Source organism: Citrobacter sp. Cb041 (assembly GCF_030336655.1).
Classification (GTDB): domain Bacteria; phylum Pseudomonadota; class Gammaproteobacteria; order Enterobacterales; family Enterobacteriaceae; genus Citrobacter; species Citrobacter braakii.
On the sequence record NZ_JAOWDD010000031.1, the window covers coordinates 1 to 57,671 of the forward strand.

The window sequence follows — 57,671 nt, forward strand, 5'->3', positions numbered from 1 at the left end:
CCATGCCGAACTCAGAAGTGAAACGCCGTAGCGCCGATGGTAGTGTGGGGTCTCCCCATGCGAGAGTAGGGAACTGCCAGACATCAAATAAAAACAAAAGGCCCAGTCTTTCGACTGGGCCTTTTGTTTTATCTGTTAAACGCCAGTGCTGTATTCGGCGCATGGCTTTAATGGATAACCTGTGACAAAAACGCACGAGTGCGTTCAGATTTGGGGTGAGCAAAAAACTCATCCGGTGCTGCCTGTTCAACAATCTCGCCAAGATCCATAAAGATCACCCGGTCGGCCACTGTGCGGGCAAAGCCCATTTCATGGGTAACACACAGCATAGTCATGCCTGATTGCGCCAGACCTATCATGGTATCAAGCACTTCTTTTACCATTTCAGGATCCAACGCTGATGTGGGTTCATCGAATAACATAATTTTAGGTTTCATGCACAGCGAGCGTGCAATGGCCACGCGCTGTTGCTGCCCACCAGAGATTTGCCCAGGATATTTATGCGCATGTTCAGCAATGCGAACTCGCTCAAGGTAGTGCATTGCCAGAGCTTCAGCCTCTTTTTTTGGCATCTTTTGCACCCAGATCGGTGCCAGCGTGCAGTTTTGCAGGACCGTCAAATGAGGAAAGAGATTAAAGTGCTGAAAAACCATGCCAACTTCTTGTCTGACGCGCTCAATATTGCGGATATCTTCATTGAGTTCGATCCCATCCACCACAATACGTCCTTGCTGATGCTCTTCAAGATGGTTGATACAGCGGATAGTTGTCGATTTACCCGAACCGGAAGGTCCGCATAATACGATGCGTTCTCCCTGCTTTACCTTCAGGTTGATGTTTTTCAGGACGTGAAACTGTCCGTACCATTTGTTGACGTTTTCCAGCGTAATCATCGCGTCGGTAGACGGCATTAATAATTGGCTCATAAATTCCTCAGTGCAGTGTACGCCCGGTGTTAAAACGTTTTTCCAGATGTTGGCTGTAACGCGACATGCTAAAACAGAAGATCCAGTAAATCAGTGCAGCGAAAACATATCCTTCCGTCGACATCCCCAACCATGCAGGGTCCACAGTTGCCTGCTGCACGCTACTGAAGAGATCAAACAGGCCGATGATGATGACCAGACTGGTATCCTTAAACAGGGCGATAATCGTGTTAACCAGACCCGGAATAACCAGCTTGAGGGCTTGCGGAAGAATGACCAGCCCTTGCGTTTTCCAGTACCCTAACGCCAGTGATTCAGCGGCTTCATACTGACCTTTTGGTAGGGCCTGTAACCCTCCGCGAACCACTTCTGCGACATACGCCGACTGGAAAAGAATCACGCCGACCAGCGCCCGGATAAGTTTGTCGATACTGGTCCCTTCGGACATAAACAGAGGAAGCATGACCGAGGACATAAAAAGGACGGTAATCAACGGTACACCGCGCCAGAACTCAATGAAAATGACGGATAAAATCCGCACGACTGGCATATGAGACCGACGTCCAAGCGCCAGTAAAATACCCCACGGAAGCGCGCCCGCAATCCCCACGGATGCAATGATAAGCGTCAGTGTTAATCCGCCCCACTGTCGGGTTTCTACGCGCTCAAGTCCGAAAAAACCACCGTACATCAACCACCAGACCACCACGGGATAAACGACGGCCCAGACGGCGATATAGCGGCCACGGTGAGGAATAGATTTCCAGAACATAGGGACGATAGAGGCCAGGCCAATGATCAGGGCCAGATTTACGCGCCAGCGCTGATCGTGGGGATAAAGTCCATACATGAATTGCCCAAAGCGTTCATGAATGAACACCCAGCAAGCCCCTGCTTTGGTGCAGTCTGCGCGGGTTGAACCGACCCAGTTGGCCTGAAAGAATACCCAGTTCAGCAGTGGCGGAAGAAATGACCAAATCAGCCAAATGCACAGCAGCGTGAGCAGGCTATTTGACCAACTGGAGAACAGGTTTTTACGCACCCAGAGTAGACTGCGGCTTGCCGGGTTACTGTTCTGACGCGAGGGGTGAGACAGCAGTGCTTTTGTCATCATGGCTCCTTAGCGCTCAATCAGTGCAATACGGCGGTTATAAATATTCATCAACAGAGAAATGCTCAGGCTGATGATCAGGTACACCGACATCGTGATAGCAATAGTTTCAATGGCTTGCCCTGTTTGATTGAGTACCGTGCCGGCAAACAGTGAAACCATATCCGGATAGCCAATGGCAGCCGCAAGTGAGGAGTTTTTGACGATATTCAGATACTGGCTGGTTAATGGGGGAATGATGACGCGCAGCGCCTGTGGGATGATCACCTGGCGCAGTGTCACCGGATTTGGCAGACCCAGCGAGCGTGCTGCTTCATGTTGGCCATAAGGAACGGCCTGTATTCCCGCTCGAATAATTTCTGCTATAAACGCCGAGGTATACACTGAAAGCGCCAGCGTCAGGGCAGCCAGTTCGGGAATAAGCACCATACCGCCACGGAAGTTAAAACCGCGAAGGGCGGGGATATCCCAGTGAAGCGCTGCGCCAAACAGCCACTGTGAGATCATCGGTAAAAGCACGATCAGCGCCAGAGCCGTGGGCCAGGTCCGGCGTAGCTGACCGGTTTTAGTCTGGTGCATTCTGTTGTAGCGAAATAGCCCGATAGTGACGACGATAGTGATAATTACAGCGCCGCAAAAGGCAAAAAATCCTTCTCCCATTTGCGGTGCCGGAATATAGAGACCCCGGTTACTCAGAAACATCAAGTCCAGCGCGTTAACGGCCTGACGTGGGCCGGGCAGGTTACGTAATACGGCGAAATACCAAAAGAAGATCTGCAGCAGCGGCGGTATATTGCGGAACGTTTCGATGTAGATCGTCGAGAGCTTTCGTAATAACCAGTTATCTGACAGGCGTGCCAGTCCGAGAAAGAAACCGAGAATTGATGCGAAAACAATGCACAGTGCAGAAACTAATAGCGTATTGAGCAGGCCAACGATAAAGACACGGCCATACGTATCGCCTTGCTCGTAATCGATCAGATGCTGGACAATACCAAATCCGGCGCTGCGATCGAGAAAAGAGAATCCCGAGGTAATACCGCTATTGTTCAGGTTATTTATCGTGTTATGGATGAGATAGACCGCAATGCAGATGACCGCAATGACGGCAAGTATTTGAAATAACCAGGCGCGGACCGCAGGGTTAGAAAAGGATAACGATCCTTTTACGATTGAGCGGCGATGGAACATAAGAAAACCTCGGTAACTATGACTCTGGACTGAGCGCCGCAGTCGCGGCGCCCGTTACATCACTACGTATTAGCGCACCGGTGGCGCATATTGAATGCCACCGTTATTCCAGAGGTTGTTCTGTCCACGTTTGATCTTCAGTGGGCTTTCCGATCCCACGTTACGCTCAAAGATCTCCGAGTAGTTACCTACCTGCTTGATAATGTTGTAAGCCCATTTGTTATCAAGCTTCAGATCCTTGCCATAATCCCCTTCTTTGCCTAACAGGTGTGCCATATCCGGCGTTGCAGGATTAGCCGCTTTTTCATCGACGTTTTTCGAGTTAACGCCCATTTCTTCCGCATTCAGCATGGCGAACAGCGTCCAGCGAACAATGGAGAACCACTCATCGTCCCCACGACGTACAACAGGTCCCAGCGGTTCTTTAGAAATAACTTCTGGCAGGACAATCCACTCCGCGGGATTACTCAGCTTGATTCGCAGGGCGTACAACTGAGACTGGTCGGAAGCCAGCGTGTCGCAGCGCCCAGATTCCAGAGCTTTAGCTGATTCATCCGAGCGGTCAAAGGTGACAGGGGTGTACTTCATGTTGTTGGCTTTAAAGTAGTCAGCCACGTTCAGTTCGGTATCTGTTCCTGCCTGGATACAAACCGTTGCGCCATCCAGCTCTTTAGCACTCTTAAGACCCGCTTTATTGTGGGTAAGAAAACCAATGCCGTCGTAATACGTTACGCCAGTGAAAGACATTCCCATTCCTGCGTCACGAGAGGAGGTCCAGGTGGTATTACGAGAGAGCATGTCGACTTCACCTGATTGTAGTGCGGTAAAGCGTTCCTTGGCGGTGAGCGGGGTATATTTTACTTTGCTATCATCGCCAAATACGGCGGAGGCAACGCCACGACATACGTCGACATCAATACCTGAGAACTTACCGCTTGCATCGGCATAAGAAAAGCCAGGCAACCCGTCACTGATCCCACACTGCACAAAACCTTTTTTCTTTACAGCATCAAGAGTTGCGCCGGCATGTGCCTGATTTGCAACCGCAAGCAGCACGCCGGCCGCAGCCAGGCTGGCTATTATCATCTTTTTCATAGAGCATCCTGTGTGGAGGAATTATTGTTATGGAAACGTTCTGAAAACGTCTTTTACCTGTCTGTGGCTATGGCCATACTCTTTTAAGCAAAGGTAGTGCCAGGTTTTTGCGCACGATTATTCGACGCAATATCCAGAGTGTAGACAGGAAAAAATAAATGCAGCGCCCTGAAGTGGTGCAAAATTGAAACGTAAGCCACATTTCGGCGCAAAAAATTTAAAAATCAAACCGGACGCGTGATAACGATTTCGTACGTTAATATTGATGACGTGAGAATAATGAAAAGAAAGCGCGCTGTTACGAAGAACTGAAAAAATGCTAATTTCAAATCGTGGATATGTGAGGAAAATCTATAATAATTTTATTATACGTTGAGTGCTATATACCAACGTTTTGTCTTATATGAAGATTTAATTCTTATTGCAAAAAGCGCGGTACCCACCGCGCTTTTAAGAAGATTTATTTGGTCAGGGCGACTATCCCAAGCGTCAGCCCGGCAACGGCTGCTGCGCCACCGGCGATGGCACCGGCTGTTTCCCAGTTATCCTGCGTGGTGCCTTTCATACAGGTATTGGTATGAACCAGGCGTCCCTGATCGTCGTATACAGGTACGCAAGGAGAATCGTGTGCACAGCCGGCCAGGAATGCGGTAAGCAATGCAACGGATATTAATCTTTTCATGGTGTTACCTCAAAAATAAGCGTTTCGCTAATTGAGCAAAGACAAACGCTAAGCCATCTGCGAACTCGGCGATTATTTTACCACTTCTTAAAAAAAGACTGACATGAGGAATAATCTCAATTCATGTGGATTGTAAAAATAATGGATAAAAAGAAAGGTGACTGGCGAGTTTTTCAGGAAGGGTTTATTAGAAATAAATGGCTATCTTATTAATAAATAAAGAGGGCCATCTTAGGTGAAAAAGGCGTCCGAAGACGCCTTAATTTTACAAATTAATTGTTGCGCCGACTAAAACGCCGTCTGACGACAACGAAGAAGACGGGGACGAAGAAGATTGCCAACAATGTCGCGGTCAGCATGCCTCCCATTACGCCTGTTCCGACCGCATTCTGCGCCCCGCTACCTGCTCCGCGGCTGATAACCAGAGGCATAACCCCCAGAATAAACGCCAGGGATGTCATCAGGATTGGACGAAGACGCATGCGTGACGCCTCCAGTGTGGCTTCAATCAACCCTTTACCTTCTTTATCCATCAGGTCTTTGGCAAACTCCACGATAAGGATAGCGTTTTTGGCGGAAAGACCGATGGTAGTCAGCAGACCTACCTGGAAGTAAACGTCGTTATTCAGACCGCGTATGGACGCCGCCAGAAGCGCACCGACCACGCCAAGCGGTACAACCAACATGACTGAAAATGGAATAGACCAGCTCTCATACAATGCGGCGAGACACAGGAAGACGACGATTAACGAAATAGCGTATAACGCAGGTGCCTGATTGCCGGAGAGCCGTTCCTGATATGACATCCCCGTCCAGTCATAGCCGATACCGGTTGGCAACTGTGCTGCCAGGTTTTCCATGAGCGCCATGGCTTCACCGGTGCTTCGACCCGGCGCGGCCTCTCCCAGTATTTCCATTGATGGCATACCGTTGTAACGCTCCAGGCGGGGTGAACCATATATCCAATGCGACGAACTGAACGCAGAGAATGGCACCATTTCACCATTCCCACTACGTACGTAGAGATTGTTGATGTCGTTGGGTAACATACGGAACGGCGCGTCAGCCTGAACGTATACCTTTTTCACTCGGCCATGATCGATAAAATCGTTCACATAGGTGCCGCCAAGGGCCGTGGAAATCGTTTGGTTTATATCCGACAGACTTACGCCTAACGCCTGGGCTTTTTCCTGATCAATATCCAGCTTAAATTGCGGGGTATCTTCCAGACCGTTAGGGCGCACGCGCACCAGCAAATCTGGATGTTCTCTCACCATACCCAGCAACTGGTTCCGGGCTTTCGTCAGTTCTGTATGACCGAGGTTAGCCTGATCAATTAACTGAAAATCAAAGCCGGTCGCGGTACCCAGTTCAAGAATGGCAGGCATGTTGAACGGGAACACCAGTCCATCTTTAATCTGGCTGAACGCCCTGGTCGCACGTTCGACGATAGCCGTCACGCCGTTTTCATCGCCCGAACGCTCTTCCCATGGTTTGAGGCTAATAAAGACGATACCGGAGTTCTGTCCCTGGCCGCTAAAGCTGAAGCCATTAACGGTGAACACCGATTTTACGTTCGCTTTTTCCTGGTTCAGGTAGTAATTCTGAATCTGATCCAGCACCTGCTGTGTGCGCGTCTGTGTCGCACCAGCAGGAAGTTGCACCATTGTCATAAAGACCCCCTGATCCTCTTCGGGCAAGAAGGAGGTAGGGAGGCGTAAAAACAGAACAGCCATTCCGCCGACGATAAGAACATATAGCAACAAGTAGCGTCCGGTTTTGCGCAGAATACCGCTGATACTATTGCTGTAATGCCCGACGCTTTTATCGAACAGGGCGTTAAACCATCCGAAAAAACCGCCTTTCTTTTCAACATGTCCGGCGGAAACGGGTTTTAGCAGCGTTGCGCAAAGCGCTGGCGTAAGAATGAGGGCGACCAGAACAGAAAGCGCCATCGCTGAAACAATGGTCAGAGAGAACTGGCGGTAAATGGCGCCGGTCGAGCCGCCAAAGAACGCCATGGGGATAAATACCGCCGAGAGCACCATCGCGATCCCGACCAGTGCGCCCTGGATCTGGACCATGGATTTCTGCGTCGCCTCTTTGGGCGGCAGTTTCTCTTCCGCCATGACGCGTTCGACGTTTTCTACTACCACGATGGCGTCATCGACCAGCAGGCCGATGGCCAGCACCATTCCGAACATCGTTAGCGTGTTGATGGAGAATCCGAATGCGGCGAGGATCGCGAATGTTCCCAACAGCACGACAGGCACTGCGATAGTTGGAATCAGCGTGGCGCGCAGATTTTGCAGGAACAGGTACATCACCAGGAAGACGAGGATGATGGCTTCAAACAGCGTTTTCACCACCTCGTTAATCGAGATTTTTACAAATGGTGTAGTGTCATAGGGGTAAACCACTTGCAAACCTTGCGGGAAGAAAGGTTGTAACTCAGCCAGCTTTGCTTTGACGCCTGCGGCAGTATCCAGCGCGTTTGCACCGGTCGCCAGCTTAATGCCCAGGCCTGTTGCAGGCTGACCATTAATTTTCGTCACCATGTTATAGTTTTCGCCGCCGAGTTCGATGCGGGCTACATCTCTGAGGTGAACCATTGAGCCATCCTGGCCCACCTTCAGCGTTATGCGACCAAACTCTTCCGGCGTTTTCAGGCGTGTCTGAGCAATAATGGAGGCATTAAGTTGTTGACCCTGGACGGATGGCGCGCCTCCCAGTTGGCCTGCGGCAATTTGATTATTTTGCGTTCTCAGTTGATTGATAACGTCCAGCGGAGTCAACTGATATTTGTTCATTGCGTTGCTGTCGAGCCAGATGCGCATTGCGTACTGTGCACCAAACATCTGGACATCGCCGACACCGGCTGTTCGGCTTATTGCGTCTTTAACGTTAGACGCCACATAGTCGGAAATATCATCCTGCGTCAGATTGTTATTATCGGAGACAAAACCCGCCACCATCAGGAAACCGCTGCTGGATTTCTCGACGCTGATCCCCTGCTGCTGTACTTCCTGAGGCAGTAAGGGCATCGCTAACTGTAATTTGTTTTGCACCTGGACCTGTGCGATATCCGGGTCAGTACCCGACTCGAAAGTCAGAGTAATGGTGACGCTCCCGGAGGAATCGCTGGTGGAGGACATATACATCAGGTTATCGATACCGTTCATATTCTGTTCGATAACCTGCGTAACCGTGTCTTGTACTGTCTGCGCATCCGCACCTGGGTAGGTGGCAGAAATAGCGACCGCAGGAGGTGCAATGGTCGGATACTGTGCAACGGGCAGTTGCATGATTGCCAGAGCCCCTGCCATCATCAGAATGATGGCCAGAACCCAGGCAAAAATAGGGCGATTGATAAAAAAGTTAGCCATGTCCGGTTACCTTATTGCGCAGTTTTTGCGGCTGGAGTTTCGGTATCGGTGGTTGCTTTAACCTTTACGCCGGGACGCGCTTTCTGCAATCCGCTGACGATAACCTTATCGCCAGGCTGTAAGCCCTCGCTGATTAACCACTTATCACCTATCGCCTGTGTAGCAACGACGGTGCGAGCCTCGACCTGACTCTTGTCATTGACAACCATCACCGTTGCATCGCCGCGTGGCGTACGCGTTACCCCTTGTTGGGGAACGAGAATGGCATTCGGCTGGACGCCTTCATCAATACGAGCACGCACAAACATGCCCGGCAGCAGCGTGTGCTGTGGGTTAGGGAATACGGCCCTGAGGGTGATGGATCCGGTACTTTCATCAACGGTGACATCAGAGAACTGCAACGCACCTTTCAGCGGGTACGACTGACCATTTTCCATCACCAGTTCGACGGTACTGCTGGCGCTGTCTTTATGCAGGCTCCCTTGCTCAACGGACTGTTTGAGGCGCATAAAGTCATTACTGGACTGTGTTACGTCGACGTAAATAGGATCAAGTTGTTGCACGGTAGCAAGCTCAGTTGCCTGGCCATTCGTGACTAATGCGCCTTCGGTGACGTTAGATTTACCGATACGTCCGCTAATGGGCGATGTCACTTTGGTGTAGGCCAGGTTGATACGAGCGCTTTCGACCGCCGCTTTTGCCGCGATAACGGAGGCATTGGCCTGGCGAGCATCAGCAATGGCCTGATCGTACTCTTGCTGGCTGATGTACTTAGTGCCAACCAGCGGGACATAACGTTTTACCGTTAAATGTGCGATAGCTGCTGCCGCTTCACTCTTTGCCAGTTCGCCTTTGGCGCTGTCGTAGTCGGCCTGGTAAGTCGCGGGATCGATCTGATAAAGCGACTGACCGGCTTCAACATCGCTTCCCTCGGTGAAATTCCGTTTAAGTACAATCCCGCTGACCTGAGGACGGACTTCAGCAATACGAAATGCTGTTGTGCGCCCTGGTAATTCGGTCGTCACGGCTAAAGGCGCCTTTTCGACGACATGGACAGTCACCTGCGGCTCTGCGGGGTGAGCTTGTGTTTCTCCCTGCTCGTTACAACCGGCGAGTAATACAGCGGACATGATGATGAATGAGGGCAGGAGTGAAAACCTGGCATTTTTCGTCATTTCTATTCCTTAAAAAACCGAACGCTCGTTATTAACCGGGTAACGCAGAGGCGATAACGCGCACAAGTGAAAATAATGGTTGGCTATCCTACAAATTATTAGCTTGCGATGTAAGCAATACTTATTTATGGGCGCGATACACGGCACGTAAAAACAAAAAAGGATTAATCTTCGGTTGTTTCATTATGGTTTTAATAGTAATGCTATGATGCGCATAAACACATATTGAAATAAGTATTTGGTTGGTGAATATATTGGTGGTTGTTATTTGTTTTGTTTATTCGTGTGCAATGTCCATAATTAACTGTTTTAGAACTCGTCTAAATAAACGCTAAGTGATACATTTGTTCCGTTTAGCAAATATTACATAAGAAAGTTAATCATTCTCTACCTTACCTCAGACAGTCGAAACCATGGCCAGAAAAACGAAAGCTGATGCCCTCAAAACACGACAGCACCTGATAGAAACAGCGATTATGCAGTTTGCCGTGCGTGGTGTTAGCAATACGACGTTAAACGACATTGCGGATGCCGCCAGCGTGACGCGGGGGGCGCTCTATTGGCATTTTGAAAATAAGACGCAATTGTTCAATGCGCTATGGTTACAACAACCTTCATTACGCGATCTTATTCAGGATAAGCTTATTGGTCGTTGGGGTGATAATCCTTTACAGCGACTGCGTGAAAAGTTTGTGGTGGGATTGCAATATATTGCACAGAATCCTCGCCAGCAGGCATTAATGCAAATTTTATATCATAAATGTGAATTTCATAACGATATGATATCAGAACAGACCATTCGCGATAAAATAGGTCTCAGTCATCAAAGTATTCGTGATTCACTGCAAAAGTGCGTGGATGAAAATCTGATTGCCACCAGTCTGGATTTAGATGTCATCATCATTATTCTGCACGGTAGCTTTAGCGGAATAATAAAAAACTGGTTAATGAATCCAGTGAGTTATGATTTGTATGGGCAAGCGCCAGTATTAGTTGATAACGTATTAAAAATGTTAAGCCCAGACGGCTGTGTAATGCAATTAATGCAGAGTGAAAATCAGCCAGGATAGTTTTAGCCGCCAGGGCCTGACGGCTGTCGATGTATTTTTCGTCGTGCTATTCGAGGTCGACGCAGTTGACCAGCTTGAGGGGGTTCACTGAATTCATATTCCGGCACTTATCGTGCTCCGTTGTCACCAGCTCTATCCACTGAATGAGCAGCGCATCAAAGAGAAAAACGAAGACCGCAAAAACAACCAGCCACCAATACTTGCGAATCATTACCAAACCCTGTGTATTCATGCCCAAGCGTGCAGGGAATATACACGAAATCTGCAAGCTGAAAAGCAGACTTACAATGCCTTTACTTTGCTGAAAGATCGCCGCTCTTTGCTGTTAATCGACTCTTTTTAGACAGATTTTTTGTCTTCCGCTTTTTCACCTTTGCAAGTTCATTCTCTGAAAAATGCGAACCAATGCTCATTCTTCTGAGCCCCATTTTTACGTACTCGGCATTGATTTCAATCCCGACAAACTTGCGACCTAATTCCACGGCAGTGGCACCGGTCGTGAAGCTACCGGCAAACGGATCCAGCACGCTGTCATCTGGACTGGAGGAAGCCAGAATGATGCGTTCAAGGAGGGCTTTGGGTTTTTGAGTGGGGTGATTTTCGTATTCGTCCATCAGATAACGAACGCGTGGAAACTCCCAGACATTGCCTGGTACTTTTTTCTGGTTGTAAGGTTGGGGCGGGTTCTTTCTGTAGTCTATCAGTGCACGTTTAGCGCCCGTTTTGGCTTCAACCAAAATATCATCACGATTAAACGTGTAGTTTTTCTGATCTTTTACCATCATCAGAAGCGGTTCATACATCGAACCAAAGTAATTTTTGGCCTGCACCCCGGAGCTATCGTATGACCACACGATACGGCTCTTGATGGTAAAGAGCTGGCGGCATTTGAGATCGATGTACGGCATGTTCTCCGTACTGTTCATGATGTACATGGTGCCGTGTGATTTGAGAATGCGATGGCACTCGTCAATGCACTCAAACAGCCATGCCAAAAAGGCCTCTTCGTCCCAGGATTCCACCATCCCGTCAAAGTCTTTACCGATGTTATAAGGTGGGTCGGCGAAAATGAGATCGACGCTTTCAGACGGCAGCTTTTTCAGTTCGGTCAGTGCATCACCCAGGATTATCTTTTTAGATTCATCGCCAAAATAGACAGGTTCACATCTTGCGTTCATCGCCAAAGCCTCCCGTGTGACGTTAATAAAAAAGGCGCTTCCCCATGCCGAGTAGCGCCTTTTAAAACAAACATTTCGCTGATTAGTATCAGTTCATGCCGTATTTTTTCAGTTTTTTACGCAGCGTACCACGGTTGATGCCCATCATCAGGGCAGCACGGGTCTGGTTACCGCGGGTGTATTGCATCACCATGTCCAACAGGGGCTGTTCTACTTCAGCCAGTACCAGCTCATAGAGATCGTTAACATCCTGACCATTCAATTGAGCAAAATAGTTCTTCAGTGCCTGTTTAACCGAGTCACGCAGGGGCTTTTGAGTTACCTGATCCTGAGAGTTAACGGTAGAAACGGTCAGTACGTCAGAATTTACGCGTTGTTCGAACATAGTTCTGTCAGCTCTTTATTTCTGTTTACGCAAAATTTTCGAAGTATGCCTCCAACGCCGCCAGCTGTTCGCTGGAATCTTCAATGGCGTTGAATGTGCGCCGAAACTGGTCATCCGGAGCGTGTTCCTGGAGATACCAGGATACGTGTTTACGCGCAATTCGGTACCCTTTTGCCTGACCATAAAAGTCGTGCAGTTCCCGAACGTGCGCACAAAGCAAGCGCTTCACCTCTGCCAGAGGCAGCGGGGGCAGCAGCTCCCCAGTGTCCAGATAATGCTGGATTTCCCGAAAGATCCAGGGTCTTCCCTGAGCTGCACGTCCTATCATCAGGGCATCCGCCCCCGTATAGTCGAGTACAGCTCTGGCTTTATGCGGGTCAGTAATGTCGCCATTCGCGATAATCGGAATGGAAACTTTCTGCTTAACTGCCCGAATACTGTCGTACTCAGCATCTCCATTGAACAAACAGGCGCGGGTGCGTCCATGAATGGTCAGAGCCTGAATGCCACAGTCTTCAGCCAGTTGGGCAATCTCTACGCAGTTACGGTGTTCCGGAGCCCAGCCGGTGCGAATCTTGAGTGTGACAGGAACGTCCACTGCATTGACGACCTCGGTTAGTATTGATTTCACTAGATCCGGGTACTGCAAGAGGGCTGAACCTGCGAGCTTGCGATTCACTTTTTTAGCCGGACACCCCATATTGATATCAATAATCTGGGCGCCGCTTTCCACGTTAATACGTGCGGCATCGGCCATCTCAACAGGGTCGCTACCGGCAATTTGCACCGTGCGAATTCCTGGCTCATCAACGTGCACCATCCGTAAACGAGACTTGTCACTTTCCCAAACCTGCGGGTTAGAAGACATCATCTCGGATACCGTCAATCCTGCTCCCATCTCATAGCACAGCGTCCTGAATGGTCTGTCAGTGATGCCAGCCATAGGTGCTGCGATCAGGCGATTTCTGAGCTGGTATTGTCCGATGCGCATGAGTTAAGAAATGACCATACTGTGACTGCAAGGCGGCGTATATTACGCATTTTTCGCACGAGATGAAAGGCCAAACTTTGACCAATCCACTGAGGTGGATCAATGAATTGCCGTAAATATGAACGCATGAAAATATTTAATCATATAAATCATTGCATTATAAAGATGTGTCGATTTTATATACACATATAATTTTGCGTAACTTCTCATTTTTTCTTCAGCCGCAGAAGGTGCTGGCAAGATATTCTGCTGAATTAATCAGCAAATTGTCTCGCCATTGTGTGATCTCTACCTCATTTTAGTACAGGATCTCGGTATCTCCTGAATGGCTGTCGATGATCTTGCGCTCATTAACTGGCTGCGGTGGACGATTGTTCGCAGGCCCAACAATGTAGTGAAATTTATCCAGTTGTTCGGCTGAAAGGGCAACAGGCGTTTTCAGGACAGTCCAGCTGACGCCTTCAGTACAGGGAGGTGTAGTTAGCGAACCGCTATAGCGCCAATAGGTTTTATCGTCGGGTAAAAGTTGGTTGATATCGACTGGCGAGAAGATGGGCATACTGTTGTCCTCCATGGTTGGAAATGACTCCCACAGATTTTGAATCGCCTGGTTAGGTTCGCCGACGTCAAACATGACCGCCACGATAGTGATGTCTCCGCTTTGATTTTTGTGGACTAACTGCAACTCCAGCGGATAGGTTTTACCGTTGAAGGTATGTTCGCTCGGGGCGTGAAAATCTAAGTGTTTTAGATAATAAATCTTTCCATCAACTTCAATGGAGTTTGAGGTATAGCTACTCATTGTTGCCCGCAGAGTATGGTTAATGCTTCGAAATCTTGTCGGACCATCGACATATTGCATGCTGAGTGAAGGAAGTCCAAGTTTACGAGTTGTGGCGGTCTGGATATCAATGGGTGATTGATTTATTCCGGTCTGGCATGTTGCATACTCTTTGCTGATTTCTCCCCACTGTGCGGGACCAGATTCTCCGCTATAACCCCATGGCGCGGCCAGCGCGGTCAGTGGCATCAGGCATGCTGTCAGTAATGTTGTGATAAATAGGTTGAAGCGCATACGTTTACTCAACGAAAATCAATATAAAGATTAACAAAATCAATAAATTATTATATCGCTGGAGAACGTCTCAGTATGCTGGTCAATTGTCTGAAAATGGCGTGGTCAGGCAACCACGCCGGAAGGGATTATTTTTTCTGACCGGTAATGCGGCACCACTCTTCTTTCTCGATAACCGGATCGAGTGTAAAGAGTTCGGCATAGGCCTCACAGACGCTTTCCGCCTGGCTGGCAAGAATGCCAGAAAGCCCCAGTAAACCGCCCTCAACGGGCAGTACGCTGATTAACGGTGCCAGTTCACGTAATGGGCCTGCGAGGATGTTTGCGACCACCACGTCGGCTTTCATCGCCTCTGGCTGGTCTTTCGGCAGATAAAGCTCCAGACGCTCAGAAACGCCATTACGCTGGGCGTTATCACGGCTGGCCTGAATTGCTTGCGGATCGATGTCTACGCCGATGGCTTTTGCCGCACCCAGCTTCAGTGCCGCAATGGCAAGAATGCCGGAGCCGCAGCCGAAGTCGATAACCGTTTTGCCGTTAAGATCGAGACCGTCCAGCCATTGCAGGCATAGGGAGGTGGTGGGGTGAGTGCCGGTACCAAACGCCAGACCCGGGTCCAGCATCACGTTGACGGCATTCTCATCCGGGACATCGCGCCAGCTTGGGCAAATCCACAAACGTTCACCAAAGCGCATCGGGTGGAAGTTATCCATCCATTCGCGTTCCCAGTCTTTGTCTTCGAGCTGTTCGATTTTATGCGCGAAGCCTGTACCCAGCAGCGGATGCTGCTCCAGGATGGCAACCACTTCTTTCATGTCGGTTTCTGCATCGAACAAGCCGATAACGTCGGTATCTCCCCACAGGCGAGTCTCGCCCGGCAGAGGCTCAAATACCGGCGTATCATGCGTGTCCTGGAAAGTAATGGAAACGGAGCCCGCTTCCATCAGCGCATCGCTCAACTCTTCAGCGTTGGCACCGGTCGTGTTCAGTTTCAGTTGGATCCATGGCATGGCAAAACTCTTTTATTTATCAGTAGTCAATATGGCGGCTTGCGGGACGGCAGAACCGAAACGGTTGCCGATCAGGAAAGCCAGCAAGCTTATCAGTAACGAGGGCACAATCGGGTGGAAACCCAGGTACTGAATGTTAAATGTAGCGAGTACGGCATAAAGAACGCCGCCGATAATCATCGCGCTCAAAGCGCCCGCCGCGTTTGCCCGCTCCCAGTACAGGCCCAGTACCAGCGGCCACAGGAAGACGGCTTCCAGCCCGCCAAACGCCAGCAGATTAAGCCAGATAATCATTTCTGGTGGTTTCCAGGCAGCCAGTAGCAGTAACGCGCCGAGCAACAGGGTAATCACTGCCGACATGCGCTTCAGCCGGGTTTCGTTTTTCAGCTGTTCCGGACGCAGGTTCAGGTACAGATCCTTAATGATCGTAGCGGAACTTTGCAGCAATTGGGCATTGATCGTCGACATGATCGCGGCCATGGGGGCCGCGAGGAAGATCCCAGCAGCTACCGGCGGCAATACTTTGACCATTAGCGTAGGGATAACCAGATCCGGCACTGTCAGATCAGGGATCACCGCACGCCCCAACGCACCCGCCAGATGCATACCAAACATCAGGATTGCCACTACGATGGTGCCGATGATAATGCCGCGGTGTACAGCTTTGCTGTCTTTATAAGAGATGCAGCGTACTGCTGTATGCGGCAGCCCAATTACGCCAAAGCACACCAGTACCCAGAATGAGGTCATGAACGTGGGTGACAGAATGTCATCCGCGCCTTGCGGCGAGACCAGTTTAGGGTCGATAGTTTGCAGGGTTACCACCGCATTGCTGAGGCCACCGGCAGCATGAACGACGCCGACCAGCAGAACAATAGTACCAATCAGCATCACCATACCCTGCATGGTGTCGTTCAGTACGCTGGCGCGAAAACCGCCGAACGCCGTATACAATGCGATACTGACGCCAAAAATAAGCAAACCGGTTTCGTAAGGTATACCTGCAGCGGTTTCAAGCAAACGTGCGCCGCCAATAAACTGTACGGTCATTGCTCCGACAAACGCGACCAGCAGGCTAAGGCTTGCCAGCCACACAAGCAGGCGACTCTGGTAGCGGGCAAACAGCATATCGTTGAGGGTAACGGCATTATAACGGCGCGCCAGAATCGCGAATTTCTTACCAAGAATCCCCAGAGAAAGCCAAACGGCGGGCAACTGGATCATCGCGAGCAGCACCCATCCCAGCCCGTATTTGTAAGCGGCGCCAGGACCGCCAATAAACGAACTGGCGCTAATGTAGGTTGCCGTTAGCGTCATGGCTAATACGACCCCGCCCATCGAGCGGCTGCCGAGGAAATATTCATTCAGGAAAGTGCCGGTCGATCTCTTACGCATGGCGTAAACGGAAAGACCGAAGACCACCAACAGATAGGCGACCAGCGGCAAAATAACTTCAAGCTGCATCGTCATCCTCCAACGGAATGTCGCGATAGATAAACTTCACCATCGCCCAGCACAGCACGATGAAAACCAGCGGCGTTAGCAGGCAGGCCATTTCGAACCAGTGTGGTAAGCCGGTAAAACCGAGCGTGGAATCTGGTAAGTAAGCGGCCACTAACCATGTGGCAAGATATAAAAGGGTCAGCCACAGCGCCCAGCGCGCCTCTTTATGGGCCTGAACAAAACGAGCGTCCATTTTTTGTCCCTTGTGGATAAAGAAAGCGGGGATTGTACCTTATGGCACGTGCGGGAGGGGAGAAAAACAAAAGGCCGAAATTTCCGGCCTTTTCAGTTAACGCACGCTTACTTTTCCTGAAGTCCGAGTTTTTTCTCCAGATAGTGGATATTGGTTCCACCGTGCTGGAAATGCTCGTCATTCATGATGCGGATCTGCAGATCAACGTTGGTTTTGATACCGTCGATGATCAGTTCCTGCAATGCGTTTTTCATACGGGCGATTGCTACGTCGCGGTTTTCGCCATAGCAGATCAGCTTACCGATCATTGAGTCATAGTACGGAGGTACGGTGTAGCCTGCGTAAATATGAGACTCCCAGCGCACACCAAAGCCACCCGGCGCGTGGAAACGCGTGATTTTACCCGGGCTTGGCAGGAAGGTGTTCGGGTCTTCGGCGTTGATACGGCATTCTACCGCATGGCCTTTAACCACAACTTCATCCTGCTTGATGGACAGCGGTTGTCCCGCAGCGATGCGCAGCTGCTCTTTGATCAGGTCAACGCCGGTGATCATTTCGGTTACCGGGTGTTCAACCTGAATACGGGTGTTCATTTCAATGAAGTAGAACTCGCCGTTTTCGAACAGGAACTCGAAAGTACCTGCCCCGCGATAGCCGATATCAACACACGCTTTGGCGCAACGCTCGCCGATGTAGCGACGCAGTTCCGGAGTAATGCCCGGTGCTGGTGCTTCTTCGACGACTTTCTGGTGACGACGCTGCATGGAGCAGTCACGTTCTGCCAGATAAATCGCGTTACCCTGACCGTCCGCCAGCACCTGAATTTCGATGTGGCGTGGGTTTTCCAGGTACTTCTCCATGTAAACCATGTCGTTGTTGAAAGCCGCTTTCGCTTCCGCTTTGGTCATGGAGATGGATTGTGCCAGTTCGGCATCGCTGCGCACGACGCGCATACCGCGACCGCCGCCGCCGCCGGAGGCTTTGATAATAACTGGATAACCGATGCGCTTCGCATGAGCGCGGTTAGCGTCCATGTCGTCGCCCAGAGGGCCGTCAGAGCCTGGGACTGTCGGTACGCCAGCTTTTTTCATCGCGGTAATTGCGGACACTTTATCGCCCATCAGGCGGATGGTGTCGGCTTTCGGGCCGATGAAGATAAAGCCGGAACGTTCTACCTGTTCAGCAAAGTTGGCATTCTCAGAGAGGAAGCCATAGCCCGGGTGAATTGCCACTGCGCCGGTGATTTCAGCAGCGCTAATGATAGCCGGGATGTTCAGATAGCTTTTTACGGACGGAGCCGGGCCAATACAGACCGTCTCATCCGCCAGCAATACGTGTTTTAAATCGCGATCCGCGCTTGAATGCACAGCGACAGTCTTGATGCCCAGCTCTTTACAGGCACGCAGAATACGCAGGGCGATCTCACCGCGGTTGGCGATAACAATTTTATCCAACATGTTCGCCTCGTTATTCGATGACGACCAGCGGCTCGTCAAATTCTACCGGTTGACCGCTTTCTACCAGAATCGCTTTCACTACGCCGGATTTGTCGGCTTCGATCTGGTTCATCATTTTCATGGCTTCAACGATGCACAGGGTATCGCCCGCATTCACTTTCTGGCCGATTTCGATGAACGCTTTCGCATCTGGGCTCGGGGTGCGGTAGAACGTACCAACCATTGGGGAGCGTACGATGTGACCACTGATTTCCGCTGCTGCCGGAGCTTCCATACTTGGAGAGGCAGTTTGTGCGACAGCGTTAGACAGAGCTGGCTGCTGCATCACTGGTGCAGCATAAGCCTGTTGCATCATTGGAAAACTTGCAGCTGGCGCCGCACGGCTGATGCGTACAGACTCTTCGCCTTCAGAAATTTCCAGTTCGGAGATGCCTGATTCTTCAACCAGCTCGATCAGTTTTTTAATCTTACGAATATCCATGAGTGGGTTCCGTACTCTTTGTTTAGTGAGATTGTGACAAGCGTTTTACCGCCGTCTGTATAGCATTTTTATAACAGTGAGTGACAAGATGCCACGCATCTCAGGCATTGCACTGGGTGCGGTTGCCATTAAGTGAGATTGCCAGACTTGTTAGTCATTGTGCGGCTATCTTCTGCCATTTTCGGGTAAAAGACAAAATATACCTTCAACATGCGAATGTCACCCTTTCAGCGCTCTAAAAACGCTACCGGGGATAGCAAAGTCGCACATTATAACTATTTCGTAGCAATTGGCAGCTAAATACTGGTCTTATCAGGGAAGATAATCAACCGTTAACATGTAAAGAAAATCGGATCGTCCACATTTTGTAACGCACTGCACATAACGTGAAACTACCGCCACCACTGGCGAAACTTCTTGTAACGGCAGGCTAACAACACCACAGCGAGTGCTGCATAAATAATCGGTTGAGGGGAGATAATTTTTACCGACCACAGATAATGTATGGGTGCCAGGATCGCCACAAGATAGACGAAGTTGTGCAAATACTGCCAATTTTTGCCCAGTTTTCGCTGAGCCGACTGGGTGGAGGTTAACGTGAGGGCGAATAATATGCCCCAACTGGCAATGCCCAGCATCAAATAAGGTCGCGTGATTAATTCCCGTCCTAACAGCGCCAGATTATGAATGCCCAGTTCCAGGAGTGCGTAGCTGGTTAAATGCAACGTTGCCCAGGCGAAACACCATAGCCCTAACAGGCGCCGTGTGCGTATCAATAATGGCTGTTTAGCGTAGCGCGCGAGGGGAGAGACCAGCAAGGTCGCCAGCAAGAATTTCAGAGCTGTCCTACCGGTAAAGTGCTGGATATCTTTGACCGGGTCTGCGCTCAGACCACCGTGATTCACCGCCCAAAATAGCCAGACAAACGGTAAAAAGCCGGCAAGGTGCAGGCAAACTTTCAGCCCGGTAATGTGCTTTGCAGTCAGGCGCACTCAAAAATTCTCCTGCAGGTTAAGACCACGGTACAGCGAAGCGACCTCGTCGGCGTAACCGTTAAACAGCAGCGTGGGTTGGCGCTGAACGTCCAGAATACCGCCTGCGCCAATAAAACGCTCAGTGGCCTGGGACCAGCGCGGGTGATCGACATGCGGATTCACGTTGGCATAAAATCCATATTCATTGGGGGCGGCCAGATTCCAGGTTGTCGGGGGGCGTTCGCGGGTTAGTTTAATACTCACGATCGACTTAATGCCTTTAAATCCGTATTTCCACGGCACAATTAAGCGAATGGGCGCGCCATTTTGTGGGGGAAGAGCTTTTCCATAAACCCCCACGGTAAGCAGAGTGAGTGGATGCATAGCTTCATCCAGACGCAGTCCTTCAACATAGGGATACTTCAGCCCGCCGCCAATAAAGCGATCTTTTTGTCCTGGCATCTCATCCGGCGCGTAGATCGTTTCGAAGGCGACATATTTTGCGTTGCTGGTGGGTTCAACCTGCGCCAGCAGTTTATGTAACGGAAAACCAATCCACGGCACGACCATTGACCAGGCTTCCACACAGCGCATCCGGTAAATCCGTTCTTCCAGTGGGAAACGGGCGGTCAGCGCATCGTGATCGAGGGTGAGTGGTTTTGCCACCTCACCACTGATTTTTAACGTCCACGGATCGGTTTTCAGACTGCCAGCATTGGCTGCCGGATCCGCTTTATCGAGACCGAACTCATAGAAGTTGTTGTAGCCAGAAACTTTATCCGCCGGCGTTAAAGGAAGCGAATTTTGCCAGGCGGCGGGTTTACTGAAATCAAGCGGCTTACCCGCGGGCGCGGGCGGGCGGTCATTCCCCTTAAACCAGCTAAGAAGGTCAGCCTGCGCAGAGAGGGGGAAAGACAACGCGGCGGCGCTGATTCCTAATGCTTTCAGTACCTGGCGGCGTTGCATAAAAAAAGCCGACTCGTCAGTGACGTCGGCTTCTGTAAATGGACGTAATTTCTTCATAACAGACTCCCGGCTTACGCGTCATAACTGACAGGGGACGCGTAGTTAATATGGCAGGGAGTCTGTAGATATGCCGCGAAATTTCGTTAATTAAGTGTAAATTTCTGCGCCAGAGCTTGTTACTTCACCTTCACCAGCGTACGACCTTGCACCTGGTTATTGATGATGGCATCGGCAAACTTCGGCGCATCCGCCAGCGTAATCTCCGTGGCGGCCTGAGCATAGAAAGAGTCCGGCAGATCCTTAACCAGACGCGCCCAGGCTTCTGCCCGGCGTGCCGGCGGGGTCATCACCGAGTCCACCCCTTGCAAACGAACGTTACGCAGAATAAATGGCATCACCGTCGTCGGCAGAGCGAAACCGCCAGCCAGGCCGCAGGCGGCAACGCAGCCACCGTAGTTCATCTGTGCCAGGACTTTTGCCAGAACTTTGTCGCCAACGGTATCAACCGCACCAGCCCACAGCTGTTTTTCCAATGGGCGAGATTCAGCAAATTCATCGCGGCTAAGGATACGGTTAGCGCCCAGGCTCTTCAGGTAGTCGTGAGTACTTTCGCGACCCGAAACCGCCGCAACCTGATAACCCAGCTTATGCAGTAACGCCACGGCCGTGCTACCCACGCCGCCGCTGGCGCCGGTGACGACAATCTCACCGTCTTGCGGGCGAATACCTGCATCTTCAAGCGCCATGACGCACAGCATGGCGGTAAAGCCAGCGGTACCGATGACCATGGCTTTACGTCCGTCCAGCCCTTGTGGCAGCGCAACCAGCCAGTCGCCTTTCACGCGTGCGCGTTCGGCCAGTCCACCCCAATGATTTTCACCCACGCCCCAGCCGGTCAGTAAAACTTCCTGACCTGCATGAAAACGGGGATCTTCGCTTGCGCGCACGGTACCGGCGAAATCGATACCAGGAATCATCGGAAAATTACGAATGATTTTACCCTTGCCGGTGATAGCCAGGGCGTCTTTATAGTTCAGGCTTGACCAGTGGACATCCACCGTCACATCGCCTTCCGGTAGCTGATTTTCGTCGAGGGGTTGAACGGATGCGAGGGTTTTTCCGTCCTGCTGTTCTAAGATCAAAGCCTGCATAACCTGTCCTCAATTCGTATAGTGGATTGGAAAATTATTAATGAAGACTATACTCGCTAATCAAAACATGATGCCGATTCCGCGCAATAAATTGCCAGATATACCTAATTTGGTAGTATGCCCACACTGTTTGTATAAATGGACGGATTTTGCGTTCAGTTTTGCATTTTCGCGCCGCTTTATCACTTTCATGCCTGTTTCATAACTGTCGGAGTTAACACAAGGATGCGATTAACGACGAAATTTTCAGCTTTTGTGACGCTGCTTACAGGGTTAACGATCTTCGTAACTCTGATCGGCTGCTCGCTGAGTTTCTATAACGCGATTCAATATAAGTTCACCACCCGTGTTCAGGCGGTGGCGACGGCGATTGATACGCACCTTGTCTCCCGCGATGTCGTTGCGCTAACCCCGCAAATCGATGAACTGATGGTTTCGGTTGATATCGTGCGCGTCGAACTGCTTCAGGGCGAACACGTGGTGTATGACCACTCCCGAACCAGCAGCTACCGCCCGGCGGGGACGAACAATCTGTATCGTGATGTCACCGTCCCGTTGGTCAAACACCCGGGCATGTCGCTGCGTCTGGTTTATCAGGATCCAATGGGCAACTATTTCCATTCGCTGATGACTACCGCGCCGCTCACGTTGGCGATTGCTTTCATTATACTGATGCTCTTTTTGTCTGTGCGCTGGCTTCAGCGTCAGCTTTCAGGTCAAGAGTTGCTGGAGATTCGTTCAACGCGCATTCTTAACGGCGAACGTGGACCGAACGTGCGGGGGACGGTCTATGAATGGCCTGCGCGTACCAGTAGCGCGCTCGATATGCTGCTGACCGAAATTCAAAGTGCCCGCGAGCAACGTAGCCGACTGGATACGCTGATTCGTTCCTATGTGGCGCAGGATACAAAAACCGGGCTAAGCAACCGCCTGTTTTTTGATAACCAACTGGCAACGCTGCTGGAAGATCAGGAAAAAGTGGGATCGCATGGCGTCGTGATGATGGTACGCCTGCCGGACTTTACACTGCTGCGCGATAGCTGGGGAATTACCCTTGCGGAAGAACAAATTTCAACGCTAATCAATTTGTTGTCGACTTTTATGACGCGCTATCCGGGCGCGTTGCTGGCGCGCTACCACCGTAGCGATTTTGCCATCCTGTTGCCACACCGCACGCTGAAAGAGGCGGAAAGTATTGCCGGGCAATTATTAAAAGCGGTAGATGCGCTTCCGGCTAATAAAATGATCGACCGTGCCGATATGGTTCATATTGGCATTTGTGTTTGCCGCAGCGGTCAGTCGACGGAACAAGTGATGGATCACGCCGAAGCCGCCACGCGGAACTCGGTATTGCAGGGTGGGAACAGTTGGTCGGTCTATGATGACTCACTACCGGAAAAAGGTCGGGGTAACGTACGCTGGCGAACGCTGATCGAACAGATGCTCAGCCGGGGTGGACCCAGAATTTATCAAAAGCCTGCGGTAACCCGTGAAGGACGGGTGCACCACCGAGAGCTGATGTGCCGTATTTTTGATGGCAGCGAAGAGGTTATTTCGGCGGAATATATGCCGATGGTCCTGCAGTTTGGCCTGGCTGAAGAATATGACCGTCTGCAAATCAGCCGTCTGATCTTACTGTTGGGCTACTGGCCGCAGGAAAACCTGGCGATGCAGACAACGGTTGAATCGCTAATTCGCCCACGTTTTCAGCGCTGGCTACGTGATACGCTGATGCAGTGCGAAAAATCATTACGCAAACGCATAATTATTGAACTTGCTGAGGCAGATGTCTGTCAACACATCAGCCGGTTACAGCCCGTCATCAGATTGATGAATGCGCTGGGTGTGCGAATTGCCGTTACGCAGGCGGGTTTAACGCTGGTGAGCACCAGTTGGATCAAAGAGCTTAACGTTGAGTTATTGAAGCTGCATCCAAGCCTGGTGAGGAATATTGATAAGCGAACCGAAAACCAGCTCCTGGTGCAAAGCCTGGTGGAGGCTTGTTCTGGAACACCAACGCAGGTTTACGCCACGGGCGTTCGTTCGCGTAGCGAGTGGCATACGCTGACGGAACGCGGAGTTGCGGGTGGGCAAGGGGATTTTTTTGCCGCATCACAGCCACTTGACACTAACGTGAAAAAATATTCGCAAAGATACTCGGTTTAACCTGCCGTTTAATTCGTTTTCACGTAGAATAACGCGCGCTGTGCCTTCTGGGGGTGTGCTTGTCTGCTCGCCAGGTTGTAACAGCAAACATGCAGGTGAATGACCTTTGACAGGTTGCAAACAAAAGCGAGGAGTGCTGCTGATTTATTCAGCCCTGATGGACTCAGGCCGATTTTGTAACAAAGGAAACGAACTGCACTAATTTTCACCGTAGCAGATGATTTTTGCGCCTTGTCGCTGCTGCGTGTGGTTGGTAAAGTAAGCGGATTTTGTTTTCCGCCCCAGCTTTCAGGATTATCCCTTAGTATGTTGAAAAAATTTCGTGGCATGTTTTCCAATGACCTGTCCATTGACCTGGGTACCGCGAATACCCTTATTTATGTAAAAGGACAAGGCATCGTATTGAATGAGCCTTCTGTTGTGGCCATTCGTCAGGATCGTGCCGGCTCGCCAAAAAGCGTAGCCGCAGTGGGCCATGACGCGAAGCAGATGCTGGGTCGTACACCGGGCAATATCGCCGCCATTCGCCCAATGAAAGACGGCGTTATCGCTGACTTCTTCGTGACTGAAAAAATGCTCCAGCACTTTATCAAACAAGTGCACAGCAATAGCTTCATGCGCCCAAGCCCGCGCGTACTGGTATGTGTACCGGTTGGAGCAACTCAGGTTGAACGCCGCGCGATCCGTGAATCCGCTCAGGGCGCAGGCGCCCGTGAAGTATTCCTGATCGAAGAGCCGATGGCGGCTGCGATCGGGGCGGGTCTGCCAGTTTCTGAAGCAACCGGTTCTATGGTTGTGGATATCGGTGGTGGTACAACTGAAGTTGCCGTTATCTCCCTGAACGGCGTGGTTTACTCCTCTTCTGTACGTATTGGCGGTGACCGCTTCGACGAAGCCATCATTAATTATGTTCGTCGTAACTACGGTTCTCTGATCGGTGAAGCCACCGCAGAACGTATTAAACACGAAATCGGTTCCGCTTATCCGGGCGACGAAGTGCGCGAGATCGAAGTTCGCGGCCGTAACCTGGCAGAAGGTGTTCCACGCGGCTTTACCCTGAACTCCAACGAGATTCTGGAAGCCCTGCAGGAACCGCTGACCGGTATCGTGAGCGCGGTGATGGTTGCACTGGAACAGTGTCCGCCAGAACTGGCGTCTGACATCTCCGAACGCGGCATGGTACTGACCGGTGGCGGTGCTCTGCTGCGTAACCTTGACCGTCTGTTAATGGAAGAAACCGGTATTCCAGTTGTTGTTGCTGAAGATCCGCTGACCTGCGTGGCGCGCGGTGGCGGCAAGGCGCTGGAAATGATCGATATGCACGGCGGCGACCTGTTCAGCGAAGAGTAATCGGATGCAGGTAGGGTAGCCCGCGGGTTGCCCTTCCGCTCTGATACGAGAATACGCATAGACTATGAAGCCAATTTTTAGCCGTGGCCCGTCGCTACAGATTCGCCTTATTCTGGCGGTGCTGGTGGCGCTCGGCGTTATTATTGCCGACAGCCGCCTGGGTACGTTTAGTCAAATCCGAACGTACATGGATACCGCCGTCAGTCCTTTCTACTTTATCTCAAATGGTCCTCGTGAATTACTCGACGGCGTTTCGCAAACGCTGGCTTCGCGTGACCAACTCGAACTTGAAAATCGGGCGTTGCGTCAGGAACTGCTGCTGAAAAACAGCGAGCTGCTGATGCTGGGGCAATATAAACAGGAGAACGCGCGTTTGCGTGAGCTGCTGGGATCGCCGCTGCGTCAGGACGAACAAAAGATGGTGACGCAGGTCATCTCGACGGTTAATGACCCTTACAGCGATCAGGTGGTGATCGACAAAGGGAGCGTTAACGGGGTCTACGAAGGTCAGCCGGTTATTAGCGACAAAGGCGTTGTGGGTCAGGTCGTAGCGGTGGCTAAACTGACCAGCCGCGTGCTGCTGATTTGCGATGCGACGCATGCTCTGCCCATTCAGGTACTGCGTAACGATATCCGCGTGATCGCTGCCGGTAACGGCTGCACCGACGATCTTCAGCTCGAACACCTGCCGGCCAACACCGACATTCGCGTTGGCGATGTGCTGGTTACCTCGGGTCTGGGGGGACGTTTCCCTGAAGGCTATCCGGTTGGTGTTGTTTCTTCCGTTAAGCTGGACACTCAGCGCGCTTATACCGTGATTCAGGCACGCCCGACCGCAGGTCTGCAGCGTCTGCGTTATCTGCTGCTGTTGTGGGGCGCCGATCGTAACGGCGCAAATCCGATGACGCCCGAAGAAGTGCACCGCGTTGCCAATGAACGTCTGATGCAAATGATGCCGCAAGTTCTGCCTGCACCAGATGCCATGGGGCCGCCTGCGCCAGTGCCAGCTCCCGCAACAGGCGTGACTCCAGCGTCTGCAGACACCACGCCGCCACAACCTGCTCCGCGTAAGCCGGGAGGACAGTAAGTGGCAAGCTATCGTAGCCAGGGACGTTGGGTGATTTGGCTCTCGTTCCTTATTGCACTGTTGCTGCAAATCATGCCCTGGCCGGACGATATTCTGGTTTTCCGGCCAAACTGGGTACTGCTCATCTTGTTGTACTGGATCCTGGCGCTGCCGCATCGCGTAAATGTGGGCACGGGGTTTGTGGTGGGTGCCATACTGGATCTCATCAGCGGCTCCACGCTTGGCGTGCGCGCATTGTCGATGAGTATCATTGCTTATCTGGTCGCGCTGAAATTCCAGCTATTCCGTAACCTCGCGCTCTGGCAACAGGCGCTGGTGGTCATGTTGTTATCACTGGTCGTGGATATTATTGTTTTCTGGGCCGAGTTTTTAGTGATCAATGTCTCTTTCAGACCCGAAGTGTTCTGGAGTAGTGTAGTGAATGGTGTGCTTTGGCCATGGCTATTCTTACTGATGCGTAAAGTCCGTCAGCAGTTTGCGGTGCAATAAGGTTGATATGAATACTCTGTATCTTGCTTCAGGTTCTCCACGTCGTCAGGAGCTGCTCGCTCAGCTTGGTGTTACCTTTGAACGGCTGGTGCCTGGGATTGAAGAACAGCGACACCCGCAGGAGAGCGCGCAGCAGTATGTTTCGCGTCTCGCACGCGAAAAAGCGCAGGCTGGCGTGGCGCTGGCGCAGCGCGATTTGCCGGTATTGGGTGCAGATACCATTGTTATCCTTAATGGCGAAGTGCTGGAAAAACCACACGACGCCGCCCATGCCGCAGCAATGCTGCGCAAACTGTCGGGTAAAACGCATCAGGTCATGACCGCCGTGGCATTGGCCGACCGCCGGCACAGTCTGGACTGTCTGGTGGTGACGGAAGTGACGTTCAGAGCACTAACCGATGAGGACATCGCGGGCTATGTTGCCAGCGGTGAACCAATGGATAAAGCAGGTGCATACGGTATTCAAGGGTTGGGTGGCTGTTTTGTCAGGAAGATCAATGGCAGCTATCACGCCGTAGTCGGCTTACCGCTGGTAGAAACGTATGAGTTGCTGACCAATTTTAACGCACTGCGTGAGAAAAGGGATAAACATGACGGCTGAATTGTTGGTAAACGTAACGCCATCGGAAACTCGGGTGGCTTACATTGATGGCGGTATTCTGCAGGAAATTCATATTGAACGTGAGGCGCGACGCGGAATCGTAGGCAATATCTACAAAGGTCGTGTAAGTCGTGTACTTCCGGGTATGCAGGCGGCTTTTGTAGATATTGGACTGGATAAAGCCGCATTTCTTCACGCTTCAGACATCATGCCGCACACCGAATGCGTGGCGGGTGAAGAACAAAAACAGTTCACCGTGCGCGACATTTCTGAACTGGTTCGCCAGGGCCAGGATCTGATGGTGCAGGTGGTAAAAGATCCGTTGGGTACGAAGGGCGCACGCCTGACGACGGACATCACGCTTCCTTCCCGTTACCTCGTCTTTATGCCGGGTGCTTCGCACGTTGGCGTTTCCCAACGTATCGAAAGCGAAACCGAACGCGAACGCCTGAAAAAAGTGGTGGCGGATTACTGCGATGAACAGGGCGGATTCATCATTCGCACAGCGGCGGAAGGCGTCTGCGAGGAGGATCTGGCCTCGGATGCTGCCTACCTGAAGCGCGTCTGGACTAAAGTCATGGAGCGTAAAAAACGCCCGCAAACGCGCTACCAGATGTACGGTGAACTGGCGCTGGCGCAGCGCGTGTTGCGTGATTTTGCTGATGCCCAGCTTGACCGGATCCGCGTTGACTCTCGTCTGACTTATGAAGCGTTGCTGGAGTTCACAGCGGAATATATCCCCGAAATGACCAGCAAGCTGGAACATTACAGCGGGCGCCAGCCCATTTTTGATCTCTTTGACGTTGAGAATGAAATCCAGCGCGCGCTGGAACGCAAGGTTGAACTGAAATCCGGCGGCTATCTGATCATCGATCAAACTGAAGCAATGACCACCGTCGATATCAATACCGGAGCGTTTGTTGGGCATCGTAATCTCGACGACACTATCTTTAATACTAATATTGAAGCAACGCAGGCCATTGCTCGTCAGCTGCGTCTGCGTAACCTCGGCGGCATTATCATTATCGATTTTATCGACATGAATAATGAAGACCACCGTCGACGGGTACTGCACTCTCTGGAACAGGCGCTGAGCAAGGATCGCGTAAAAACCAGCATCAACGGTTTTTCACAGTTGGGCCTGGTGGAGATGACGCGCAAACGCACGCGTGAAAGCGTGGAGCATGTGTTGTGCAACGAGTGTCCGACCTGTCATGGGCGCGGTACGGTGAAAACCGTGGAAACAGTATGCTATGAAATCATGCGCGAAATCGTGCGGGTACACCATGCATATGACTCCGATCGTTTCCTGGTTTATGCATCTCCGGCAGTGGCTGAAACCCTGAAGGGGGAAGAGTCACATGCGTTGGCGGAAGTGGAAATCTTTGTCGGCAAACAGGTTAAAGTACAAGTCGAACCGCTGTATAACCAGGAGCAGTTCGACGTTGTCATGATGTAATCTGGCCTGGTAAACGCCCAATGGCGATACCTTGCAGGCCGGAGAAGGCGTTCACGCCGCCATCCGGCAAGACGGTTTTGTGAGTCACATTTTTTGGTAGACAAGGAGAGGCGCGTGAGGCGATTGCCGGGGATATTACTGCTCACTGGAGCCGCATTCGTTGTCATCGCAGCGCTGCTGGTCAGTGGGCTGCGCCTTGCGCTACCTCATCTTGATAGCTGGCGTCCGGCCATCCTTGGCAAGATTGAATCCGCCACCGGTCTGCCCGTCTCCGCCAGCCAACTTTCCGCTAGCTGGCAAAATTTCGGGCCTACTCTTGAAGCGCGCGATATCCACGCGCAGCTTAAAGATGGCGGTGAATTTTCGGTAAAGCGCGTCACATTAGCGCTGGATGTCTGGCAAAGCTTGCTGCACATGCGCTGGCAGTTTCGCGATCTCACCTTCTGGCAGTTGCAGCTGCGTACCAATACCCCCATCCAGCGCAGTGAAAGCGGTGATGGAATTGAAGCCGGCCACCTGAGCGATCTCTTCCTGCGTCAGTTTGATCATTTCGATCTACGCGACAGCCAGATTAGCTTTTTAACCCTCTCAGGCCAGCGTGCAGAACTGGCGATCCCGCAACTTACCTGGCTTAACGGTAAAAACCGACATCGCGCTGAAGGCCAGGTCAGTCTCTCCAGTTTGACCGGGCAGCACGGTGTTATGCAGGTGCGAATGGATCTGCGTGATGACAACGGGCTGTTGAATAACGGTCGGGTCTGGCTGCAGGCTGACGATATCGACGTCAAGCCGTGGCTGGGTAAATGGATGCAGGATAATGTCGCGTTGCAAACCGCGCGTTTTAGCCTGGAAGCATGGATGACGATCAGAAAAGGTGTCGTTTCCGGCGGCGATGTCTGGCTGAAAAAAGGTGGGGCAAGTTGGCTGGGAGAGAGTCGTACGCACACGCTCTCCGTCGATAACCTGACGGCGCACATCAGCCGCGAGCAGTCGGGCTGGCAATTCTCCATTCCCGATACCCGTATCACGATGGATGATAAACCCTGGCCAAGCGGGGCGTTAGCGCTGGCCTGGATCCCTGAACAGGAAGTCGGCGGCGAGAATAACAAACGCAGCGACGAGCTACGCATCCGCGCCAGCAATCTGGAGCTGGCCGGGTTAGAAGGGCTGCGTCCGATGGCGGCCAAGTTATCGCCTGCGCTGGGTGATATCTGGCGGGCCACGCAGCCGAGCGGCAAAATAGATGTGCTGGCGCTGGATATCCCGTTACAGGCAACAGAAAAAACTCGCTTCCAGTCCTCGTGGACCAATCTGGCCTGGAAACAGTGGAAGCTGCTGCCAGGGGCAGAACATTTCTCCGGTACGCTCGCGGGCAGCGTTGAAAACGGGGCGCTCACTGCTTCCATGAAGCAAGCTAAAATGCCGTATGAAACCGTCTTTCGCGCACCGCTGGAAATAGAGGACGGCGTAGCGACGCTAAGCTGGCTGAAGAATGATAAAGGTTTCCAGTTAGATGGGCGCAATATTGATGTTAAAGCGAAAGCGGTACACGCACGCGGTGGTTTTCGCTATCTGCAGCCCGCCAATGATGAGCCATGGTTGGGCATTCTGGCAGGTATCAGCACCGACGATGGCTCTCAGGCCTGGCGTTACTTCCCGGAAAACCTGATGGGCAAAGAGCTTGTTGATTACCTCAGCGGCGCTATTCAGGGCGGCGAAGCGGATAACGCCACGTTGGTGTATGGCGGCGACCCGCATCTGTTCCCGTATCTACACAATGAAGGGCAGTTCCAGGTACTGGTGCCGCTTCGCAATGCGAAGTTTGCTTTCCAGCCCGACTGGCCCGTGCTGACTGACCTTAATATTGAACTGAACTTCATTAACGACGGCCTGTGGATGAAGACCGATAGCGTTAATCTGGGCGGTGTGAAGGCCAGTAATCTGACGGCTAACATCCCCGACTATGCAAAAGAAAAACTGCTGATTGATGCCGACATCAACGGGCCGGGCAAGGCGGTTGGACCTTATTTTGATGAGACGCCATTGAAGGATTCACTCGGCGCTACGCTTGAGCAGTTGCAGATTGACGGCGATGTGAATGCTCGCTTACATCTTGATATTCCGCTAGACGGCTCGCTGGTTACCGCCAAAGGTGACGTCAACCTGCGTGATAACAGCCTGTTTATTAAACCGCTCGACAGCACGCTGAAGAATTTGAATGGTAAATTCAGCTTTATCAACGGCGATCTGAAGAGCGAGCCGATGACCGCGAACTGGTTTAATCAGCCGCTGAACGTCGACTTTTCCACGACCGAAGGGGCGAAAGCCTATCAGGTAGCCGTGAATCTTCAAGGTGACTGGCAGCCAAGCCGCATGGGGATTTTACCGACGCAGGTCAACGACGCGTTGAATGGCAGCATAGCGTGGAATGGCAAGGTAGGAATCGATCTTCCGTATCATACCGGGCCGACCTACAACGTTGAGTTAAAGGGCGACCTCAAGAATGTAAGTAGTCACTTACCTTCTCCGCTGAATAAGGCGGCCGGTGAGGCGTTGCCGGTGAACGTTAAGGCCAACGGCAATCTGCGCAGCTTTGATCTGACCGGCAACGCTGGCAGTAAAAATCATTTTAATAGCCGCTGGCTGCTGAATCAGAAACTGACGCTTGACCGCGCAATCTGGGCGTCGGAAAGCCGCACCGTGCCAGCGTTACCCGATCAACAAGGCATAGAGCTTAATCTTCCCCCTATGGATGGCGCGCAATGGCTGGCGTTATTCCAGAAAGGCGCTGTGGATAACGTGGGCAGCAACGCTAACTTCCCGCAGCGCATCACGGTGCGTACGCCATCGTTATCCCTGGGCGGTCAACAGTGGAATAATTTGAGTATCGTTTCTGAGCCTGCGAGCAATGGCTCCACCGTGCAGGCGCAGGGCCGTGAAATTAACGCCACGCTGGCTATGCGCAATAATGCGCCGTGGCTGGCCAATATTAAGTATCTTTATTACAACCCAAGCGCGGCAAAACCGTCACAAAATAGTACGCCAGCCTCGCCGTTCTCAGCCATCGACAACGTCAGCTTCCGTGGCTGGCCGGACCTTCAGCTGCGCTGTGCCGAGTGCTGGATGTGGGGACAGAAATACGGGCGCATTGACGCCGATGTAGCGATTAAAGGCGACACGCTGACCTTGAGTAACGGTCTGTTGGATACGGGTTTTGCCAGACTGACCACCGACGGCGTGTGGGTGAATGCGCCGGGCAAGGAGCGAACGTCGCTGAAGGGTAAACTGAGCGGCAATAAAATTGACTCCGCAGCCGGTTTCTTTGGCGTATCAACGCCGATTCGCAATTCTTCATTCAACGTGGAGTATGATCTGCATTGGCGTAATCCGCCGTGGGATCCTGATGTAGCCTCGCTGAATGGTATTTTGCGTACCCGGCTGGGCAAAGGCGAACTTACCGAACTCAGTACCGGACATGCGGGGCAACTGTTACGTCTGCTAAGCTTCGATGCGTTACTGCGTAAACTGCGCTTTGATTTTAGCGACACCTTCAGCGAAGGCTTCTATTTCGACTCGATTCGCAGCACGGCGTGGATCAAAGATGGCGTGATGCATACCGACGACACGCTGGTGGACGGTCTGGAAGCCGACATTGCGATGAAAGGTTCAGTGAACCTGGTACGCCGGGATCTGGACATGGAAGCCATCGTCGCACCAGAAATTTCTGCCACCGTAGGGGTTGCCGCCGCGTTTGCCGTCAACCCGATTGTTGGTGCGGCGGTGTTTGCCGCCAGTAAGGTGCTGGGGCCGCTGTGGAGCAAAGTCTCAATTCTGCGCTATCGCATCACTGGTCCGGTCGATAAGCCGCAAATTAACGAAGTTCTGCGTCAGCCGCGCAAAGAAAGCCAGCAATGATTTGACGGGGGCGAGTAATTGCCCCAATCTCAGTACATAGTATTGCCGGATGGCGCAGCGCTTATCCGGCCTACAGCAGCCTAACAACGTAGGCCGGATAAGGCGTTTTTTTTCCGCTATCCGGCAGAATTAAATGAGTAATCAAAACGATGAGTCTGAACCTGGTAAGTGAACAATTGCTAGCGGCAAATGGCCTGAAACATCAGGATCTGTTTGCCATCCTGGGCCAACTGGCCGAACGCCGTCTTGATTACGGCGATCTCTATTTTCAGTCGAGCTATCACGAATCCTGGGTTTTAGAAGACCGCATCATTAAAGATGGTTCTTACAATATCGATCAGGGCGTTGGCGTGCGCGCCATCAGCGGCGAGAAAACAGGGTTTGCCTATGCAGACCAGATTAGCCTGTTGGCGCTGGAACAAAGCGCTCATGCCGCGCGTACTATCGTGCGTGACAACGGTGACGGCAAAGTAAAAACGCTGGGGGCCGTGGAGCATCAGGCGCTTTACACCTCGGTTGATCCGTTGCAGAGCATGAGCCGTGAAGAAAAACTCGATATCCTGCGCCGCGTAGACAACGTGGCCCGTGCCGCCGACAAACGCGTCCAGGAAGTGACCGCCAGCCTGACCGGTGTTTATGAACTGATCCTGGTGGCCGCGACTGACGGTACGCTGGCCGCTGACGTCCGCCCGCTGGTACGTTTGTCCGTAAGCGTACAGGTCGAAGAGGACGGTAAGCGTGAGCGCGGCGCCAGCGGTGGCGGCGGTCGTTTTGGCTATGACTATTTCCTTGGCGACCTCGATGGTGAAGTCCGTGCCGACGCGTGGGCGAAAGAGGCCGTACGCATGGCGTTAGTCAATCTGTCCGCGGTAGCAGCGCCTGCTGGTACGCTGCCGGTAGTACTCGGCGCTGGCTGGCCTGGCGTTCTGCTGCATGAAGCGGTCGGTCATGGTCTGGAAGGTGATTTTAACCGCCGTGGCACCTCGGTATTCAGCGGTCACATGGGTGAGCTGGTGGCGTCAGAACTGTGTACCGTTGTGGATGATGGCACAATGGCGGACCGTCGCGGTTCCGTGGCTATCGATGACGAAGGGACACCGGGTCAGTACAACGTGCTGATCGAAAACGGCATTCTGAAAGGCTACATGCAGGACAAACTGAATGCGCGCCTGATGGGCGTAGCGCCAACGGGTAACGGTCGCCGTGAATCTTACGCGCACCTGCCGATGCCGCGTATGACCAACACCTATATGCTGCCGGGGAAATCCACGCCGCAGGAAATCATCGAATCCGTTGAATACGGTATTTATGCGCCTAACTTTGGCGGCGGTCAGGTGGATATCACCTCCGGGAAATTTGTATTCTCGACATCCGAAGCGTACCTGATTGAAAACGGTAAAGTGACCAAACCGGTGAAAGGCGCAACGCTGATTGGCTCCGGTATCGAAGCGATGCAGCAGATTTCGATGGTGGGTAACGACCTGAAACTGGATAACGGGGTTGGCGTTTGCGGCAAAGAAGGACAAAGCTTGCCGGTGGGCGTGGGCCAGCCGACGCTGAAGGTGGATAACTTGACCGTAGGTGGTACCGCGTAACGACCCGGTCGCCGGATAACGCTCAGCGTATCCGGCCTGGAATGTGCGCTGGCACTGAATGTAGGCCCGGTAAGCAAAGCGCTACCGGGCTTTTTTATTTCTCTTTGCCCCGGCCGTACATCCCCTGAAACAGCTGCGCCACATCGACAAAATAATCCGTCAGATAGTTAATCACCACCTGGACCTTGAGCGGTAGTTTGTCTTTTTCGGTATACAGCGCATAGACCGGACGTGGATCCGACTGGTAGCGGGGCAGCAGGATCTCCACTTCGCCACGATTGATCTCATTGATCACCCACATCAGCGGCACATAGGCAATACCCGCGCCTGCGGCCAGCCAGCGCACCAGCGTCATCGGATCGTTAGTCACGAAGCGCCCTTCTGGGATCAGGCGGGTAGAGATCCCCTCCGGAGCGATAAGTTCGAATTCATTATCCGGGCGCACGCTGTATTCCAGCCACGAGTGGTTGCTGAGATCGGCGGGTTTTTCCGGCACGCCAAATTGCGCGAGATAGCTTTTAGCGGCGCAGACCACCATCGGCATGGTTCCCAGGCGACGTGAAAACAGGCTGGAGTCCTGCAACGCGCCGACGCGAATAACCACGTCCAGACCGTCGGCGATTAAATCCGGTGCCGGGATGCCTGTTACCAGATTTACCGTCAATCCTGGATACTCTTTCAGCATCGTTGCGGTCAACCCAGCGAGGACATTTTGTGCCATGGTTGAAGAACAACCAATGCGCAAGGTGCCGATGGGCGTGTTGTTAAAGGCATAAAGCTGTTCGTGAACATCCTGTGCTTCGTGCAGCATCCGGCGGCAACCCTGATAATAAATTTTACCGGCTTCAGTTAGCCCAATGCTGCGTGTGCTGCGGTTTAGCAGCTTGACCTGTAGCTCATCTTCCAGTTTAGAGACCGTCTGGCTTATCGATGAAACGCTCATTTGTAACTGTCTTGCGGCGGCGGTGAAGGAGCCCAGTTCGACAACTTTGGCAAACACCGACATACGTTTTAATCGTTCCATTGTTCACTCTGACTTAAAAGTGATTTAGATCACATAATATAGATAACAGCATAACAGTTACGTTAATATATTATTATTCAAATAACAGCTATGTCGCTCTCGCCTGGCTCATCCTTGCCCTTCTCTGCGGTGACATACGCTAGAAAATCTATCACCTGCACTCTCTTAAGCTACCAAGGTCAACATGAGTCTGTTTCCCGTTATCGTGGTGTTTGGTCTGTCCTTCCCACCGATTTTTTTCGAATTACTTTTGTCACTGGCGATTTTCTGGCTGGTGCGCCGGGTACTGGTTCCAACTGGCATCTATGATTTTGTCTGGCACCCGGCTCTGTTTAACACCGCGCTGTATTGCTGCCTGTTCTATTTAATAACGCGCCTGTTCGTTTGAGGTTGAAGTGAAAACACTAACAAGAAAACTCTCCCGTACGGCCACGACTCTCGTACTGGTCATTCTGGCCTTCATCGCCATTTTCCGCGCATGGGTGTTCTACACCGAGTCGCCGTGGACGCGTGATGCGCGCTTCAGCGCCGACGTTGTGGCAATAGCCCCGGATGTCGCCGGGCTTATCACTAACGTCAACGTTCATGATAATCAACTGGTGAAGAAAGACCAGGTTCTGTTTACCATCGATCAGCCGCGCTATAAAAAAGCGCTCGAAGAAGCGGAAGCAGACGTCGCCTACTATCAGGTGTTATCACAGGAAAAACGCCAGGAGGCCAGCCGTCGTAATCGGCTGGGCGTGCAGGCTATGTCTCGTGAAGAGATCGACCAGTCAAACAATGTCCTGCAAACCGTATTACACCAGCTTGCGAAGGCGCAGGCGACCCGCGACCTGGCGAAATTAGATCTGGAACGTACCGTCATTCGCGCGCCAGCAGATGGCTGGGTGACTAACCTGAACGTCTACAGCGGCGAATTTATTACTCGCGGCTCTACGGCGGTGGCATTGGTCAAACAGCATTCTTTTTATGTGCTGGCCTATATGGAAGAAACCAAGCTGGAAGGCGTCCGCCCTGGGTATCGCGCAGAGATCACCCCGCTGGGCAGTAATCATGTGCTGAAGGGCACCGTTGATAGCGTGGCGGCTGGTGTAACGAATGCCAGCAGCACGCGGGACGCAAAGGGTATGGCGACCATTGATTCCAATCTTGAATGGGTGCGTCTGGCGCAGCGTGTACCGGTGCGAATTCGTCTTGATGAGCAGCAGGGAACCCTGTGGCCTGCGGGGACTACGGCTACCGTCGTCATTACCGGCAAGCAGGATCGCGATGCAAGCCGGGAATCCTTCTTCCGTAAAATGGCGCATCGCCTGCGCGAGTTTGGCTAATCGTGATGGGCATTTTCTCTATTGCCAACCAGCATATCCGCTTTGCGGTAAAACTGGCGTGCGCGATTGTACTGGCGCTGTTCGTTGGCTTTCACTTCCAACTTGAGACCCCGCGCTGGGCAGTGCTGACCGCCGCCATTGTGGCGGCTGGCCCGGCCTTTGCCGCTGGCGGAGAGCCCTATTCTGGTGCTATACGCTATCGCGGCATGCTGCGTATTGTTGGGACATTTATCGGCTGTATTGCTGCACTGATCATTATCATCAGCATGATCCGCGCCCCGTTATTGATGATCCTGGTGTGTTGTATCTGGGCCGGTTTTTGTACCTGGATCTCGTCGCTTGTGAAGATCGAAAACTCCTATGCCTGGGGACTTTCGGGCTATACGGCGCTGATCATCGTCATTACCATTCAGGCTGAACCGCTGCTGACGCCGCAATTTGCGCTCGAACGCTGTAGTGAAATAGTGATGGGGATTGTCTGTGCTATTGTGGCCGATCTGCTCTTTTCGCCCCGTTCGGTGAAACAGGAGATTGATGTCGAACTGGATAGCCTGCTGGTGGCGCAGTATCAGCTTATGCAACTGTGCATTAAGCATGGTGACAGTGAAGAAGTGGACAAAGCCTGGGGCGATTTAGTCCGGCGTACGGCGGCAATGGAAGGCATGCGAAGTAACCTGAATATGGAGTCCTCACGCTGGGGGCGGGCTAACCGCAGGCTCAAAGCATTGAACACGCTGTCACTCACGCTCATCACGCAGTCCTGCGAAACCTATCTTATTCAGAACACTCGACCCGAACTGATCACTGATACCTTCCGCGAGTTGTTCAATATGCCGGTTGAAACGGTGCAGGATGTTCATAAACAGTTGAAGCGGATGCGGCGGGTGATTGCCTGGACCGGCGAACGCGAAACGCCGATCACGATATATAGTTGGGCAGGCGCCGCGACGCGCTACCTGTTGCTCAAACGCGGTGTACTGAGTAATACCAAAATTAGCGCCTTGGAAGAAGAGATCCTGCAAGGTGAACCAGTAGTGAAGGTGGAGTCTGCCGAGCGCCATCATGCGATGGTCAACTTCTGGCGCACCACGCTTTCTTGTGTGCTGGGAACTTTATTCTGGCTGTGGACCGGATGGACCTCCGGCAGCGGCGCAATGGTGATGATTGCGGTTGTCACTTCGCTGGCAATGCGTTTGCCCAACCCGCGCATGGTGGCGATAGACTTTATTTACGGTACGTTGGCGGCGTTACCGCTCGGGGCGCTCTATTTCCTGGTGATTATCCCCAATACGCAACAAAGCATGTTGCTACTGTGCCTTAGCCTGGCGGTGCTGGGGTTCTTTCTGGGTATAGAGGTACAGAAACGACGGCTGGGATCAATGGGGGCGCTGGCCAGCACTATTAATATCATCGTGCTGGATAACCCGATGACCTTCCACTTTAGCCAGTTCCTTGACAGTGCGCTGGGGCAAATTGTTGGCTGCGTGCTGGCATTTATCGTCATTCTGTTGGTGCGCGATAACTCTCGTGACAGAACGGGTCGCGTGTTGCTCAACCAGTTTGTCTCGGCGGCGGTTTCAGCGATGACCACCAACGTGGTACGTCGTAAAGAAAACCATCTCCCGGCGCTTTATCAGCAGCTGTTTTTGCTGATGAACAAATTTCCCGGCGACCTGGCGAAGTTTCGCCTGGCGCTGACGATGATCATTGCGCATCAGCGCCTGCGCGATGCGCCGATACCGGTAAACGAGGATCTATCCGCGTTCCATCGCCAGCTTCGTCGCACTGCGGATCACGTGATTTCCGCAGGAAACGACGACAAGCGCCGACGCTACTTTAGCCAGCTGCTGGAAGAGCTTGAGATCTATCAGGAGAAATTAATCATCTGGCAAGCGCCACCGCAGGTGACCGAGCCGGTAAAACGACTTAGCGGGATGCTGCACAAATACCAGCATGCGCTGACCAGTAATTAAGAGTTGGAAACCGACGCTAAAAGCGTCGGTTTTTTTATGGCTATACTTACCTGAAAATGCAGGAGGTTCCTGCATATTGATGGTCTGTAGAGTGACTGGCGTCGGGATGGTGGCTATAGATGAACATCTATACATTTGATTTTGACGAGATAGAAGACCAGGGGGATTTCTACCGTGAGTTTACGCGCGCGTTCGGTCTCGCCCGGGAAAAGGTGGTTGATTTAGATTCTCTGTGGGAGGTGGTTATCGGGGACGTTTTACCGCTGCCGCTGGAGATTGAATTTGTTCATTTGCCGGACAAGTTACGCAGGCGATACGGCGCGCTGATTTTACTGTTCGATGAAGCGGAAGAAGAGCTGGAAGGACAGCTGCGCTTTAACGTTCGTCACTCAATGTAAGGCATAAAAAAGCCCCCGGCAGGCGGGGGCAAGTCGTCGGACTAGACGACGAGGGTTTATTTGTAGAGTTCTGCAGTCGCGTGCCAGTGAGCGCCTTCACGGAGTTCGGTGACGCGATAGCTGCTGGCACCCGCTTTTTCAGCTTTAGCGGCGATAGCCTGACGCATGTCCATTGGTGAGCTACCGATCTGAGATACGGAGATGCTGCCCATGGATTGCAGGTTCTGTGCTTCTTGTGAGTTCACCTGAGTCACTGCGGCGCTTGCACCGAAAGAGAGAACAGAAAGAAGGCTTAAGGTTGCAATAGTTGTTTTGATTTTCATGATATTTACCTCGTCGAATTCTTTTATTGGGGTCTGCGTTTCGTGACCCTCATCACAAAATCAAGTATACACTAATCACTCGATAAATTAATACCACGCTAATTGTTTCCATGCGGATTAAGTGTTAAGAAAAATATTTTTTATAACCAAACAGAATTAAAAATAGGATTTTAAACATCGGTTTTATAATAAATTCAATTAAATCATTGAGATATGAATTTTTGCAAAATGTGCGTTTTTAACTCTTCATATTCGCTATGTGAATGACTTTTGACGGTTAAACGCACCATTTGTTAAATCAATGACAGTGGATAATAGAGGGAGGAGGGTGGAAACAGAGGTTTTTCCCCCGCCGCGAGGCGACGGGGAGGAAGTATTACAGCTCTTGTTCAAACAGTTCCAGAATGGCTTCGTACAAATCTTTTACCGTAAAACCCTTAGCTGGGGTGGTGAAGATGGTATCGTCACCGGCAATTGTACCCAGAATACCTTCCGCTTTACCTAATGAGTCCAGCAGACGTGCAATCAACTGAGCAGCGCCAGGGCTGGTATGAATAACCACAACTGCATCGTTGTAATCGATATCCAATACCAGATTTTTCAGTGGACTGGATGTTGTAGGTACCCCTAACTCTGCCGGCAGGCAGTACACCATTTCCATTTTCGCATTGCGGGTACGCACGGCGCCGAACTTGGTCAGCATGCGAGAAACCTTGGACTGATTGATATTATCAAAGCCCTGATCCTGCAACGCGAGGACGATTTCGCCCTGAGAGCTGAACTTTTCTTCTTTAAGCAGCGCTTTAAACGCCTTTACTAATTCTTCTTGTTTTGCCGAGCTTCGCATAAGTCACCCGTAATATGGCGGTAGAAACAACATTATTGTGCATACAGATGAATTTTTATGCAAACAGTCTGCCTTGTTCAAGGCTGAAATAATGTTATGAAAGAGCGGAATTTTATCAAATTTCGTTATCAAGAAACATGCCTGTGTCACGGCTCGCAAATAAGGTTAAAAGTAAATTAAATGTTATCAAATTGATGTTGTTTTGAGAGGTGGGTAGGGTATATTGTCAGCACCTGTTGGAAAGTTGCTCTACTGTGCGGGTGGTTTTGAATTACGTAACTTAGGTTTTATTTTACGTAAGTTAAATGCATAAAAGCCAAATTTGCGTGACTACGCATTCTTGACGCGTGGTTGTTGTATTCGTTGGATTTGTGAATTAAGGTCGCCGCCGCGGAGCAATAGACACTTTGCTTATCAATATAATAAGGAGTTTAGGATGAAAGTTGCAGTCCTCGGCGCTGCTGGTGGTATCGGTCAGGCGCTAGCATTACTGTTAAAAACCCAACTGCCTTCAGGTTCAGAACTCTCCCTGTACGACATCGCTCCAGTAACGCCTGGCGTGGCCGTTGATTTGAGCCATATCCCTACTGCTGTGAAAATCAAAGGCTTCAGCGGCGAAGACGCTACCCCTGCACTGGAAGGTGCTGATGTGGTACTGATCTCTGCGGGTGTCGCACGTAAACCGGGTATGGATCGTTCCGACCTGTTCAACGTTAACGCCGGTATCGTGAAGAACCTGGTGCAGCAGGTTGCTAAAACCTGCCCGAAAGCATGTATTGGTATCATCACCAACCCGGTGAACACGACCGTTGCTATCGCTGCAGAAGTGCTGAAAAAAGCAGGCGTATACGATAAGAACAAACTGTTTGGCGTGACCACGCTGGACATCATCCGCTCCAACACCTTTGTTGCGGAACTGAAAGGCAAGCAGCCTGGTGACGTTGAAGTCCCGGTTATTGGCGGCCACTCTGGCGTGACCATTCTCCCGCTGCTGTCACAAATCCCTGGCGTGAGCTTCACTGAGCAAGAAGCGGCTGACCTGACCAAACGTATCCAGAATGCGGGTACTGAAGTTGTGGAAGCTAAAGCCGGTGGCGGATCTGCAACCCTGTCTATGGGTCAGGCTGCAGCACGTTTCGGCCTGTCACTGGTTCGCGCGCTGAGCGGCGAAAAAGGCGTGGTTGAATGTGCTTACGTTGAAGGCGACGGCCAGTATGCTCGCTTCTTCTCTCAGCCGCTGCTGTTGGGTAAAAACGGCGTAGAAGAACGCCAGTCTATCGGCAAGCTGAGCGCATTTGAGCAGAGCTCACTGGAAGGTATGCTGGATACGCTGAAGAAAGATATCACCCTGGGTGAAGAGTTCGTTAAATAACGCCTTTATGTAGGCCGGATGGCGGTGTTTAGCACTTTATCCGTCCTACAAATATCGCGAATTTGACGCATAAAAAAACCGGAGCTATCTCCGGTTTTTTTACATCATTTCGTTTGTGATTTAGTTTGTAGCCGGGTATTCCTGAATCGTTACCTGCAGCGTCAACTGCTTGTCATCACGCATCACGACAACAGAGATAACCGAACCAGGGCGAATCTCTGCCACCTGGTCCATGGTCTCCAGCGCAGATACTGCCGGTTTGTTATTGACCGAAATAATCAGATCGTTAACCTGAATTCCTGCCTGCGCAGCCGGACCGTCTGGAGCCACTTCGTTAACCACAATCCCCTGAATTTGATCCATCCCGCCGCCCTGGGCGTGCAGTGGCGCAATTTCGCGACCGCTGATGCCGATGTAGCCACGAATCACGCGCCCGTCACGAATCAGCTTATCCATGATTTTGGTTGCCAACTGAAACGGAATAGCAAAGCCGATCCCTTCCGGGGTTTCGCCATCGTTGCTCTTATCAAATGACAGCGTGTTAATACCCATTAACTCACCCAGCGAGTTGACCAGCGCGCCGCCGGAGTTGCCGTGGTTGATGGAGGCATCCGTTTGCAGGAAGTTTTGCCGTCCAGTCGGGTTCAGGCCAATACGACCGGTGGCGCTGATAATCCCCTGAGTGATGGTTTGCCCAAGGTTGTACGGGTTACCAATGGCGAGGACGACATCGCCGATGTGCGGCACGCGTTTGTTATTAATTGGAATTGTCGGCAGTCCGCCAGTCGCGTTGATTTTCAGCACCGCAAGATCGGTTAACGTATCAGAACCCACTAGCAGCGCTTCGAATACACGCCCATCCTGCAACGCGACGATGATTTGGTCGGCATCATTAATGACGTGCTTATTGGTAATGATATAGCCGCGCTGATCCATGATAACGCCTGAGCCGAGTGTGCGGATCTCAAGCTGGTTATGTGCTGTGCTGTTCATACTACGGTTATAAACGTTAACGACGGCAGGCGCTGCACGGCGAACCGCCGGGTTATAGCTGGCGGGCGTTTCATCTGCACTGTCGAACTGTGGCGCGGTAAGCGTATTTATTTTTCGCAGAGAGGGCATCGCGGCCAGCAGAATAGCGCCGACGATTAAACCAATCGCGACCGAACGTAAAAGCTTCACAAACATGATGGCGGCGTCATTAATAAAGGGAACGGCAGCAGCATATCACGAGTTTACCGGACATCACACGGGGGGCTGATGTCCGGTTGCATGCGTTAACGCAGGAGCAGGTAAATACTCTCGTTACCACGCACTACCTGCAGAGCAATGATCGACGGTTTCGTTTCCAGCACTTTACGCATTTCGGCGATCGAGTTTACACGATCGCGGTTAACGCCAATGATAACGTCATCTTTATGCAGACCGGCCTGCGCGGCTGGGCTACTTTTTTCAACGTTATCAATTTTGATGCCTTTGGTGCCGTCTTTAAGCTGACCGTCACTGAGCGTAGCCCCTTGCAACGCAGGAGCAATCATCTCCGCGCTGGCGGACGATGATGTACTGGTATCCAGGGTTACTTCAACCTCCAGCGGTTTACCGTTACGCAGCAGGCCCAGTTTGACTTTGGTCCCTGGTTCGGTTGTCGCTATGCGTGAACGCAGTTCGGCGAAGCTGTTGAGCGGTTTGCCGTTGAGGCTGGTAATGACATCACCAGACTTCACACCTGCTTTTGCGGAGCCAGAGTTAGGCAGAACCTCGCTGACAAACGCGCCGCGCTGCACGTCCAGTTTGAACGCTTTGGCGATATCGGCGGTCATTTCGGTGCCTTTAATTCCCAGCAGACCACGTTTGATTTCACCAAACTGCATCAGTTGCTGCGCCAGCGTGCGTGCCATATTGCTCGGGATCGCAAAACCAATACCGATGCTACCGCCGCCGGGGGCCAGAATCGCGGTGTTAATGCCAATCAGCTCACCATTGAGGTTTAGCAACGCGCCGCCGGAGTTACCCCGGTTGATGGAGGCATCGGTCTGAATAAAGTTTTCCAGACCTTCCAGGTTCAACCCGCTGCGACCCAAAGCCGATACGATGCCGGAGGTGGCCGTTTGCCCCAAACCAAACGGGTTACCCACGGCCACCGCGAAATCACCGACGCGGAGTTTGTCGGAGTCGGCAATGGCAATTTGCGTCAGGTTGCTGGGGTGTTGAATTTGCAGCAGAGCGATATCGCTCTGGTCGTCGCTGCCGATAAGCTTAGCGTCGAACTCACGGCCATCGTTAAGCTGGACGCTGATTTTTTGCGCCTGGTTGATGACGTGATTATTGGTCAGGACGTAGCCTTTGGCGGCATCAATGATGACCCCGGAACCCAGCCCTTCAAAAGGTTGTGCAGGTTGATCGGGAAGTTCATCACCAAAAAACTTTTTGAACTCTTCCGGGACTTTCTGCCCCTGAGCGGCGGTGCCTTCGACCCTTACGCTCACCACGGCAGGTAACACTTTCTCCAGCATCGGGGCGAGGCTGGGGAGCGCAGCCTGACCGGGAACCTGGCCGGGAATCGACGCTGCGGCTGGGAATGGCGCCGAGAGAGTTAACCCGACACTTAACGCTAATGCACTCAACAGCTGGGTTTGTTTTTTCATGGATCCTGCTCTCGTACCTTGAGTAAACGGAAGATGATTCAAAACAGTTTGATGTTATTGAATTTTCGGTTTGGTCACAATGAGGCTAACGACTAAATAATAGCTGGGACAGGAAGAGAAGCGGAGGGCGCAATTGCTGCGCCCAATAAATTTCTGAACGATGTGCAGTTAGTCGCGCTTTGCGCCACTACGCAGCAGGCCAGATGCGCCTTCAGAATAGTCACGCGGCATCTGAACCGGCGCCTGATCGTTACCCGCTTCGGACTCTGCCAGACGATTACGGAACGGATTATTTTCCGGTGACATACCCGGCAGCAGGTTGCTGGAGCTTTTCGCCATATGCTGGTAGATCTGACGATAATCGTCCGCCATGTTATCCAGCAGTTCAGCGCTGCGGGCAAAGTGGCTCACCAGCTCTTCGCGGTACTCTTCCAACTCAGCTTTATTTTTTTCCAGTTCGTACTGCAATGCCTGCTGTTGGCGTAATTTACGATTACCAAAACGCATGGCTACAGCACCAATAATGATACCGACGACTAACCCAATTAGCGCATATTCCCAGGTCATGAACATCTCCCGTTGTCTTGTGTTTCCGTAGGGTGTTGGCTTTAGGCTCCATGCCTGCGCCTGATTATGCCACTATAACCGCTAATCCCGTAGAAGTGGAATCCCGTGTTTATATCACGTAATGTAGAACGGCCTTTTTTTCGTCAACCGTGAGCGACGGCACATCGATTCTCAAGGAATAACAATAACATCATGCAAAGCCTTTCCCCGACATCGCGTTACCAGCAAGCCCTCAAAGACGGCAGTCATCAGCCCGACAACGTACAACAAGAAGCAGTGAATCGACTGGAAACAATTTTCCAGGCGCTTTCGACGCCAGCACGTCCTGCGCCGCAGGAGAGCGGACTGATGGCGCGTTTTGGCAAATTGCTGGGAAAGCGTGAGTCACCGACCAACGCGCCGGTGCGTGGTGTGTATATGTGGGGCGGAGTCGGGCGAGGAAAAACGTGGCTGATGGATCTGTTCTACCATAGCCTGCCGGGCGGGCGTAAACAGCGTTTGCACTTTCACCGTTTTATGCTGCGCGTCCATGAAGAGCTTACGGCCCTGCAGGGGCAGAGCGATCCGCTGGAAATCATTGCCGACCGCTTTAAGGCCGAAACGGACGTGCTGTGCTTTGACGAATTTTTTGTTTCTGACATCACCGACGCCATGCTGCTCGGCGGTCTGATGAAGGCGCTGTTTGCCCGTGGTATTACGCTGGTGGCAACCTCCAATATTCCGCCTGATGAGCTGTATCGCAACGGTTTGCAACGCACGCGTTTTCTTCCTGCCATTGATGCCATCAAACAGCATTGTGACATCATGAATGTCGATGCTGGCGTCGATTATCGTCTGCGCACCTTAACGCAGGCGCATTTGTGGTTGTCACCACTGAATGAGGAAACCCGTCAGCAGATGGATAAGTTGTGGCTGGCATTAGCGGGAACGAAAGGTGAACACGCTCCGACGCTGGAGATCAATCATCGTCCGATGCAGACGCTGGCCGTCGAAAACCAAACGCTGGCGGTGTCGTTCACCACGCTCTGTGTCGATGCGCGTAGTCAGCATGACTACATTGCGCTATCGCGTCTGTTTCATACGGTGCTGTTGTCTGATGTGCCGGTCATGACGACGCTGATGGAGAGCGAAGCGCGGCGTTTTATCGCCCTGGTGGATGAGTTCTACGAACGCCACGTTAAGCTGGTGGTCAGTGCGGCCTCACCACTTTATGAAATTTATCAGGGCGAGCGTCTGAAGTTTGAATTTCAGCGTTGTTTGTCGCGTTTGCAGGAGATGCAAAGCGAAGAGTATCTGAAGCGGGAACATTTAGCCGGTTAAACCTGCTGCAAATCACATAAAGGGGTCGATCTTTGACCCTGACTTCTCTATAATCTTGCGACCCCACGTTACGAGAGAGTTTTTTTCCCAAAACTTTCTATGCGCCGGCATAGGCTATTCGAAGGGGTAGGTTTGCTGGACAATGTCGTGTGAACCTCAACTGACAAAACGTTTGGGTGTTCACCAACGTGTAACTTATTTATTTGGGTAAGCTTTTAATGAAAACTTTTACAGCTAAACCAGAAACCGTAAAACGCGACTGGTATGTTGTTGACGCGACCGGTAAAACTCTGGGCCGTCTGGCTTCCGAACTGGCTCTGCGCCTGCGCGGTAAGCACAAAGCGGAATATACTCCGCACGTAGATACCGGTGATTACATCATCGTTCTGAACGCTGACAAAGTTGCTGTAACTGGCAACAAGCGTACTGACAAAGTGTACTATCACCACACCGGTCACATCGGCGGTATCAAACAAGCGACCTTTGAAGAGATGATTGCTCGCCGTCCTGAGCGTGTGCTTGAAATCGCGGTTAAAGGCATGCTGCCAAAAGGCCCGCTGGGTCGTGCTATGTTCCGTAAACTGAAAGTTTACGCTGGCAACGAGCACAACCACGCGGCACAGCAACCGCAAGTTCTTGACATCTAATCGGGATTATAGGCAATGGCTGAAAATCAATACTACGGCACTGGTCGCCGCAAAAGTTCCGCAGCTCGCGTTTTCATCAAACCGGGCAGTGGTAAAATCGTAATCAACCAACGTTCTCTGGAACAGTACTTCGGTCGTGAAACTGCCCGCATGGTAGTTCGTCAGCCGCTGGAACTGGTCGACATGGTTGAGAAACTGGATCTGTACATCACTGTTAAAGGTGGTGGTATCTCTGGTCAGGCTGGTGCGATCCGTCACGGTATCACCCGCGCTCTGATGGAGTACGACGAATCCCTGCGTGGCGAACTGCGTAAAGCTGGCTTCGTTACCCGTGATGCTCGTCAGGTTGAACGTAAGAAAGTCGGTCTGCGTAAAGCACGTCGTCGTCCTCAGTTCTCCAAACGTTAATTGTACTCTGCTTCGGCAGACAACAATTTGCGAAAAAACCCGCTTCGGCGGGTTTTTTTATCGTTACTGCTCTCCGTATAACCACGGTAATCCGCTGATTGCCACCTCTTTTTCCCCATTTCAAGAATCGACTCACCACAAAGGTCACAAAATCTGGTAAACTATCATCCAATTTTCTGCCCAAATGTCCGGTATCGTTCATTTTTTGTTTGTATTTTGAACAGTAATGGCTTTCCCGAATATGGGTGACATCACTTCTGGCTGGCCACTTAGTGGCTGGTAGCAGTAAAAATTCTGAATATACCTGGAGGTTTTCATGGCTGTCGCTGCCAACAAACGTTCGGTAATGACGCTGTTTTCTGGTCCTACTGACATCTATAGCCATCAGGTCCGCATTGTGCTGGCTGAGAAAGGTGTTAGTTTCGAGATTGAGCATGTGGAGAAGGACAATCCACCGCAGGATCTGATCGACCTCAACCCGAATCAGAGCGTACCGACACTGGTGGATCGTGAGCTGACCCTGTGGGAATCTCGCATCATTATGGAATACCTGGATGAGCGCTTCCCGCATCCGCCGCTGATGCCGGTTTACCCGGTTGCGCGTGGTGAAAGCCGCCTGTACATGCAGCGTATTGAAAAAGACTGGTACACGCTGATGAACGTCATCGTGAACGGTTCTGCTTCTGAAGCCGAAGTCGCGCGTAAGCGTCTGCGCGAAGAACTGCTGGCAATTGCACCAGTATTTGGCCAGAAACCTTACTTCCTGAGCGATGAGTTCAGCCTGGTAGACTGCTACCTGGCGCCGCTGCTGTGGCGTTTACCGCAGCTGGGCATTGAATTCAACGGTGCAGGTTCGAAAGAACTGAAAGGGTACATGACTCGCGTCTTTGAACGTGATTCTTTCCTGGCTTCTCTGACTGAGCCTGAACGTGAAATGCGTCTGGGCCGGGGTTAACTTGTATGGATTTGCCACAGCTAACACCACGCCGTCCGTATCTGCTGCGCGCATTCTATGAGTGGTTGTTAGACAACCAGCTTACGCCGCACCTGGTGGTGGATGTGACGCTTCAGGACGTGCAGGTTCCTATGGAATATGCGCGTGATGGGCAAATTGTTCTGAATATCGCACCGCGTGCGGTGGGTAACCTGGAACTGGCTAACGATGAAGTGCGCTTTAACGCGCGCTTCGGTGGTGTGCCGCGTCAGGTTTCTGTACCGCTGGCGGCAGTTCTGGCAATTTATGCTCGTGAAAATGGCGCCGGTACTATGTTCGAGCCGGAAGCCGCCTACGACGAAGATGTCGCCAGCTTAAATGATGACGACAACGACGCACCTGGTTTTGAGAGTGAAACGGTCATGTCGGTCATTGATGGCGATAAGCCTGACAATGGCGACGACAACGATCCGGATGACACTCCGCCGCCGCCACGCGGTGGGCGTCCAGCGCTACGCGTAGTGAAATAAAAAAACAGGCCCTTTGGGGCCTGTTCTGTTTTCTGCCTTCGGGATCAGTAAAACAGCGTGATGGTGGCTATCATATTGACCACAAATCCCACCGCCATCGGAATGGCCGTACGTTTTACCACCTCAAAGGGCGATACGCCCGCAATACCTGATGTCACCACAATGACCGCTGTAATGGGGGATACCGCCCGGGCCAGCGTAGTAGCAAAATGCATCGGCATAATCATCACTACCGCAGGAATATGTAGTCCGGCGGCAATATCTGGAATCAGGCTGGCAAAAGACATAAACGGCGCGTTACCTGACCCCATGACAATCGCACAGGCGGCAATGACCACGGCCATGATGATCATCACGCCGATACCGCCAAGGCCGGAATGCTCTGCACCTTTTATTACAGCGTCGACAGTCCCGATAGTCGTCAACCCTTTCGCAAAGATCTCACCGGCGACCACCAGCGTGACAACGTTGGCAAACTGGGTTCCCATGCCATCAAAGAAGGCCTGCACGTCATCCATCGTTTCGCGCAGATTATGTTTATGCAGGAACTCGACAAACATCGTCAGCGTCATGCTCATCAGCATGACCACCACCAGATTCAGCTCTGTTTTCATTAACCCCATATGCGCCAGGGCAAGCGAGCCCAACATCAGAAGCAGCGGCATGACGGGTAGAATGGCGTAATAGAGAGGTGGCACGTTTTCCAGCGTCTTTTGTTCAGCGAATCCGTAGCTTTCCGGGAATGCTTTTTTATCAAACTGCCGCTGAACGAAAAAATGTGCAATAGCGACGGCGACGATAACGCACGATGCGACGGGTAACTGATAGTGAAAGAAGTAGGTAGCGATTTTCATGCCCGCCACCTGCGCGGCAAAAATAGAGTTGGTTTCCAGAATGCCCCATTCAATTGACATTGAAGTGGCAATGACCGCCACCGCGGATAAACGGCTCACGCCAAGACTGACCAGCGTCGGGAACAGCGTCACCATCAGCAGCATGCCTAACCCGGAAGCGCTGGTGATGAACTGCGCCATGATCTGACCAATCACATAGGTGGCGGCAAGAACAACATAGGGTGAGCGGATTAGCTTAAGCGGGCGGCTTAACAGGCTAACCATCGCTCTGCTGGCCCCCATCCTGTCCATATAACGGGCATAACCACCTACCGCCATGATTGATAACCCTAGTCCGGCCGCCCGATTGGAAAGCATACGCAGAATTTCGTTGTAAATATCGACCAAGAGATAGCCGCTGCTCTTGTCGTCAGCGACCAGCGCGCCGTAGCCTAGCCAGACGCCGCAGATCATCAGGAAGATCCCCGCGGCTGCCAGCACTACCTGCGGTTTGTAGTTTTTGAGGATCAGGTAACCCATCGTTAATAAAACGATGACAGAGATAATGATGCCGAACATTGTTTCACTCCATGCCAGAGAAGAAGATAAATCCGGTAATAACGCTGTTGTCCAAACGGATGTTATATTTTTTCGGGCGATTTTTATGGAGTGAATATCTTATTTTTAATTCGATGTTTAAATTATTTATCGTTATAAAATAGATGGTTATGATAATTTATCACGTTCATATTCATAAATTTCACGAAGCGAATATGATTGTTTTCAATTAAAGATAAGCTGAATGTTTTAGCGTAACAAAATATCCGGATGCGTTAGACCGCCAATAAGCCCGACAGTCTGATTGACCATCATTTCACCCTGCTTTCGATCCTGTGTTAGGATAAACCCGCTGTTATTTGTCACCACGACTTAGCTGAATGGGCCCTATGAACGCATTTGATTCGCAAGCTGAAGACTCTCCATCCACCATTGGCCGTAGCTTACGCAATCGCCCGCTGGCGCGTAAAAAACTGTCTGAAATGGTTGAAGAAGAACTGGAGCAGATGATTCGTCGTCGGGAATTTGGCGAGGGCGAACAGTTACCATCTGAGCGGGAACTGATGGCCTTCTTTAACGTGGGCCGTCCTTCTGTACGAGAAGCGCTGGCAGCGTTAAAACGCAAAGGTCTGGTGCAAATCAACAATGGCGAGCGCGCCCGCGTTTCGCGTCCTTCAGCTGATACCATTATCAGCGAGCTGTCCGGTATGGCGAAAGATTTCCTCGCGCATCCCGGTGGTATTGCCCACTTCGAACAGCTGCGACTGTTCTTTGAATCCAGCCTGGTACGATACGCCGCAGAACATGCGACGGATGAGCAAATCGACAGACTGGCGAAAGCACTGGAGATCAACAGCCAGTCGCTCGATGACAATACGCTGTTCATTCGCTCGGACGTTGATTTTCACCGCATACTGGCGGAGATCCCGGGCAATCCCATCTTTATGGCTATCCATGTTGCGCTGTTAGACTGGCTGATTGCCGCCCGTCCGACCGTAGCCGACCAAGAGTTGTATGAGCACAATAACGTGAGTTATCAGCAGCATATCGCTATTGTCGACGCGATTCGTCAGCGCGACCCTGAGGAAGCTGACCGCGCACTGCAAGAACATCTCAACAGCGTTTCCGCTACCTGGCACGCCTTCAGCAAAAGTAAAAAATTGCGAAAGTAATCGCGATCCTGACGATCGTTTAGTGAGGCAGATCGCACTATAAGCGTTCTGTATTGTATTGCTGCTTATTTGATCTGGTATAACAGGTATAAAGGTATGCAGTCAGATAACACTAATCATCATCAGAGGTAGCTATGGCAAGAGATTTAAAAGGCGTAATGCCAGCGTTGTTAACCCCATTCGATAGCCAACAGCGACTGGACATTGAGAGCCTGCGCCGCCTGGTGCGTTTCAACATTGGGCAAGGGATCGACGGGCTCTATGTCGGTGGGTCTACGGGTGAGGCATTTGTCCAAAACCGCGTTGAGAGAGAGCAGGTACTGGAAATTGTTGCCGAAGAAGCGAAAGGCAAGGTGACGCTGATCGCTCACGTTGGCACAGTGAGTACCGAAGAGAGCCAACAGCTGGCGAGTGCCGCGCATCGCTACGGCTTTGATGCGGTTTCGGCCGTCACACCGTTTTACTATCCGTTCAGTTTTGAAGAGCACTGCGATCACTACCGCGCAATTATTGATTCCGCTGATGGCTTGCCGATGGTGGTCTATAACATCCCGGCGCTGAGCGGCGTAAAACTGACGCTGGATCAGATCAACACGCTGGTGACGTTGCCGGGCGTTGGCGCGCTGAAGCAAACCTCAGGCGATCTCTATCAGATGGAACAGATCCGCCGCGCTCACCCCGATCTGGTGCTTTATAACGGCTATGACGAGATCTTCGCTTCTGGTCTGCTGGCGGGCGCTGATGGCGGTATCGGTAGCACTTACAACATTATGGGATGGCGTTATCAGGGAATTGTGAAAGCGCTCAAAGAAGGCGACATCCGGACGGCGCAAAAGCTGCAAACCGAGTGCAATAAGGTTATCGATCTGCTCATTAAGGTTGGCGTGTTCCGCGGCCTGAAGACGGTATTGCACTATATGGACGTGGTTTCTGTTCCGCTGTGCCGTAAACCATTTGCCCCGGTAGATGAACAATATCTGCCGGAACTGAAAGCGCTGGCCCAGCAATTAATGCTGGAACGCGACTGATCGGACGCCGGATAGCACAATGCTTATCCGGCCTGCAAAAACAAGACTCGTAGGCCGGATAAGGCGAATCCGCCATCCGGCACCACAACGAAAATAAAGATCGTCGGGAGAGTAAAATGAGTACTTCTACCCAGAGCATCCCGTGGTATCGCCATCTCAATCGGGCACAATGGCGGGCATTTTCTGCCGCCTGGCTGGGATATTTGCTTGATGGTTTTGATTTTGTATTAATCGCCCTTGTGCTGACGGAAGTACAAGGCGAATTCGGACTGACGACGGTGCAGGCGGCCAGTCTGATCTCGGCCGCTTTTATCTCCCGCTGGTTTGGCGGGTTAATGCTGGGCGCGATGGGCGATCGTTATGGACGCCGCCTGGCGATGGTCACCAGTATCATTCTGTTCTCTGTGGGGACGCTGGCCTGCGGCTTCGCGCCGGGCTACACCACCATGTTTATCGCCCGCCTGGTTATCGGTATGGGGATGGCTGGTGAGTACGGCTCCAGCGCAACTTATGTTATTGAAAGCTGGCCCAGGCACCTGCGAAACAAAGCCAGCGGCTTCCTGATTTCCGGCTTCTCTGTAGGCGCAGTGATCGCCGCCCAGGTCTACAGCCTGGTGGTCCCGGTCTGGGGATGGCGCGCGCTGTTCTTCATCGGCATTTTGCCGATTATCTTCGCCCTCTGGCTGCGTAAAAATATTCCGGAAGCGGAAGACTGGAAAGAGAAACACGAAGGCAAAGCGCCGGTACGCACGATGGTGGACATTCTCTACCGGGGCGAACATCGGGTTATCAATATTGTGATGACTCTCGCCGCCGCAACCGCGCTGTGGTTCTGCTTTGCAGGCAACCTGCAAAATGCGGCTATCGTGGCGGTCCTTGGCCTGATATGCGCGTTTATCTTCATTAGTTTTATGGTGCAAAGCAGCGGGAAACGCTGGCCGACGGGCGTCATGCTGATGGTGGTTGTGCTGTTTGCCTTCCTTTACTCGTGGCCGATTCAGGCGCTGCTGCCAACCTATCTGAAAACCGAACTGCTGTATGACCCTTCCACTGTCGCCAGGGTGCTCTTCTTTAGCGGCTTTGGCGCGGCGGTCGGTTGTTGCGTCGGTGGTTTTCTTGGCGACTGGCTGGGCACGCGTAAGGCCTATGTCTGCAGTCTGCTGGCTTCGCAGTTGCTGATTATTCCAGTGTTTGCGATTGGCGGCTCAAACGTCTGGGTACTGGGTTTACTGCTGTTTTTCCAGCAAATGCTCGGTCAGGGGATCTCCGGGATCTTACCAAAACTGATTGGCGGCTATTTCGATACCGACCAGCGTGCGGCGGGTCTGGGCTTCACCTACAACGTGGGTGCACTGGGTGGGGCGCTGGCACCGATCATCGGTGCGCTGATTGCCCAACGACTGGATCTGGGCACCGCGTTGGGATCGCTCTCTTTTGGCCTGACATTTGTGGTGATCCTGCTGATTGGTCTCGATATGCCGTCTCGCGTACAGCGCTGGCTGCGGCCTGAAGCATTGCGTACGCATGATGCCATTGATGGCAAACCGTTTAGCGGGGCCGTGCCGTTTGGCGGCGACAAAAGCACCATGGTGAAATCCAAAAGTTAATCCGTTTGCCCGGTCCTGCACCGGGCAATAGTCATAAGGGAATAAGCATGTCGTTACTTGAACAACTGGATATCAAGATTGCCGCGAACGGCGGGCTGATTGTCTCCTGCCAGCCTGTTCCTGACAGCCCGTTAGATAAACCGGAAATTGTTGCGGCGATGGCGCTGGCCGCAGAACAGGCTGGCGCGGTGGCGTTACGCATTGAAGGGGTGGAAAACCTGAAAGCGACCAGGGCGGTCGTTTCGGTGCCGATTATCGGCATTCTCAAGCGTGACCTTGATGACTCTCCGGTCCGCATCACCGCATATCTGGAGGATGTTGATGCGCTGGCGCAGGCAGGCGCTGACATCATCGCCATCGACGGTACCGATCGCGTACGTCCGGTACCTGTAGAAACCTTACTGGCACGTATTCATCATCACCAACGCCTTGCGATGGCTGACTGTTCGTCCATGGCGGATGGCATGGCCTGCCAGAAACTCGGTGCCGAAATCATTGGCACTACCCTTTCTGGTTATACCACGCCAGAAACGCCCGAAGAGCCGGATCTGGCTCTGGTGAAGTCTTTAAGTGACGCGGGTTGTCGGGTGATTGCTGAAGGGCGTTACAACACGCCAGCGCAGGCCGCTGAGGCGATGCGTCATGGCGCATGGGCGGTGACAGTCGGCTCAGCCATTACCCGGCTGGAGCACATTTGCCAGTGGTACAACACAGCGCTTAAAAAGGCGGTGCTATGACCACGCTGTCGATTGATATTGGCGGCACCAAACTGGCTGTCGCACTGGTAGACAGCAGCCTGCAAATTCAAGAGCGTCATGAATTGCCGACGCCCGCCAGCAAAACACCGGATGCTCTGCGTGCCGCGTTACAAGCACTGGTTACGCCGCTACAGGGGCAGGCAACGCGGGTGGCGATCGCCTCAACGGGGATTATCCGCGACGGTTCTCTACTGGCGCTGAACCCGCACAACCTCGGCGGGCTGCTGCATTTTCCTCTGGTGCAAACGCTAAAAGATCTCACCGCTTTGCCGACGCTGGCAGTCAATGACGCGCAGGCCGCGGCGTGGGCTGAGTATCATGCGCTTGGCGGCGAGTACCGCGATATGGTGTTTATCACCGTCTCCACCGGCGTAGGCGGCGGGGTGGTAAGTGATGGGAAGTTGCTGACCGGGCTTGGCGGTCTGGCCGGGCATCTGGGACATACGCTGGCTGATCCGCATGGGCCGGTGTGCGGTTGCGGGCGTGTGGGTTGTGTCGAGGCGATCGCTTCCGGTCGTGGGATCGCGGCGGCTGCCGAAGGCACGCTTGCTGGATGCGACGCCAAAACCATTTTTAGCCGCGCCGGGCAGGGTGATGAGCAGGCCAGTCGGTTGATCCATCGTTCGGCACGTACTTTGGCAAGGCTTGTCGCCGATGTGAAGGCCACGATCGATTGCCAGATTGTGGTGATTGGCGGCAGCGTGGGGCTGGCAGAAGGGTATCTGGCGCTGGTGGAGAACTATCTGGCACAAGAGCCTTCGGCTTACCACGTAGAGTTACGGGCGGCGCATTACCGTCATGACGCTGGATTACTGGGGGCCGCGCTGTTGGCCCAGGGAGATTGATTATGATGTCAGATGAGTTGCGTTCATTGCCTTCTGCCGGATTACATCCGGTTTTGCAGCAGGCGTTAACGCTGGCTGTTGCGGCGAATCCGCAGGAGAAAACGCCAGGGCGCTACGAGTTGCAGGGCGATAATATTTTTATGAATGTTATGCAATTTGCAACGCAGAGCCCGGAGCAAAAGAAAGCGGAACTGCACAGGGAGTACATTGATATTCAAGTACTGTTATCCGGTGAAGAACGCATTCTGTTCGGGATGACTGATTCTGCTCGTCAGTGTGAAGAGATGCACGTTGAGGATGATTATCAGCTGTGTAGTCTGATTGCCGATGAGCAGGCGATGGTACTAAAGCCGGGAAGATTTGTGATTTTTATGCCGGGCGAGCCGCATAAGCCAGGCTGTGTAGTAAAGGCTCCGATGGACATCAAAAAGGTGGTGATCAAGGTGCGTGCCAGTTTATTACACACCTGACGATGAGAGCGATGGTGTCGGATGGCAAGGCTTGCGCCATCCGACACCGGATATTACAACCTAGCGCTTAAACGTCACCGCTTCCGGCTGCGTCAGATGCAGCGTCGTTTGGCTCGGCACAGTCTCGGCAATGATTCGCCCGTGACGAATGGAATAACGTGCAGGCGTCTGGCGACGAACCGCGTCAAACCCATTCTCTGCCGGTAAAATCACCAGGTTCGCGGAATTCCCCACGCTCAGACCGTAGTCCTGCAGGTGCAGGGTTTTCGCGCTGTGGGTGGTGATCAGATTCAGGCCATCGTTAATTTGTCCGTATCCCATCAGCTGGCACACATGTAACCCCATATGCAGTACTTGCAGCATATTCGCGGTGCCCAGCGGATACCACGGATCGAAGACGTCATCATGGCCGAAGCAGACGTTGATCTCCGCCTCCAGCATCTCTTTGACGCGTGTGACGCCGCGGCGTTTAGGATACGTGTCAAAGCGCCCTTGCAGGTGAATATTCACCAGTGGATTCGCGACAAAGTTAATGCCGGACATTTTCAACAGGCGGAAAAGACGGGAAGCATACGCGCCGTTATAGGAGTGCATTGCCGTAGTATGGCTGGCGGTCACGCGCTCGCCCATATTGTCGCGATGGGCCAGCGCCGCGACGGTTTCAACAAAGCGTGATTGCTCATCGTCAATTTCGTCACAGTGCACGTCGATAAGTCTGTCGTATTTTTGCGCGAGGGCGAAAATTTTGTGCAACGACTCCACGCCATATTCACGCGTAAATTCAAAGTGGGGGATAGCGCCAATGACGTCGGCCCCCAAACGCACGGCTTCCTCTAATAACGCTTCACCGTTGGGATAAGAAAGAATGCCCTCTTGCGGGAACGCGACAATCTGTAGCTCTACCCACGGAGCGACTTCTTGCTTCACCTCCAGCATGGCTTTCAGCGCGGTCAGCGTTGGGTCGGAAACGTCAACGTGAGTGCGGACATACTGGATGCCGTTGGCCATCTGCCACTTAAGAGTCTGCATGGCGCGCGCTTTCACGTCATCGTGAGTGAGCATTGCCTTACGTTCGGCCCAGCGCTCAATGCCTTCAAATAACGTACCAGACTGGTTCCAGCTCGGCTCCCCCGCGGTTTGCGTGGTATCCAGGTGGATATGTGGCTCTACGAACGGTGGGATTGCCAGACCACCTTCGGCATCAAGCACTTCCCCCTGCGGCAACGTAGCTGCGTCCTGAGCCTCAATTCGGCTGAAGCGCCCGTTTTCAATCGTGAGCTGCCACAATCCTTCGCGTCCCTGTAAACGCGCCTGACGAATGGTGATGTTATTATTCTGCATGGCTGACCTCTGGTGATTTAGCAAGGCTGCGATTGAAAAGTGGATTCAGCAGGATATAGCTGAATACGCCGCCGAGTACGG

General features: G+C 52.1%; 54 protein-coding genes and 1 rRNA gene (1 of these 55 running past the window's edge). 26 read left to right on the forward strand and 29 right to left on the reverse strand.

Annotated elements, in window-relative coordinates; all coding sequences use genetic code 11:
* Positions 1–82, forward strand: a 5S ribosomal RNA gene (gene rrf / locus OGV52_RS23520); the annotation flags it as partial.
* 85 nt (positions 83–167) lie between these two features.
* Here the strand turns inward: rrf and OGV52_RS06500 are convergent.
* The 7 genes from OGV52_RS06500 to OGV52_RS06530 all read right to left on the reverse strand — a co-directional run bounded on the left by OGV52_RS06500 (position 168) and on the right by OGV52_RS06530 (position 9,566).
* Entirely contained in the window at positions 168–926 is a 759-nt protein-coding gene (locus tag OGV52_RS06500; RefSeq protein ID WP_016154732.1) for an amino acid ABC transporter ATP-binding protein, read from the reverse strand.
* A gap of 7 nt (positions 927–933) precedes the next feature.
* Positions 934–2,037, reverse strand: coding sequence for an amino acid ABC transporter permease (locus OGV52_RS06505; protein ID WP_181221936.1), 1,104 nt, complete (start codon positions 2,035–2,037; stop codon positions 934–936).
* A 9-nt stretch (positions 2,038–2,046) separates the two neighbouring features.
* Positions 2,047–3,228, reverse strand: a complete 1,182-nt coding sequence (locus OGV52_RS06510; protein ID WP_103767054.1) for an amino acid ABC transporter permease — start codon at positions 3,226–3,228, stop codon at positions 2,047–2,049.
* 69 nt (positions 3,229–3,297) lie between these two features.
* Positions 3,298–4,323, reverse strand: coding sequence for an amino acid ABC transporter substrate-binding protein (locus OGV52_RS06515; protein WP_003025295.1), 1,026 nt, complete (start codon positions 4,321–4,323; stop codon positions 3,298–3,300).
* 460 nt (positions 4,324–4,783) lie between these two features.
* Positions 4,784–5,005 carry a lipoprotein gene (locus OGV52_RS06520; protein ID WP_003025292.1) on the reverse strand — a complete coding sequence of 74 codons (222 nt, stop codon included), beginning with the start codon at positions 5,003–5,005 and terminating at the stop codon, positions 4,784–4,786.
* A 272-nt stretch (positions 5,006–5,277) separates the two neighbouring features.
* Positions 5,278–8,391 (reverse strand): efflux RND transporter permease subunit, encoded by a 3,114-nt coding sequence (locus OGV52_RS06525; protein ID WP_047499797.1) that lies wholly within the window; start codon positions 8,389–8,391, stop codon positions 5,278–5,280.
* Positions 8,392–8,402: 11 nt separating this feature from the next.
* Positions 8,403–9,566, reverse strand: a complete 1,164-nt coding sequence (locus OGV52_RS06530) for an efflux RND transporter periplasmic adaptor subunit (RefSeq protein WP_287108260.1) — start codon at positions 9,564–9,566, stop codon at positions 8,403–8,405.
* Between the two features lie 413 nt (positions 9,567–9,979).
* On the opposite strand from OGV52_RS06530, the gene envR reads away from it, so the two are divergent.
* Positions 9,980–10,636 carry an acrEF/envCD operon transcriptional regulator gene (gene envR / locus OGV52_RS06535; RefSeq protein WP_047359095.1) on the forward strand — a complete coding sequence of 219 codons (657 nt, stop codon included), beginning with the start codon at positions 9,980–9,982 and terminating at the stop codon, positions 10,634–10,636.
* A gap of 46 nt (positions 10,637–10,682) precedes the next feature.
* Here envR and OGV52_RS06540 read toward each other — a convergent pair whose 3' ends face one another.
* The 13 genes from OGV52_RS06540 to acuI all read right to left on the reverse strand — a co-directional run bounded on the left by OGV52_RS06540 (position 10,683) and on the right by acuI (position 22,000).
* On the reverse strand, positions 10,683–10,847 hold the full coding sequence (locus OGV52_RS06540; protein ID WP_049283192.1) for a DUF2556 family protein: 165 nt from the start codon (positions 10,845–10,847) through the stop codon (positions 10,683–10,685).
* A gap of 82 nt (positions 10,848–10,929) precedes the next feature.
* On the reverse strand, positions 10,930–11,814 hold the full coding sequence (gene yhdJ / locus OGV52_RS06545) for an adenine-specific DNA-methyltransferase (RefSeq protein ID WP_047499792.1): 885 nt from the start codon (positions 11,812–11,814) through the stop codon (positions 10,930–10,932).
* A gap of 88 nt (positions 11,815–11,902) precedes the next feature.
* Entirely contained in the window at positions 11,903–12,199 is a 297-nt protein-coding gene (fis, locus tag OGV52_RS06550) for a DNA-binding transcriptional regulator Fis (protein WP_000462905.1), read from the reverse strand.
* Between the two features lie 25 nt (positions 12,200–12,224).
* The gene (gene dusB / locus OGV52_RS06555) at positions 12,225–13,190 is read right to left on the reverse strand and encodes a tRNA dihydrouridine synthase DusB (RefSeq protein WP_003025224.1); all 966 of its coding nucleotides are present in this window, start codon (positions 13,188–13,190) and stop codon (positions 12,225–12,227) included.
* A gap of 298 nt (positions 13,191–13,488) precedes the next feature.
* A complete protein-coding gene (locus OGV52_RS06560) occupies positions 13,489–14,265 on the reverse strand; it encodes a carbonic anhydrase (RefSeq protein WP_047499783.1) in 777 nt (258 codons plus the stop codon).
* A gap of 128 nt (positions 14,266–14,393) precedes the next feature.
* Entirely contained in the window at positions 14,394–15,275 is an 882-nt protein-coding gene (gene prmA / locus OGV52_RS06565) for a 50S ribosomal protein L11 methyltransferase (RefSeq protein WP_047499780.1), read from the reverse strand.
* A 12-nt stretch (positions 15,276–15,287) separates the two neighbouring features.
* Positions 15,288–16,739 (reverse strand): sodium/pantothenate symporter, encoded by a 1,452-nt coding sequence (gene panF / locus OGV52_RS06570; protein WP_016157593.1) that lies wholly within the window; start codon positions 16,737–16,739, stop codon positions 15,288–15,290.
* Positions 16,729–16,971 (reverse strand): YhdT family protein, encoded by a 243-nt coding sequence (locus OGV52_RS06575; RefSeq protein WP_016154721.1) that lies wholly within the window; start codon positions 16,969–16,971, stop codon positions 16,729–16,731. The genes panF and OGV52_RS06575 overlap by 11 nt, the downstream gene beginning before the upstream one ends.
* 107 nt (positions 16,972–17,078) lie before the next feature.
* On the reverse strand, positions 17,079–18,428 hold the full coding sequence (gene accC, locus OGV52_RS06580) for an acetyl-CoA carboxylase biotin carboxylase subunit (protein ID WP_003828838.1): 1,350 nt from the start codon (positions 18,426–18,428) through the stop codon (positions 17,079–17,081).
* Positions 18,429–18,438: 10 nt separating this feature from the next.
* Positions 18,439–18,909, reverse strand: coding sequence for an acetyl-CoA carboxylase biotin carboxyl carrier protein (accB, locus tag OGV52_RS06585; protein WP_003025210.1), 471 nt, complete (start codon positions 18,907–18,909; stop codon positions 18,439–18,441).
* Positions 18,910–19,301: 392 nt separating this feature from the next.
* Positions 19,302–19,901 carry a protein-methionine-sulfoxide reductase heme-binding subunit MsrQ gene (gene msrQ / locus OGV52_RS06590; RefSeq protein ID WP_016157592.1) on the reverse strand — a complete coding sequence of 200 codons (600 nt, stop codon included), beginning with the start codon at positions 19,899–19,901 and terminating at the stop codon, positions 19,302–19,304.
* Positions 19,902–20,906 carry a protein-methionine-sulfoxide reductase catalytic subunit MsrP gene (msrP, locus tag OGV52_RS06595; RefSeq protein WP_016157591.1) on the reverse strand — a complete coding sequence of 335 codons (1,005 nt, stop codon included), beginning with the start codon at positions 20,904–20,906 and terminating at the stop codon, positions 19,902–19,904.
* Positions 20,907–21,025: 119 nt separating this feature from the next.
* Positions 21,026–22,000, reverse strand: a complete 975-nt coding sequence (gene acuI / locus OGV52_RS06600) for an acrylyl-CoA reductase (NADPH) (protein ID WP_047358541.1) — start codon at positions 21,998–22,000, stop codon at positions 21,026–21,028.
* A gap of 225 nt (positions 22,001–22,225) precedes the next feature.
* Here acuI and csrD point away from each other — a divergent pair, with 225 nt between their 5' ends.
* From csrD to tldD, 8 genes are all read left to right on the forward strand, one after another.
* On the forward strand, positions 22,226–24,166 hold the full coding sequence (gene csrD, locus OGV52_RS06605; protein ID WP_016154717.1) for an RNase E specificity factor CsrD: 1,941 nt from the start codon (positions 22,226–22,228) through the stop codon (positions 24,164–24,166).
* A 306-nt stretch (positions 24,167–24,472) separates the two neighbouring features.
* A complete protein-coding gene (gene mreB, locus OGV52_RS06610; protein WP_000913396.1) occupies positions 24,473–25,516 on the forward strand; it encodes a rod shape-determining protein MreB in 1,044 nt (347 codons plus the stop codon).
* Between the two features lie 64 nt (positions 25,517–25,580).
* Complete coding sequence (gene mreC / locus OGV52_RS06615; protein ID WP_049283194.1) at positions 25,581–26,603, forward strand: rod shape-determining protein MreC; 1,023 nt, start codon at positions 25,581–25,583, stop codon at positions 26,601–26,603.
* Positions 26,604–27,092: a rod shape-determining protein MreD gene (gene mreD, locus OGV52_RS06620; protein WP_047499764.1), complete on the forward strand. Its 489-nt coding sequence runs from the start codon at positions 26,604–26,606 to the stop codon at positions 27,090–27,092.
* A 7-nt stretch (positions 27,093–27,099) separates the two neighbouring features.
* The gene (locus OGV52_RS06625) at positions 27,100–27,693 is read left to right on the forward strand and encodes a Maf family protein (protein ID WP_220221898.1); all 594 of its coding nucleotides are present in this window, start codon (positions 27,100–27,102) and stop codon (positions 27,691–27,693) included.
* A complete protein-coding gene (gene rng / locus OGV52_RS06630) occupies positions 27,683–29,152 on the forward strand; it encodes a ribonuclease G (protein WP_003828822.1) in 1,470 nt (489 codons plus the stop codon). The genes OGV52_RS06625 and rng overlap by 11 nt, the downstream gene beginning before the upstream one ends.
* Positions 29,153–29,266: 114 nt before the next feature.
* Positions 29,267–33,067: an AsmA2 domain-containing protein YhdP gene (yhdP, locus tag OGV52_RS06635; protein WP_287108262.1), complete on the forward strand. Its 3,801-nt coding sequence runs from the start codon at positions 29,267–29,269 to the stop codon at positions 33,065–33,067.
* Between the two features lie 149 nt (positions 33,068–33,216).
* A complete protein-coding gene (gene tldD / locus OGV52_RS06640; protein WP_016154713.1) occupies positions 33,217–34,662 on the forward strand; it encodes a metalloprotease TldD in 1,446 nt (481 codons plus the stop codon).
* A 94-nt stretch (positions 34,663–34,756) separates the two neighbouring features.
* Here the strand turns inward: tldD and aaeR are convergent, their stop codons facing one another.
* The gene (aaeR, locus tag OGV52_RS06645; RefSeq protein ID WP_016157586.1) at positions 34,757–35,686 is read right to left on the reverse strand and encodes an HTH-type transcriptional activator AaeR; all 930 of its coding nucleotides are present in this window, start codon (positions 35,684–35,686) and stop codon (positions 34,757–34,759) included.
* A 184-nt stretch (positions 35,687–35,870) separates the two neighbouring features.
* Between aaeR and aaeX the strand changes: the two genes are divergently transcribed.
* The 4 genes from aaeX to OGV52_RS06665 all read left to right on the forward strand — a co-directional run bounded on the left by aaeX (position 35,871) and on the right by OGV52_RS06665 (position 39,385).
* Positions 35,871–36,074 carry a p-hydroxybenzoic acid efflux pump operon protein AaeX gene (gene aaeX / locus OGV52_RS06650; RefSeq protein WP_003025177.1) on the forward strand — a complete coding sequence of 68 codons (204 nt, stop codon included), beginning with the start codon at positions 35,871–35,873 and terminating at the stop codon, positions 36,072–36,074.
* A gap of 7 nt (positions 36,075–36,081) precedes the next feature.
* Complete coding sequence (aaeA, locus tag OGV52_RS06655; protein WP_016154711.1) at positions 36,082–37,014, forward strand: p-hydroxybenzoic acid efflux pump subunit AaeA; 933 nt, start codon at positions 36,082–36,084, stop codon at positions 37,012–37,014.
* Between the two features lie 5 nt (positions 37,015–37,019).
* Positions 37,020–38,987 carry a p-hydroxybenzoic acid efflux pump subunit AaeB gene (aaeB, locus tag OGV52_RS06660; protein ID WP_287108263.1) on the forward strand — a complete coding sequence of 656 codons (1,968 nt, stop codon included), beginning with the start codon at positions 37,020–37,022 and terminating at the stop codon, positions 38,985–38,987.
* 119 nt (positions 38,988–39,106) lie between these two features.
* On the forward strand, positions 39,107–39,385 hold the full coding sequence (locus tag OGV52_RS06665; RefSeq protein ID WP_016154709.1) for a barstar family protein: 279 nt from the start codon (positions 39,107–39,109) through the stop codon (positions 39,383–39,385).
* 56 nt (positions 39,386–39,441) lie between these two features.
* On the opposite strand, the gene yhcN is transcribed toward OGV52_RS06665, so the two are convergent.
* Positions 39,442–39,708, reverse strand: coding sequence for a peroxide/acid stress response protein YhcN (yhcN, locus tag OGV52_RS06670; RefSeq protein WP_003025165.1), 267 nt, complete (start codon positions 39,706–39,708; stop codon positions 39,442–39,444).
* A 376-nt stretch (positions 39,709–40,084) separates the two neighbouring features.
* Positions 40,085–40,555 (reverse strand): transcriptional regulator ArgR, encoded by a 471-nt coding sequence (gene argR / locus OGV52_RS06675; protein WP_003025162.1) that lies wholly within the window; start codon positions 40,553–40,555, stop codon positions 40,085–40,087.
* Positions 40,556–40,991: 436 nt separating this feature from the next.
* Between argR and mdh the strand changes: the two genes are divergently transcribed.
* On the forward strand, positions 40,992–41,927 hold the full coding sequence (gene mdh, locus OGV52_RS06680) for a malate dehydrogenase (RefSeq protein ID WP_008785953.1): 936 nt from the start codon (positions 40,992–40,994) through the stop codon (positions 41,925–41,927).
* Positions 41,928–42,047: 120 nt separating this feature from the next.
* Here the strand turns inward: mdh and degS are convergent, their stop codons facing one another.
* The 3 genes from degS to zapG form a co-directional block, all read right to left on the reverse strand.
* The gene (gene degS, locus OGV52_RS06685; protein ID WP_003025154.1) at positions 42,048–43,115 is read right to left on the reverse strand and encodes an outer membrane-stress sensor serine endopeptidase DegS; all 1,068 of its coding nucleotides are present in this window, start codon (positions 43,113–43,115) and stop codon (positions 42,048–42,050) included.
* Between the two features lie 89 nt (positions 43,116–43,204).
* Entirely contained in the window at positions 43,205–44,572 is a 1,368-nt protein-coding gene (gene degQ / locus OGV52_RS06690) for a serine endoprotease DegQ (protein ID WP_046276025.1), read from the reverse strand.
* 168 nt (positions 44,573–44,740) lie between these two features.
* Positions 44,741–45,139 carry a Z-ring associated protein ZapG gene (zapG, locus tag OGV52_RS06695; protein WP_003025147.1) on the reverse strand — a complete coding sequence of 133 codons (399 nt, stop codon included), beginning with the start codon at positions 45,137–45,139 and terminating at the stop codon, positions 44,741–44,743.
* 192 nt (positions 45,140–45,331) lie between these two features.
* Here zapG and zapE point away from each other — a divergent pair, with 192 nt between their 5' ends.
* The 5 genes from zapE to sspB all read left to right on the forward strand — a co-directional run bounded on the left by zapE (position 45,332) and on the right by sspB (position 48,978).
* On the forward strand, positions 45,332–46,459 hold the full coding sequence (gene zapE / locus OGV52_RS06700) for a cell division protein ZapE (RefSeq protein WP_287108265.1): 1,128 nt from the start codon (positions 45,332–45,334) through the stop codon (positions 46,457–46,459).
* A gap of 218 nt (positions 46,460–46,677) precedes the next feature.
* Positions 46,678–47,106, forward strand: a complete 429-nt coding sequence (rplM, locus tag OGV52_RS06705) for a 50S ribosomal protein L13 (protein WP_003025141.1) — start codon at positions 46,678–46,680, stop codon at positions 47,104–47,106.
* Positions 47,107–47,121: 15 nt separating this feature from the next.
* On the forward strand, positions 47,122–47,514 hold the full coding sequence (rpsI, locus tag OGV52_RS06710; protein ID WP_003025138.1) for a 30S ribosomal protein S9: 393 nt from the start codon (positions 47,122–47,124) through the stop codon (positions 47,512–47,514).
* A 316-nt stretch (positions 47,515–47,830) separates the two neighbouring features.
* On the forward strand, positions 47,831–48,469 hold the full coding sequence (gene sspA / locus OGV52_RS06715) for a stringent starvation protein SspA (RefSeq protein ID WP_003025132.1): 639 nt from the start codon (positions 47,831–47,833) through the stop codon (positions 48,467–48,469).
* A 5-nt stretch (positions 48,470–48,474) separates the two neighbouring features.
* Positions 48,475–48,978 carry a ClpXP protease specificity-enhancing factor gene (sspB, locus tag OGV52_RS06720; RefSeq protein WP_016154706.1) on the forward strand — a complete coding sequence of 168 codons (504 nt, stop codon included), beginning with the start codon at positions 48,475–48,477 and terminating at the stop codon, positions 48,976–48,978.
* A 44-nt stretch (positions 48,979–49,022) separates the two neighbouring features.
* On the opposite strand, the gene dcuC is transcribed toward sspB, so the two are convergent.
* Positions 49,023–50,390, reverse strand: coding sequence for an anaerobic C4-dicarboxylate transporter DcuC (gene dcuC, locus OGV52_RS06725; protein WP_181629733.1), 1,368 nt, complete (start codon positions 50,388–50,390; stop codon positions 49,023–49,025).
* Between the two features lie 359 nt (positions 50,391–50,749).
* Between dcuC and nanR the strand changes: the two genes are divergently transcribed.
* The 6 genes from nanR to nanQ all read left to right on the forward strand — a co-directional run bounded on the left by nanR (position 50,750) and on the right by nanQ (position 56,249).
* Positions 50,750–51,541: a transcriptional regulator NanR gene (gene nanR, locus OGV52_RS06730; RefSeq protein WP_016154704.1), complete on the forward strand. Its 792-nt coding sequence runs from the start codon at positions 50,750–50,752 to the stop codon at positions 51,539–51,541.
* A 134-nt stretch (positions 51,542–51,675) separates the two neighbouring features.
* Complete coding sequence (gene nanA / locus OGV52_RS06735) at positions 51,676–52,569, forward strand: N-acetylneuraminate lyase (protein ID WP_016157581.1); 894 nt, start codon at positions 51,676–51,678, stop codon at positions 52,567–52,569.
* Between the two features lie 116 nt (positions 52,570–52,685).
* Positions 52,686–54,176 carry a sialic acid transporter NanT gene (gene nanT / locus OGV52_RS06740; protein WP_016154702.1) on the forward strand — a complete coding sequence of 497 codons (1,491 nt, stop codon included), beginning with the start codon at positions 52,686–52,688 and terminating at the stop codon, positions 54,174–54,176.
* A 47-nt stretch (positions 54,177–54,223) separates the two neighbouring features.
* A complete protein-coding gene (locus tag OGV52_RS06745) occupies positions 54,224–54,913 on the forward strand; it encodes an N-acetylmannosamine-6-phosphate 2-epimerase (protein WP_019077794.1) in 690 nt (229 codons plus the stop codon).
* On the forward strand, positions 54,910–55,779 hold the full coding sequence (nanK, locus tag OGV52_RS06750) for an N-acetylmannosamine kinase (RefSeq protein WP_287108267.1): 870 nt from the start codon (positions 54,910–54,912) through the stop codon (positions 55,777–55,779). The genes OGV52_RS06745 and nanK overlap by 4 nt, the downstream gene beginning before the upstream one ends.
* Before the next feature lie 2 nt (positions 55,780–55,781).
* The gene (gene nanQ, locus OGV52_RS06755; protein ID WP_287108269.1) at positions 55,782–56,249 is read left to right on the forward strand and encodes an N-acetylneuraminate anomerase; all 468 of its coding nucleotides are present in this window, start codon (positions 55,782–55,784) and stop codon (positions 56,247–56,249) included.
* A 60-nt stretch (positions 56,250–56,309) separates the two neighbouring features.
* Here the strand turns inward: nanQ and OGV52_RS06760 are convergent, their stop codons facing one another.
* Positions 56,310–57,590 carry a cytosine deaminase gene (locus tag OGV52_RS06760; protein WP_153689975.1) on the reverse strand — a complete coding sequence of 427 codons (1,281 nt, stop codon included), beginning with the start codon at positions 57,588–57,590 and terminating at the stop codon, positions 56,310–56,312.
* A protein-coding gene (gene codB / locus OGV52_RS06765; protein WP_047358527.1) for a cytosine permease crosses the window boundary here: on the reverse strand, positions 57,580–57,671 show its 3' portion. 1,159 nt of this gene lie beyond the right edge of the window; the window shows 92 of its 1,251 coding nt (coding positions 1,160–1,251); its start codon lies off the right edge, out of view — the gene reads right to left on this strand; it ends in the stop codon at positions 57,580–57,582. The genes OGV52_RS06760 and codB overlap by 11 nt, the downstream gene beginning before the upstream one ends.

Excerpts from the sequence above, each read along its gene's own strand:
- OGV52_RS06500 (WP_016154732.1), bottom strand. The coding sequence starts at position 926 with ATGAGCCAATTATTAATGCCGTCTACCGACGCGATGATTACGCTGGAA.
- OGV52_RS06505 (WP_181221936.1), bottom strand. The coding sequence starts at position 2,037 with ATGACAAAAGCACTGCTGTCTCACCCCTCGCGTCAGAACAGTAACCCG.
- OGV52_RS06510 (WP_103767054.1), bottom strand. The coding sequence starts at position 3,228 with ATGTTCCATCGCCGCTCAATCGTAAAAGGATCGTTATCCTTTTCTAAC.
- OGV52_RS06515 (WP_003025295.1), bottom strand. The coding sequence starts at position 4,323 with ATGAAAAAGATGATAATAGCCAGCCTGGCTGCGGCCGGCGTGCTGCTT.
- OGV52_RS06520 (WP_003025292.1), bottom strand. The coding sequence starts at position 5,005 with ATGAAAAGATTAATATCCGTTGCATTGCTTACCGCATTCCTGGCCGGC.
- OGV52_RS06525 (WP_047499797.1), bottom strand. The coding sequence starts at position 8,391 with ATGGCTAACTTTTTTATCAATCGCCCTATTTTTGCCTGGGTTCTGGCC.
- OGV52_RS06530 (WP_287108260.1), bottom strand. The coding sequence starts at position 9,566 with ATGACGAAAAATGCCAGGTTTTCACTCCTGCCCTCATTCATCATCATG.
- envR (WP_047359095.1), top strand. The coding sequence starts at position 9,980 with ATGGCCAGAAAAACGAAAGCTGATGCCCTCAAAACACGACAGCACCTG.
- OGV52_RS06540 (WP_049283192.1), bottom strand. The coding sequence starts at position 10,847 with ATGATTCGCAAGTATTGGTGGCTGGTTGTTTTTGCGGTCTTCGTTTTT.
- yhdJ (WP_047499792.1), bottom strand. The coding sequence starts at position 11,814 with ATGAACGCAAGATGTGAACCTGTCTATTTTGGCGATGAATCTAAAAAG.
- fis (WP_000462905.1), bottom strand. The coding sequence starts at position 12,199 with ATGTTCGAACAACGCGTAAATTCTGACGTACTGACCGTTTCTACCGTT.
- dusB (WP_003025224.1), bottom strand. The coding sequence starts at position 13,190 with ATGCGCATCGGACAATACCAGCTCAGAAATCGCCTGATCGCAGCACCT.
- OGV52_RS06560 (WP_047499783.1), bottom strand. The coding sequence starts at position 14,265 with ATGCGCTTCAACCTATTTATCACAACATTACTGACAGCATGCCTGATG.
- prmA (WP_047499780.1), bottom strand. The coding sequence starts at position 15,275 with ATGCCATGGATCCAACTGAAACTGAACACGACCGGTGCCAACGCTGAA.
- panF (WP_016157593.1), bottom strand. The coding sequence starts at position 16,739 with ATGCAGCTTGAAGTTATTTTGCCGCTGGTCGCCTATCTGTTGGTGGTC.
- OGV52_RS06575 (WP_016154721.1), bottom strand. The coding sequence starts at position 16,971 with ATGGACGCTCGTTTTGTTCAGGCCCATAAAGAGGCGCGCTGGGCGCTG.
- accC (WP_003828838.1), bottom strand. The coding sequence starts at position 18,428 with ATGTTGGATAAAATTGTTATCGCCAACCGCGGTGAGATCGCCCTGCGT.
- accB (WP_003025210.1), bottom strand. The coding sequence starts at position 18,909 with ATGGATATTCGTAAGATTAAAAAACTGATCGAGCTGGTTGAAGAATCA.
- msrP (WP_016157591.1), bottom strand. The coding sequence starts at position 20,906 with ATGAAGAAATTACGTCCATTTACAGAAGCCGACGTCACTGACGAGTCG.
- acuI (WP_047358541.1), bottom strand. The coding sequence starts at position 22,000 with ATGCAGGCTTTGATCTTAGAACAGCAGGACGGAAAAACCCTCGCATCC.
- csrD (WP_016154717.1), top strand. The coding sequence starts at position 22,226 with ATGCGATTAACGACGAAATTTTCAGCTTTTGTGACGCTGCTTACAGGG.
- mreB (WP_000913396.1), top strand. The coding sequence starts at position 24,473 with ATGTTGAAAAAATTTCGTGGCATGTTTTCCAATGACCTGTCCATTGAC.
- mreC (WP_049283194.1), top strand. The coding sequence starts at position 25,581 with ATGAAGCCAATTTTTAGCCGTGGCCCGTCGCTACAGATTCGCCTTATT.
- OGV52_RS06625 (WP_220221898.1), top strand. The coding sequence starts at position 27,100 with ATGAATACTCTGTATCTTGCTTCAGGTTCTCCACGTCGTCAGGAGCTG.
- rng (WP_003828822.1), top strand. The coding sequence starts at position 27,683 with ATGACGGCTGAATTGTTGGTAAACGTAACGCCATCGGAAACTCGGGTG.
- tldD (WP_016154713.1), top strand. The coding sequence starts at position 33,217 with ATGAGTCTGAACCTGGTAAGTGAACAATTGCTAGCGGCAAATGGCCTG.
- aaeR (WP_016157586.1), bottom strand. The coding sequence starts at position 35,686 with ATGGAACGATTAAAACGTATGTCGGTGTTTGCCAAAGTTGTCGAACTG.
- aaeX (WP_003025177.1), top strand. The coding sequence starts at position 35,871 with ATGAGTCTGTTTCCCGTTATCGTGGTGTTTGGTCTGTCCTTCCCACCG.
- aaeB (WP_287108263.1), top strand. The coding sequence starts at position 37,020 with ATGGGCATTTTCTCTATTGCCAACCAGCATATCCGCTTTGCGGTAAAA.
- OGV52_RS06665 (WP_016154709.1), top strand. The coding sequence starts at position 39,107 with ATGAACATCTATACATTTGATTTTGACGAGATAGAAGACCAGGGGGAT.
- yhcN (WP_003025165.1), bottom strand. The coding sequence starts at position 39,708 with ATGAAAATCAAAACAACTATTGCAACCTTAAGCCTTCTTTCTGTTCTC.
- argR (WP_003025162.1), bottom strand. The coding sequence starts at position 40,555 with ATGCGAAGCTCGGCAAAACAAGAAGAATTAGTAAAGGCGTTTAAAGCG.
- mdh (WP_008785953.1), top strand. The coding sequence starts at position 40,992 with ATGAAAGTTGCAGTCCTCGGCGCTGCTGGTGGTATCGGTCAGGCGCTA.
- degS (WP_003025154.1), bottom strand. The coding sequence starts at position 43,115 with ATGTTTGTGAAGCTTTTACGTTCGGTCGCGATTGGTTTAATCGTCGGC.
- degQ (WP_046276025.1), bottom strand. The coding sequence starts at position 44,572 with ATGAAAAAACAAACCCAGCTGTTGAGTGCATTAGCGTTAAGTGTCGGG.
- zapG (WP_003025147.1), bottom strand. The coding sequence starts at position 45,139 with ATGACCTGGGAATATGCGCTAATTGGGTTAGTCGTCGGTATCATTATT.
- zapE (WP_287108265.1), top strand. The coding sequence starts at position 45,332 with ATGCAAAGCCTTTCCCCGACATCGCGTTACCAGCAAGCCCTCAAAGAC.
- rplM (WP_003025141.1), top strand. The coding sequence starts at position 46,678 with ATGAAAACTTTTACAGCTAAACCAGAAACCGTAAAACGCGACTGGTAT.
- rpsI (WP_003025138.1), top strand. The coding sequence starts at position 47,122 with ATGGCTGAAAATCAATACTACGGCACTGGTCGCCGCAAAAGTTCCGCA.
- sspA (WP_003025132.1), top strand. The coding sequence starts at position 47,831 with ATGGCTGTCGCTGCCAACAAACGTTCGGTAATGACGCTGTTTTCTGGT.
- sspB (WP_016154706.1), top strand. The coding sequence starts at position 48,475 with ATGGATTTGCCACAGCTAACACCACGCCGTCCGTATCTGCTGCGCGCA.
- dcuC (WP_181629733.1), bottom strand. The coding sequence starts at position 50,390 with ATGTTCGGCATCATTATCTCTGTCATCGTTTTATTAACGATGGGTTAC.
- nanR (WP_016154704.1), top strand. The coding sequence starts at position 50,750 with ATGGGCCCTATGAACGCATTTGATTCGCAAGCTGAAGACTCTCCATCC.
- nanA (WP_016157581.1), top strand. The coding sequence starts at position 51,676 with ATGGCAAGAGATTTAAAAGGCGTAATGCCAGCGTTGTTAACCCCATTC.
- nanT (WP_016154702.1), top strand. The coding sequence starts at position 52,686 with ATGAGTACTTCTACCCAGAGCATCCCGTGGTATCGCCATCTCAATCGG.
- OGV52_RS06745 (WP_019077794.1), top strand. The coding sequence starts at position 54,224 with ATGTCGTTACTTGAACAACTGGATATCAAGATTGCCGCGAACGGCGGG.
- nanK (WP_287108267.1), top strand. The coding sequence starts at position 54,910 with ATGACCACGCTGTCGATTGATATTGGCGGCACCAAACTGGCTGTCGCA.
- nanQ (WP_287108269.1), top strand. The coding sequence starts at position 55,782 with ATGATGTCAGATGAGTTGCGTTCATTGCCTTCTGCCGGATTACATCCG.
- OGV52_RS06760 (WP_153689975.1), bottom strand. The coding sequence starts at position 57,590 with ATGCAGAATAATAACATCACCATTCGTCAGGCGCGTTTACAGGGACGC.